Below are 57,671 nucleotides of genomic sequence, written 5' to 3' on the forward strand. Positions count from 1 at the left end.
CTTCGTGGAATCGGGTTTCGGTATGGCGCCCAATTGCCCTACTTGGCCTTCCAAAGAAAGGTATTCATCGTTGTTCAGGGCCATGATTTCATAGGCGGCGATATTAGGGTAGGCAAAAATGCGACTGGCCACTGGAGGAGAAAAAATATCGTGGATCATGATTTCCACAACTTTATCGACGGATCTATGCAACTGTTCAGGGGTAACTTCTATCGCCTCGGTCTTAGTTTCTGTCGCACAGGAACCTATGAGGATTGATACAGATGCTAGGATAAAAATCTTTTTCATGGCCTTTTAATTTATACCTTTTAAATGAAGCTCGGGCATAATTTCCGCGCCTACAAATTTACGTCTATTTTCTGCCTTTTTCAAGGGCTTCGCCGCTATAATCATGAACCGGTATTTTTCATCGGTTACGATATTGAATTATCGATGCCGATTCTTTTCTGTTTTTTTAGTACAATTTCCTTAATTTATATGTTAGAAAAATGGCATTAAATCTTAATATTCATAAATAATCCGATATATTTATTGGCCAATAACCAAACCTCAATAACTATGTTGGGAATCCTTTCTTTTGTAGGCTTTACCTTGATGGTAGCCATAATTTCTTATTTCGCTACCAGAAAAACCGATGAAAACTCTTCTGATGGGTATTTTTTAGGGGGAAGAAGCCTGACTGCCGGTGTTATTGCCGGATCACTATTATTGACCAATCTTTCGACTGAACAAATTGTAGGGCTTAACGGAAGTGCATACAAGGATGGACTTTCTGTAATGGCTTGGGAAACTCTGGCGGCAATAACCATGGTGGTCACCGCCATATTTTTGTTGCCCAGGTATCTAAAAGGAGGATTGACCACGGTACCCCAATTTTTGGCGGGTAGGTTTGATATTACTACAAAAACCATTACTTCGGGCTTGTTTCTGACAGGATATGTGGTGGTGCTACTGCCCGTAATCCTGTTTTCCGGAGCCAAAGCGATCAGTGGCATGTTCGATGTTCCGAATCTTTTGGGCGTTTCCGAGAGCTCCGCATTGGTCATTTGTGTCTGGGGAATTGGAATTATTGGTTCCATATATGCCGTTTTTGGCGGATTGAAGGCCGTGGCGGTTTCCGATTCCATTAATGCCATAGGTCTATTGATCGGAGGGGTATTGATACCTGTATTTGGTTTAATGGCCATCGGTGACGGAAGCGTTATAGGTGGTTTGGACACTTTAATAGCGGCAAATCCAGAGCGTTTTGACTCGACGGGCGAATACTGGCAAGAAGTGCCTTTTGCCACAATTTTTACCGGTATGATGCTCGTACAGCTTTTTTATTGGGGAACAAATCAACAGATTATACAGCGGGCCCTGGGGGCAAAGAACCTTGCCGAAGGTCAAAAAGGATTGTTGCTGGCCTCGTTCATTAAAATACTTGGGCCACTTATTTTGGTGCTTCCCGGTATGATCGCCTATCATTATTTCAGTGGTAGTATCGATTCTAATTCGGCCTATGGCGAACTCGTAAGGGAAGTATTGCCAAAGCCTTTGGTAGGCTTTTTTGCGGCCGTGCTTTTCGGGGCAATTTTGAGCTCGTTCAATAGTGTGTTGAACAGTTCGGTCACCCTTTTTGGTCTTGATATATACAAACAGCACATTAATAAGGACGCTTCCGAAAGAACCGTTGTCAAATATGGGAAAATATTTGGGGTTTGCCTGGCACTTGCGGCCATGTTCATTGCTCCCGTGATTGACAGCGCAGGAAGTATTTTTGATTATTTACAGGAAGTCAACGGAATTTATAATATTCCCATATTGACCATTATAGTGGTGGGATACTTGACCAAAAGAGTGCCAGCCATCGCCGCAAAAATTGCCATATTCTTAGGTTCGGGACTCTATATTTTGAGCCAGTTCTTTATCGGTCCCAATAGAGTGGAAAAAGCATTGCAGGCAGCCAGGGAGTCCGGAATTACCGATGAGACGGCTTTACGAATGGTAGAGGCAGAGGCCTATCCCCATTTTCTTCATGTAATGGCCATTCTCTTTTTGTTGAATGTCGCTATAATGCTTATTATCGGCAAGATTCGACCGAGGGAAACCCCTTATGTACAAGAATATACCAAACAGGTCTCCATAGAGCCTTATAAATATACCAAGCAGGTCGGTATCGTGGTCTGTCTGATCGTAGTGGCTATTTATATTTACTTTGCGAAGTGATTATTTGTCATTCCGAGGAACGAGGAATCTAACTTGGGACTCCTTCGTTCCTTGCAGTGACATTTTTTAGATATACTGGTTCACAATATTCTCGAACAATTCTTGTTTACCACTTTGCAGTTCAAGTTCTCCATTATCCTTGGCGATTTCGTAAAGATCTTTAAAATCGAGCTTCCCATTTTCGAAATCCTTTCCTTTTCCCGAATCGAACGAACTATAGCGTTTTTTGCGCAGTTCCGTATATTGAGAGGATGAAATAATCTTGTCGGCCGTAATCAGTGCCCTGGCGAACGTATCGGCCCCGCCGATATGGGCATGGAAGACATCTTCCATGTCAGTGGAATTCCTTCTGATTTTCGCGTCGAAATTCACACCGCCGCCTTGCAGCCCTCCACTTTGTAAGAAGACCAACATGGCCTCGGTCAATTCAGTGATATTGTTCGGAAATTGATCGGTATCCCATCCATTTTGATAGTCTCCACGGTTGGCATCGACACTGCCCAACATACCATGAACGGCCGCCATTTCGAGTTCATGTTGGAAAGTATGGCTGGCCAATGTGGCATGGTTGACCTCGATGTTCAGTTTAAAATCGTCTTGCAGGCCATGTTGGTGCAAAAACCCGACCACTGTGGCCGCATCGAAATCATATTGGTGTTTCATGGGTTCCATTGGCTTTGGTTCTATGAAGAAAGTGCCTTTAAAACCCTGACTGCGCGCATAGTCCCTCGCCATTCCCAAAAACCTTCCCATATGGTCCAATTCACGTTTCATATCGGTGTTCAACAATGACATATAACCTTCGCGTCCGCCCCAGAAAACATAATTTTCGCCGCCAAGTGCTATGGTGGCGTCCAAGGCCAGTTTTATTTGTCCGCCGGCACGGGCCAATACATTAAAATCAGGATTGGTAGAAGCTCCGTTCATATATCGGGGATTTGAAAAGCAATTGGCCGTGCCCCACAAAAGCTTAACGCCTGATTCTGCCTTTTTACCCTTGATATAATCGACGATAGCGGCCAATCTTTTTTCCGATTCAGTAAAAGTTGAAGCCTCCTGAACCAAATCGAAATCATGGAAACAGAAATAATCGAATCCCATTTTCGTGATGAACTCGAACGCGGCATCGGCTTTTTGCTTTGCGGCATCAAGTGCATCCGAAGGCTGGTCCCACGGAAAATTTTGGGTTCCTGGTCCGAATGGGTCGGCACCTTGTCCGCAGAAGGTATGCCAGTAGGCTATCGCGAACTTAAAATGTTCGCGCATGGTCTTTCCGGCCACAATTTGGTCGGGATTATAATATTTAAAAGCCAAAGGGTTATCGGACTCCCTGCCTTCAAACTTTATCTCGCCGATTCCCTTAAAATATTCTTTGTTTCCTAATAATGCCATGTTAGTCGTTTTTTGTTCTTAAAAGTTGTTCCAGTTCGTTTTTCCATTTTTCATAGGCCGATTTATAGGCCTGTATATCTTTCGAAGGCGCGAAGCCCATTACATAATCATTGTCGATTATCTGCTTTCCGAATGTGTCAAAATCACCTTTATGGAGTACACAGGCCCTTGCCGCGCCAATGGCCCCCGTAGTATTGTAAATTTCGATTTCCTGTCCGATAAGGGTTGCGATGGTATCCGAAAATATATCCGATCGGAAAAGATTATCGTTGCCTGCCCGTATGACCTGCGGTTTGATCCCATCGGTTTTCATGATTTCCATGCCATAGACAAACGAGAAAGCGATTCCTTCCAAAGCCGCCCGACATAGATGCGCCTTATCATGGTTGTTCAAATTGATATTGGCCATTCGTGTACCGATGGTTTTGTTGTTCAATACACGTTCGGCACCATTGCCAAAGGGATGAATCGTAACCCCATCTGAACCTACCGGAGCCGATGCTGCAAGCTCGTTCATTTCTTCGTATGAAGCGACCTTCAGATTGTTCATGAGCCATCTGTACATAATGCCCGCCCCATTGATACAGGCCATTTTGCCGATGCGGGTATTTTTGACGGTATAATTGACGTGGGCAAAATTATTGACCCGTGCACTTTCCTTGACCGAAAGGTTGTCGGTAATGGCGTACATGACCCCGGAAGTTCCTCCGGTCGCGGCCACTTCCCCGGGGTTGAAAACATTCAATGATAGCGCATTATTGGGCTGATCCCCGGCACGATATAAAATTGGCGTGCCCTCGGCAAGTCCCGATGCTGCAGCCCCTTCTTTCGAGACTTTTCCTTGAACGGAAAAAGTATCCTTGACTTCGGGGACCAGATCTTCGTCAATGCCATAATAGTCCAAAAGCCAATCGGCTATGGCGTTTTTTTTGAAATCCCAAAAAATACCCTCGGAAAGCCCTGAAATTGTGGAACAGATCGTATCGCTCAACTTATAGGCAACATAGTCGCCCGGGAGCATGAATTTGTATATGCGCTCGTATAGTTGAGGTTCATTTTCTTTGACCCATTTCAATTTGGAGGCGGTAAAATTTGCAGGGGAATTCAATAGTTGCTCCGCACACTTTGCGTTCCCCAGATCGTCAAATGCTTTCTGACCGACTTCCACTGCACGGCTATCGCACCAAATAATGGAATTGCGCAATGGTCTTCCATCTTTGTCAACAACGACCAGACCGTGCATTTGATATGAAATTCCGATACCTGTTATTTTTTTCGGGTCGATATCATTTTCTGAAATCAGTCTTTTGGTGGCAGTGCAGATATGTTTCCACCAGTCATCGGGATGTTGTTCGGCCCAACCGTTCTGAACGGCGATCATGCCCATCTCTACATTGGGCTCGTTAATTACGGAAACACTTTTGCCGGTTGCCGTTTCCACCAATGCCGCCTTTATTGACGAGCTGCCCAAATCATAACCGATGGAATACATAGAATGGAAGAATTAGAAAGGTCAAGATATTGTTTTTAGACCGATGATACAAACACAAAACTTTCCAATTTCAATTAAATTCGGTCATGAATTTATGTATGTTTAGATTAACTTTGGCCTTGAACCTTGGGTTTTTTGATGGGTTCATTTTTTAGTAAAAAACTTTAGGGCCCTGAAAGGCCTTATGAAATATTCGAGTAAAACGCACATATGCGTATCGTTGAATCAAAGCTTTAATTTCATTGAATTTTAATTAATGCCTAAAGTCTATTAATGCGGCATAATTAATTTAGAATATCCTCGCTAAAAAGTGAAAAAAAAAATCACACTAAAACATATTGCCCGCGAACTGGAAGTTTCTGTTTCGACCGTATCAAAGGCGTTGAGAAATAGTGACGAGATCGGCAGGGATACCAAGGAGAAAGTTCAAGCCTTTGCTAGACTTTACAACTATAAGCCGAACAACATTGCCATTAGCCTCAAGAATAAGCAGACCAAGAATATCGGGGTAATCATCCCGAATATTGTCCACCACTTTTTTACTACTGTTTTTAGGGGAATCGAGAAATATGCGAGCGATAGGGGATATAACGTAATCGTATGTGTTTCAGATGAATCGTTCGATAAAGAGGTGATCAACATGGAAATGCTGGCCAACGGAAGCGTTGACGGTTTTATAATGGCCCTATCGGGTGCAACACAGCGACAGAACGATTTCAATCACATTACAGAGGTGATGGGGCAAGGAATCCCGGTCGTTCTTTTTGATAGGGTCACAGATCAAGTAAATTGTGATAAGGTCGTCATCAATGATAGGCAGATTGCCTATGAGGCCGTCCTTAAATTCTTGGCGAATGGTAGGGAACGTATCGCCCTCGTTACGAACGAGAGCTATTTCAATGTGAGTGAAGAGCGTGCAAACGGTTACATAGACGCTTTGAAAGACAATGGCCGTACTATTAATGAAAACTTGATTTTGACATTGGCCTATGATCATATCGATGAGAACGTTATTACAGGTTTTTTTGAGAGAGAGCAAATAGATGCGGTGCTGTGCGTTAATGAAATATTCGCTGTATGTTGCATGGGAATTGCCCAAAAACTTGGTTACAAGGTGCCTGAGGATATAGCCTTTATCGGCTTTACCGACGGAATATTGTCCAGGCACTCGCGGCCTTCATTGACCACCGTGGCACAACACGGCGAACAAATGGGCGAGATGGCCGCCAAACTATTGATAGAAAAAATTGAGAAAGAGATCAATGATGAAGATATGGAACAAGAGACTTATCGAACCGAGATTATTAAGGCTACAATTATGGAGAGAGATTCAACCGATAACTGATTAATAAATAGATTGTAAGAATGAACAAAACCGGATTTATATTCGATTTAGACGGTGTAATCGTCGATACCGCCAAATATCATTATTTAGCCTGGAAAAAATTGGCGGACGAATTAGGTGTTGAATTTACTGAAGAAGACAACGAACGCTTCAAAGGGGTAAGCCGTAAAAGATGTCTTGAGATTTTATTGGAAATGGGGCATATCGATGCCACACAACAACAGATCGATGCTTGGTTGTTCGAAAAAAATGAAGATTATCTATCTTATATTGACCGAATGGATGAATCCGAGATATTGCCCGATGTGCCAAAAGTTCTCGATTACCTAAAAAGAAAAAAAATACCTATGGCTCTCGGATCTGCAAGTAAGAACGCCGAACCCATTCTACAAAAAGTAAGCTTATTATCGTATTTTGATACGATTGTCGACGGCAATTTGGTGACAAGGGCAAAACCGGATCCAGAAGTGTTCTTGATAGCAGGAAAAAATTTGGGGGTCGAGCTTGAAAACTGTGTTGTCTTCGAAGATGCCTTGGCCGGAATAGAAGCGGCCAACACTGCAGGAATGACCAGCATAGGAATTGGAGACCCCGCTGTCTTGCTCCAGGCAAAGTACAATTTTACCGATTTTACCCAAATCGATTTCGAATTTCTAGATTCATTGATCGATAGGTAAATACAGAATTTAATGATTTTCGACTCTTTTTGCTCACAATCAATAAAATGTGGACTTGAAAACTAAGAATGGAACCAAAGAGTACAATTAATATGGGATTCATTGCCAATCGCAGATCGGTTGGGGGCGCTACTGACAGAAATTAAATCATAGATTTCCCAATTTTATTGTATTGGGTTCCGCTAACTTTTTTTGGTAAAAATTCCATAAAAGAACTAAGTTTAAGAATTAAATCAAGAAACTGAAAATATCAGATCGATAATCCGGTTATAAAACATTAAACACAGTGATCTATGAATCAAGACTATATCAAACCTGACGAATGGTCTATCATTGAAGAGGGCTTTGACAAAGAAAATGTAAAATCTTCCGAAAGTATTTTTAGTATTGGCAACGGCGCCATGGGGCAACGGGCCAATTTTGAAGAACAATATTCAGGGGATACTTTTCAAGGCAGTTATATCGCAGGGGTCTACTATCCTGATAAGACCCGGGTAGGGTGGTGGAAAAATGGTTACCCCGAATATTTTGCGAAGGTATTGAACGCACCCAACTGGATCGGCATCAACGTTCTGGTCAACGGTGAACCGTTAGATTTGAATACTTGTAAGAAAGTCGACGGTTTTCGAAGGGAACTCAATATGAAAGAAGGCTGGTACCAACGAAAATTCAGGGCCGTTACCCCAAATGACATAAAATTGGACGTGAACGTAACCCGTTTTCTTAGTTTGGATATCGATGAGGTCGGGGCCATAAAATATGAAATCATTCCTCTTGATTCGGATTCCGAAATAACTTTCATTCCTTATTTAGATAGTGGCATTACTAATGAAGATACCAATTGGGACGATAAATTCTGGAATACTACCAACGTACGGTCAGAAGGTGCTCAGGCCTTTATCGAGTCACATACGTTAAAGACGAACTTCGGCGTATGTACTTTTATGGAATCCCGTTTGTTCTTGCAAGATAGAATGGTCGAAGAAGAGATCTCCGAAGAACAAAAAGAGCTATGGGTTGGGCATCGATATACGCTGAAAGTAGGGAAAGGACAGACCGCCACACTTCATAAATTCGGGGGCTATACAGTTTCCAGAAACCATAAGTCAACCGAATTGGTCGATGCGGCAAAAAAAGTATTGCAGAAGGCGACCGACATTGGTTTTGATGAATTGCTGGCTAAACAGAAAGCGTCTTGGGGCAAGATTTGGGATATGAGCGATATCACCATTGAAGGCGATACCAAGGCGCAACAGGGTATACGGTTCAATATCTTTCATTTGAACCAGACCTACTTGGGCAGGGATTCCAGATTGAACATCGGCCCCAAAGGCTTTACAGGTGAAAAATATGGAGGCAGCACCTATTGGGATACCGAGGCCTATTGCATTCCGTTCTACATGGCGACCAAAGACCAAAAAGTCGCCAGGAATTTGTTGAAATACAGGTACAACCACTTAGAAAAGGCCATTGAAAATGCTCAGAAGCTGGGCTTTTCGAACGGTGCCGCACTATATCCCATGGTGACCATGAACGGTGAGGAGTGCCATAACGAATGGGAAATCACCTTTGAGGAAATACACCGCAACGGCGCCATCGCCTTCGCTATCTATAATTATTATCGATATACCGGCGACTATACTTATATTCCTGAAATGGGGCTAGAGGTATTAATAGGTATTTCAAGGTTCTGGCACCAAAGGGCGACCTTTTCGCAACAAAAAGAGAAATACGTTATTCTGGGCGTTACCGGGCCGAACGAGTATGAGAACAATGTCAACAACAATTGGTATACCAATTATTTGGCCAAATGGTGCATTAATTTCACTGTTGAACAATTGAATAAGGTCAAAGATGGATATCCAGATGATTATAAAAGAATCGTAGGCCTGACCAAATTGAACGATCGTGAAATAGGACAATGGCAAAAAGTGGCGGACAATCTATATTTTCCATACTCAAAGGAGAAGGAGGTTTACCTGCAACAAGACGGATTTTTGGACAAAGAATTGATTACCGTTGCCGATCTGCCAAAATCACAAAGGCCTATCAACCAGAAATGGAGTTGGGATCGTATTTTACGATCGCCCTATATCAAGCAGGCCGATACACTGCAAGGTTTTTATTTGTTCGAATCCGATTTCACACTTGACGAACTGGAACGGCATTTCGATTTCTATGAGCCCTTTACCGTACATGAATCTTCATTGTCGCCCTGTGTTCACAGTATTCAGGCCGCCAAATTGAATCGAATGGAACAGGCCTACCAGTTCTACCTGCGCACCTCGCGATTAGATTTGGACGATTACAACAAAGAGGTCGAAGAAGGCCTTCATATCACTTCGATGGCCGGCACATGGATGAGTATTGTCGAAGGTTTTGCGGGTATGCGCGTCATCGATGATAAACTTTCGTTCGTTCCGAGAATACCAAAACAATGGAAAGGGTATTCGTTCAAGATCAATTTCAGAAAGAGAATACTAAAGGTAATCGTTAGTAGTGGGCAAACCCGGTTCGAATTGGACGGTAAGGAAGAAATCTCGATTCGTGTCAACGGTAAACGGGTCGTTGTTTCTCCGGATCATCCAGCGGTGGTCAAAGTAGAATAGCAGAGGTATGCCATTGATCATGATCTGTTGAAAGATCCCGAAATTAACAAAGTGCCATGAACAAATATTCGATTTTATCATTGCTGTTGATTTTTGGATGCGCACCGAATATAAAAGAAACTGAGAATATGGGGTCGTTTGACAAAAAGGGCAATAAGAAAGAGGTCGTATATCAAGTTTTTACCAGACTCTTTGGCAATACTAATACTACTAACAAACCTTGGGGTACCATCGAAGAAAATGGTGTGGGCAAGTTTTCGGATTTCAATGAAAAAGCGTTGAAGGAAATCAAAGACTTGGGCGTCACCCATATTTGGTATACCGGTGTTCCGCACCATGCTTTGGTAACCGACTATACCGAATACGGTATTTCAAACGACGACCCCGATGTAGTCAAAGGTCGTGCAGGATCACCATATGCGGTGAAAGACTATTATAATGTGAATCCGGATCTTGCAGACGATCCTGAAAAGAGGTTGGAAGAATTCAAGGCGCTGGTCCATAGAACACATGGGGCCGGACTCAAACTGCTGATCGATATCGTGCCCAACCATGTCGCACGCAATTATGAAGGAAAATCGACACCCGTAGGTTCCGAACCGTTTGGCGTTTCTGATGATGTTGCGGTCGAATTTGATCGGAACAATGATTTCTATTATGTGCCCGGAGTTCCGTTTCAGGTACCTGAATGGCATAATGGTTACCTCCCTTTGGGCGGAGAACCCAATGCTATGGCAGATGGAAAAGTTAACGAAGTACCTGCCAAATGGACCGGAAACGGATCGCGCTCTCCCCGGCCCGATATGAACGATTGGTATGAGACGGTCAAGATTAACTACGGTGTGCGCCCAGATGGATCCTATGATTTTGATATGCTTCCCGAAGATTTCGATACTAAGGATTATAAGGAACATCATGCCTTTTGGTCCGATAAAGATGTACCGAAGTCATGGAAAAAATTTAAGGATATTGCGCTCTACTGGTTGCAAATCGGCGTTGATGGTTTTCGGTTCGATATGGCAGAGATGGTACCCGTGGAGTTTTGGAGCTACATGAATTCCCATATCAAAATGAAGAATCCGGATGCTTTTCTGTTGGCCGAGGTCTACAACCCTGGTTTGTATCGGGACTATATTCGAAAGGGAAAAATGGACTACCTGTATGACAAGGTAGAGCTTTATGATAGTTTGAAACATATCATGCAGGGACATGGGTGGACGGACCATATTCCCAAAGTTCAGCAGGGTTTGCAAGATATCGAACATCACATGCTACACTTTTTGGAGAACCATGACGAACAGCGGATCGCCAGTCCCGATTTTGCGGGTGACGCTCAAAAAGGCAAACCGGCAATGGTTGTTTCGGCAACCATAAGTACTTCGCCCACCATGATATATTTTGGTCAAGAAGTAGGGGAGCCGGCTAAGGAGCGTGCAGGATTCGGTAGTCCGACACGAACCTCGATCTTTGACTATGTAGGGGTGCCAAACCATCAAAGATGGGTAAACGACAAAAAGTTCGATGGTGCGCTATTAAGCGAGGAAGAAACAGATTTACGTGATTTCTACAAGCGACTTTTGAATTTTACCATATCGAGCGATGCATTGATGGGCGACTATCAAGACATACATTATTACAATCGTGAACATACTGAAAACTATGACCACAGGGTATTGTCTTTCGTGAGATGGTCCGAGAAGGAAAAATTGATCGTAATTTCCAATTTTGATGCCGAAAGGCATTATGGGTTTGAACTTAAGATTCCCAAAGATGTAATACAAAAATGGAAATTGGAAGATGGGGATTACGAATGCACCGATATGCTATATGGAAGCATGGCGCGGTTAAGAGTTGAACAGGGTATGGGTAAGATCAATGTGGGGTTAAATCCGTTGGAATCTTTTATTTTTGCCCTTAACTAAACCTGAAACGGTCATGAGGATTATTTGCGTTGTCACACTTGTGATTCTTACTTTTTCGAGTTGTACTATGAAAGAACCATTGGTTATAGGGCATCGAGGTGCAATGGGCCACGAGACGGAAAACACCTTGGCATCCATCCAAAAAGCATTAGATCTCGGGGTCGATATGATCGAGATCGATGTTTTTAAGATTAAAAGCGGGGAAATCGTGGTGTTTCACGATGAACGGCTCGAACGCCTATCCAATGCAGGTGGGCGAATCGAGGAATACAACATATTTGAGCTTAATAAAGTGACGCTCGACGGCAATCATCGTATACCGATGTTACAAGACGTTCTTAAATTGATCGATAATAAGGTGCGCCTAAATATCGAGCTAAAAGGTTCCGATACCGCCGACAGGGTCAATTTCATCGTCAATTATTACGTAAAAGAGAAAGGGTGGCAATTGGACAATTTCTTGATTTCTAGTTTTAAATGGGATGAGCTCAAGGCCATTAGGGAACTTAACCCCACAATACCTATTGCGGTACTCACCGAAGATGACCCTATAAAAGCGCTATCAATTGCAAAAGACCTCAATGCCGAAGCGATCAACCCCAACTTTAATAAATTGAACCTTGAGGTCGTGGATAAAATAAAAAGTGAGGGTCTTAAAGTCTATACTTGGACGGTCAATGATTCGACTGATATAAGGGCCATGAAAGACCTTAAAGTCGATGGTATTATCACGAACTTTCCAGAACGTGTTCGTTAATGTACGATGTCATCATTGTTGGCGGGGGAGCTGCAGGCTTTTATGCGGCAATTCATATGGCCGAGGCCAATAAAGATCTTAGAATTGCCATTCTTGAACGTGGTAAGGAAGTGCTTTCCAAAGTCAGAATTTCAGGTGGTGGCCGATGCAACGTTACCCACGGTGAATTTGACCCGTCTGAATTGGTAAAAAACTATCCTCGTGGCGAAAAAGAACTTCTCGGACCTTTCCATACCCATGGCAGTGGTGATACGGTCGCTTTTTTTGAAGAAAAGGGTGTTCCTTTGAAAGTAGAGGAAGACGGTCGCATGTTTCCCAAATCGAATACTTCACGTACCATTATCGAGTTTTTTGTTAAGGAAGCCGAGAGACTGGGAATTAAGGTTTATCGGCATAGTACGGTAACGGATTTTCGCTGTATACCTGCTAAAACCACGGACAAAAAGGACTGTCATTGGCATGTTACAACGATCAAAGGAGAATATGAGGCAAATAAACTTTTAATTGCCACGGGAAGTAGTACCAAGATATGGAATTCTTTGAGGGATCAGGGGCATACTATCGTTGCTCCCGTACCGTCGTTGTTCACCTTCAACATCGATGATGATAGGATCAAAGGAATTCCCGGCCTGAGTACGAACGTCATAGTTGAAGTGCTGGCAAGGAAAACCTTTAGCCCCAAGATAACGATCAAATTACGTAGTTCGGTTTCTGATGAACCTTTACTTCGGTCAGAAGGTCCGGTTTTGATAACACATTGGGGCATGAGCGGCCCCGCTATTTTAAAGTTATCTTCATGGGGCGCAATCACATTGAACGAACTTGGGTACCGGTTCAGGATTCGGATCAATTGGCTCCCGCAATTTCATACGGGTGCCGTTCTTCCCTTCTTGAAAGAAGTGCGTGAGGTCGAAGCTAAAAAAACTGTTTTAAGAACAAAAGCCGTTGACATACCTCGACGCTTGTGGTCGAATTTGGTCAGGGCGGCCGTTATTCCCAAAGACCTGAAGTGGGCTGAAATAACCAAGGTACAGCTCCAAAATCTGGCCGATCAATTGACCCGGTGCGAATTTAGTGTTGATGGAAAGAGTACTTTTAAGGAAGAGTTTGTGACAGCCGGCGGGGTCGATCTAAAAGAAATCGATTTCAAGACCATGCAGAGCAAACTGTTGCCTAACTTGTATTTCGCCGGTGAGGTCATCAATGTTGATGCCATTACGGGGGGTTTCAATTTTCAAAACGCCTGGACTGGAGGATATATTGCGGCGCAGGCCATCGCAGGAGATTGATCAGATCTATAACTTTGTTAAATCTCTTAAAACCTATCTTTGCACAAATTGAAATTCATGACGGAAAAAGATTTTATTTTTCGGAACAATTCGACCTCCTTGGGGGCGGGAAAAGTAAAATGGAAGGCTCCGAGCAATATCGCCTTGGTCAAATATTGGGGTAAAAAAGCAGGTCAAATCCCGGCAAACCCTTCGATCAGTTTTACTTTGGATGCCTGTTCTACGACGACCACTTTGGGTTTTGTTCCAAGAAATACCCCGTCGGATGAATTTTCATTTGATTTATGGTTCGAGGGAAAACCCATGGAAGGCTTTAAACCAAAGATTGAGACTTTTTTTAAACGAATTGAACCATTTCTGCCGTTTTTGAAGGCATATCATTTTACTATTGAAACCTCGAATTCTTTTCCCCACAGCAGTGGAATTGCTTCTTCGGCCAGTGGTTTTGCCGCGTTGGCCCTGTGTTTAATGGATGTAGAAAAGTTATTGAATGCCGAGACCACCGAAGCGTATTTGAAAAAAAAAGCTTCTTTCATAGCGCGCTTGGGTTCTGGTAGCGCGGCACGGAGTATCGAGGGCGATCTTGTACATTGGGGAAGCCATGATGGCACAATTGGGAGCTCCGATTTGTTCGGAATAAAATATCCGTATGAAGTACATGGCAATTTCAAGAACTATCACGACACCATTCTTCTGGTTGACAAGGGGCAAAAACAAGTGAGCAGTACCGTTGGTCACGAATTGATGCACGATCATCCGTTTGCCGCCCGGCGGTTCGACCAAGCGCACGAAAATCTGTCAAAATTAAAATCCGTTTTTAAAAATGGAAATCTAACCGAATTCATCAACATTGTAGAAAGCGAGGCCTTGACATTGCATGCGATGATGATGACAAGCCAGCGGTATTTCATATTGATGAAACCTGATACCCTCGAGATCATCAATAAAATATGGGCTTTTCGAGAGGCTTCGGGCACCCATGTATGTTTTACTTTGGATGCAGGGGCCAATGTTCATGTGCTTTATCCTGAAGAAGAAAAAGAAGAGGTCTATCAATTTATTCAGAATGAGCTGGTTGCATATTGCGAAAACGGACAGTATATTTGTGATAGAATTGGATTTGGGGCAAAAAAAATGTAACTTTTTTGAAGTTTCATACGTATATAGAAACGTAAACTAGAATGCCTCAGATCAAACAACAATTATGAAAGGACCCTTATTTTATTCAAAAATACTCCTCTTCGGGGAATACGGAATCATCAAAGATTCAAAAGGGCTTTCCATTCCCTATAACTTTTTTAAAGGTGCCTTGAAAACGACCGATACGTCTTCCGAGGCTGCCAAGAAATCGAATAACGGCCTAAGGGAGTTTGCCGATTATCTTGAAATGGTACAGAAGAATAGTCCGGGTTTGGTCAGTTTCGATTTCAAATCCTTAAAAAGCGATATCGATGCGGGTATGTATTTCGATAGCTCGATTCCTCAAGGATATGGTGTTGGTAGCAGCGGTGCCTTGGTTGCCGCTATTTATGATAAATATGCGACCGATAAGATTACGGTACTCGAAAACCTTACCCGTGAGAAATTGTTGAAATTAAAGGCGATTTTTGGAAAAATGGAATCGTTCTTCCACGGTAAATCATCGGGCTTGGATCCTTTGAACAGTTATTTGAGCCTTCCTATTCTTATCAACTCAAAAGACAATATCGAGTCGACCAGTATACCTTCACAAAATATTGAAGGAAAAGGGGCCGTGTTTTTGTTGGACAGTGGTTCTACGGGAGAGACCGCCCCAATGGTACAACTTTTCATGGAGAAGATGAAGCAAGAAGGATTTCGGAACATGCTCAAAGATCAATTCATAAAACATACCGATGCGTGCGTCGAGGATTTTATAAACGGCAATGTAAAGTCGCTTTTTGGAAATCTCAAGCAATTATCACATGTTGTTCTCGATAATTTCAAACCAATGATTCCCACTAAGTTCCATGAGCTTTGGCAAAGGGGTATAGACACTAATGAATATTACCTAAAACTTTGTGGCTCTGGCGGCGGAGGTTATATACTTGGCTTCACACAAGATATAGACAAGGCCAAAAGGGCGTTGCAAGGCTACAATTTAGAAGTGGTGTACAACTTCTAGAACAATCGCAAAAACATGTTGAGCAGAAAAAACAAGCTCTTGCTTTTAAAGTTGTTGAGCCTGTTTTCCGTGGTTCGCGGCTATAACATACTGATGATCGTTTTGGCCCAGTATTTGGCGGCCATCTATATTTTATCCCCTGACCTTCCGTTGCGCAAGGTGATTTTTGATTTGAACCTGTTTTTGATCGTGGCTTCCTCGGCATTGGTCATCGCATCAGGATATATCATAAATAACTTTTATGACGCTGAAAAAGACCTGATCAATAAACCTAGAAAGAGTATGTTGGACCGATTGGTCAGCCAGCGTTTTAAATTGACCACTTATTTCGTACTCAACTTTTTGGCGGTCTTTGCAGCCAGTTATGTGTCTTTCAGAGCGGTATTTTTCTTTTCGGCCTATATTTTTGGCATTTGGTTTTATTCCCACAAATTAAAACGTGTACCGTTTGTGGGTAATTTTGTGTCTGCGATATTGTCCATTACTCCTTTTTTTGCCGTCTTCGTTTACTATAAAAATTTTGAAACCGTAATCTTTGTTCATGCAGTTTTCCTGTTCTTGCTGATCTTGGCTCGTGAAATGATAAAAGATCTTGAAAATATTACGGGCGATCTTGTCCACAACTACAAGACGGTACCGATTCTTTATGGATCTAAAGTCTCTAAGATATGCATTGGTATTTTGATTCTTATGACGCTACTGCCCGCCTATTTACTGATTACCAAGTTTGATGTCGGACATATGTACCTTTATTTTATGGGAAGCAGTATTTTGTTGATCCTATCGATAACGGTACTTTGGAAATCCTCTTCAAAAAAACATTATGTATTGCTTCACAACATTCTTAAGTTTATCATCATTCTCGGGGTTTTCAGTATCTTGTTGATCGATGTCGATTTGATCTTGAACCGATTTCGGCAATGGAATATCATTTAAATGATTCTCCCGCCAAGGTAATACTAACCTGAAGCCTTGTTTAAACGTTCGATTCAATGATTAAAACTACCTTTGTAAAAATATAGATTATGGCCAGATCAGGTTCAAACAATGGTAAGCGGGCTTCAGGGAGACAGGGCGGAACGTTTCGAAAGAAAAGTTATGCCCGTGGCAATGCACCCATCAAAAAACGTGTTGAAAACGATAAAACGGTAGACCCCGACCTTATTCGATTGAACAAGTTTGTATCAAATTCAGGGGTTTGTTCAAGGCGCGACGCCGATATCTACATTGCAGCGGGTAATGTTACGGTCAATGGAAAACCGATTACCGAAATGGGGTATAAGGTAAAGTTGACCGATGAGGTTAGGTTCGACGGAAGGTTGCTGAATCCGGCAAAAAAGGAATACGTCTTGCTCAACAAGCCCAAAGATTTCGCAACAACCGTTCGCGATGAAAAAGGACGGAGAAATGTTTCAGGACTTATTTCCAACGCCTCCAAATCCCCTTTGCTTCCGATCGATAAAATGGACAAACACGCCACGGGGCTTTTACTTTTTACCAACGACGGCGATTTGACCAAGCGATTGAAAAATCCAAAAAACGGACTACGAAAAATATACCATGTCGAATTGAACAAAGATTTACGAAGTGCCGACCTGAAGAGAATCCAGGAGGGAATCGTTTTGGACGAAAGGCCCATTCGCGTTCAAGAAATCAGTTTTATAGACGATGCGCCCAAACGTGAGCTCGGCATAGAAATTTACAGCTCAAAGAACAAAGTGGTCGAACTTCTTTTTGAACATTTGGGGTATGAAGTGGTAAAGATCGACCGTGTCGTTTATGCGGGGTTGACCAAGAAAGACTTGCCCCGAGGGCATTGGCGGTATTTGACCGATCAAGAGGTGATCAATTTGGGAATGATCAACTAATCTTATCCATCTTCTTTTTTATCTCATCCAAGCACAAATTCCCCAAGCTTCCTTCGTGCGAATGCGAAATATTTCGTTTTGGCGCAAAAGTACCTTCCTGTATTTCTTGCCCCATTTTCTTATAGGCGTCGCGAAAGGGCATTCCGTTCTGTACCAGTTCGTTCAGGGTGTCCACGCTGAAAAGATAATCGTATTTGGGGTCTTCGAGAATGTTCTTGTTGACCCGTATTTCCTTTAGACTGAACGTCAAGATTTCCAAACAGGCCTTCATATCTTGAATGGCGGGAACGATAATCTCCTTGACCAATTGTAGATCTCGGTGGTATCCACTGGGCAGGTTATTGATGACCAAGGTCAATTGGTTGGGCACAGCCTGAAGTTTATTACACTTTGCCCTGACCAGTTCGAAGACATCGGGATTTTTCTTGTGCGGCATAATGCTACTGCCCGTGGTCAGCGCATCGGGAAATAAAATAAAATCGAAATTCTGGCTCATGTACAAGCAGATGTCCATTGCCATTTTTGACAACGTGGCCGCAATGCTAGCCATACCGAAGGCGGTCGCCTTTTCGACTTTTCCGCGCCCCATTTGAGCGGCAACGACGTTATATTTCATGGTCGTAAAACCCATTTCTTTGGTGGTGTATTTCCGGTCGATTGGAAAGGAACTGCCATACCCTGCGGCACTTCCTAACGGATTCTGATCTACTATTTTGTATGCGGCATCGATAAAATATAGATCATCGATCAGACTTTCGGCATAGGCTGAAAACCATAGCCCGAAAGAGGAAGGCATGGCAATCTGTAAATGGGTATAGCCCGGCAACAAAACTTCTTTGTGTTTTTCGGCCAGATCCATCAGCAAGTCAAAAAGTGCTTTCGTCTGCGACTTTATTTCCGTCAGTTCATCTTTCAGGTACAAATGCATTGCCACGAGTACTTGGTCGTTTCGCGATCGTGCCGTATGTATTTTCTTTCCGGTATCCCCCAGTTTTTCGGTGAGCAGAAATTCGATTTTGGAATGCATGTCCTCAAAGGAATTCTCAATCGTAAAGGTTCCTTTTTTGATGGATGATTGAATTTCGTCCAATTCATCGACCAATGAAGCGGTCTCTCCCTCGGACAATAATCCGATTTTGCCCAACATTTTGGCATGGGCCGTTGAGGCCATAACATCGTATTTGGCTAAAAGCAAATCCAATTCTCGGTCATTGCCCACTGTAAAATGGTCGATTTTTTTGTCGGTGCTAAAACCTTTGTCCCAGAGTTTCATGTATTTAGTAATTAGTCGTTAGTACTGAGTATTTAGTACAAAGTTTATTTCGCTATTCGCTTCCTGTTGTTTTGCTGTTTGTTCTCTTTTCTCCGTATTCTCCCTTCTTTTTAGGGCTAGGGGGTGAGGAACTTCACCAAAATTTTAATGTACAGTTCGATTCCCTCTTCGATTTCACGAACATAAATATATTCATCGGCCGAATGTGACCGTGTACTGTCGCCTGGTCCTAATTTTAACGATTGACAGGTCAGAGCCGCTTGATCCGAAAGGGTGGGGGATCCATAGGTCTTTCTGCCCATGGCAATACCCGCTTGTACCAAGGGATGGTCTTTTGAGATGGCCGACGAATTCAGGTTCAACGAGCGTTCCTTCAATTCGCATGGGGCTTCTTTCTTCAATATATCGGCGATTTCTTTATTCGTGTACTTATCATTGACGCGAACATCGATGACCAGATCGACCTGCGCCGGAACGACATTGTGTTGACTTCCGGCATTGATCTGGGTAACGGTCAACTTCACCTCTCCCAAGGTTTGGGATACCCTTTCAAACTTATAATTTTTGAACCATTGCAACACCTCGATGGTTTTGTAAATGGAATTATCGGCGTTTGGATGCGCCGCATGAGATGGGGTTCCCTTTACCACCGCATCAAAAACGACCAACCCTTTTTCGGCTATGGCAAAATCGAGCAAAGTAGGTTCGCCTACTATGGCCACATCGACTCTAGGAAGTTCAGGCAATAAACTTCTAAGACTGTTGGGACCGGCACTTTCCTCTTCCATTGAGGCGACCATCATTATATTGTGGCTCAGGTTTTCCGCTTTATAGAAATGCACGAATGTGGCAAGCAATGAGACCAAGGCCCCGCCCGCATCATTGCTGCCCAGACCATATAATTTTCCATCCTCGATATGCGGGTGAAAAGGGTCTTTGGTGTACGCCGAATTCGGTTTTACCGTATCGTGGTGCGAATTCAACAGCAGGGTCGGTTTGTTTTCGTCAAAATTTTCGTTGACCGCAATTATATTATTGATTTTCCGCTGAAACGGAATACCGAATGACTTCAACCAATTGCCAATCGCGTCGGCAGTTTTATCTTCTTCAGATGAAAAAGATTGAATGGAAATCAATTCTTTCAAGAGCTCGATTGCTTTTTCCGTTAGCACTTTTTGTTCCATCTTCATAAGGTCAGTGTTGTATACAAAGTTGTATTTGGGTCGAGCATCTTTTGGTCTCCGATGCAGACTTTATGTACATTGTTTCGAAGGGCATGGAAACAATTTTCCATTTTCGGAAGCATGCCGTCGGCAATGATATTGTCTTGCAATAATTTTTCATAGGAGGCCGAATCGATGTGTTTTATCACCGAATCATCATCATTGACATTCATCAAAACCCCTTTCTTTTCGAAACAGTAGTACAATGTCGTCTCGAAATCGATACCCATACCGATGGCAAGCTCAGAGGCAATGGTGTCGGCATTGGTGTTCAGTAACTGTCCGTGACCGTTGTGGGTCATTGCACAAAAAACAGGGGTAAGTCCGGTATTCAGCAATTGCGAGATCGTCTTCGAATTTATTCCTTCGACATCGCCGACAAAACCATAATCGATATCGCGTACCGGTCTTTTATGCGCCTGTATGGTATCGCCATCGGCACCGGTCAATCCAATGGCATTGCATTCCAACGCCTGTAGTTCTGCAACAATATTTTTGTTGGTCAGCCCGGCATAGACCATCGTGATTATTTTCAAGCTTTGGGCATCGGTAATTCTGCGGCCCCCGATCATGTTTGATTCGATGCCCAGTTCGGTCGCCAATTGGGTCGCCAATTTTCCACCTCCGTGGACCAGGATTTTCAAACCCTCCATTCGGGAAAAACGCGATAGGAACAGTGATAGCTTATCAGGATCTTCGATGACGTTTCCGCCAATTTTAATGATGGATAGTTTTTGTTTCATCCTACGTATTTAATTTTCCGCCATCAATGGTCATTGCCGTTCCCGTAATCCATGATGCCTTGTCGGACACAAGGAAAAGGGCCAAATTTGCGACATCTTCGGGTTTTCCCAATCGCTTCATCAAAGTTGTTTCTCCCGCGTTTTCGACGGCCTTTTCAGGGTTTTCAAAAGCCTTTGCGGAGTCCCATATTAAGGGAGTGTCCACAGGACCCGGACACATGGCATTTACCCTGATTTCAGGGCCGTATTCAACGGCCATTTGCCTCATCAATGCGACCGAGCCAGCCTTTGAGGCACAATAGGCCGGATGGTTGGGAAAACTTTTATATGCGGCAATCGATGCGTTGATCAAAATATTTCCTTGCTGTTTTTTTAAATATGGAATGGCATATTTTGAAAGATAAAAAATAGAGCTCAGATTTATCTCCAAGGTTTTTTGCCAATCGCGAGGCGACAGATCGACAACATTGCCCAATCCTAAAATTCCCGCATTTAACGATACAATATCCAGTTTTCCAAAAACTTCGATGGCGGTTTTCACAAGCCGTTCGTTATAGCTGGGTTCACTAACGTCCCCGGCAACGAAAAGCGAATTGTCAAGTTCATTGGCCAAGGCAGTTCCGCGATCGATATTTCTTCCGGATAAAATAAGCTTCGCCCCTTCGTGATGGAATGTTTTGGCAATGGCCTTGCCCATTCCACTGGTGGCTCCGGTAACGATGCATACTTTGTCTTTCAATGTATAGGCCATCGTATTAATTTTCCAAGAGTTTCTTTAAAACTACCTGTGCCGCATAGGTTCGATTATTCGCTTGTTCGATGACCAATGATCGTTCACTATCGAGAACGGCGTCTTCGACGACCACGTTTCTTCGTACCGGTAGACAGTGCATGAACTTGGCATGGCCCAATTTCTCATTGGTCATCATCCAATCGGTTTCTTGACCAAGGATTTTTCCATAGTGCGAATAACTGCACCAATTTTTGACATAAACGAAATCGGCATTTTCCAAGGCTTTTTTCTGGTCATGTTCGATTCGGACACTTTTGGTGATTTCGGGATTCAATTCGTAACCTTCTGGATGGGTAATCACAAAATCGGCTTCCTGCAACTGCATCATTTCAATAAAGGAATTCGCGACGGCATGGGGCAGGGCCTTGGGGTGCGGAGCCCATGATAGTACTACCTTAGGTCTTTTCTTTGCATTTTGCTCTGCCAAGGTAATTGCATCGGCCAAGGCCTGCAACGGATGGCCCACCGAACTTTCCATATTTACAATGGGAACGCTGGCATATTGTTTGAATCCGTTCAAAACCTGTTCGGCTTCGTCTATTTTTCTGTCCTTTAATCCTGCAAAGGCTCGAATGGCAATAATATCACAGTATTGCGAAACCACTTGTGCGGCTTCCTTGATGTGCTCAGAGGTTCCTTGGTCCATAATGGTGCCATCCCCATATTCCAAAGCCCAGCCTTCGCTGCCAAAATTCATGACCATGACTTCCATACCCAGGTTCATCGCTGCTTTTTGGGTGCTCAATCGGGTGCGCAGACTATTATTGAAAAACAATAGGCCGATGGTTTTTCCTTTTCCAAGTGAATCAAACTTCCTAGGATTTTTTTTCAAATCACGTGCCGCCGCGACCCAATCGGGCAATGAATCTATGTCGCTGATAGAGAGATAATTTCTCATTATTTTATTTTGGTATGGTTGCCGATGCCGTTTAAGGCATCGGTTATAAAATTGTCTTTTAAGCCATTGACGATCCAGGTTTCTATGTTCGCTTCGCTCGCAATGGTCGCCGCCTCGATCTTCGATTGCATTCCGCCAGTGCCATGCGATGATTTTGTCATACTAATTTCCCGTGATAAATCGGCAACGCCTTGTACTTCTGCAATGGTCTTGGGCCTACCGTTTTCCAAAGATGCCTTTGTGTAGATACCATCGGTGTTGGTGGCGATCAACAGTAGGTCTGCTTCTAAAAGTGTTGCGGTCAAAGCCGCGAGTTTATCATTGTCACCGAACTGGATTTCATCGGCGGCTACGGTATCGTTCTCGTTGATGATAGGTATAAAATTATTGGCTACCAAAATATTTATTGTATTCTTGATGTTTCCCTTTGATTTGGGATTCTCAAAATCGGAATATGACAGTAGGCACTGCGAGGTGAACAGACCCAATTCCCTAAAACTTTCCTGGAACATACGCATTAAATGTGGTTGCCCAATGGCCGCCAGGGCCTGTTTGACCGATATGTCTTGGCCATTATGTTCCAATTTCACGAATTGTTTCGCCGCCGCAATTGCTCCCGAACTGACGATAATAAATTCATAACCTTCCTTTAAAAGGGCTATTTGTCGGCCTATATCCTCGATTTTTCCTCGGGATATTTGGTCGGTTTCCTTGGTCAGGGTGTTAGATCCTATTTTGAGTAAGATTCTTTTTTTGGACATTGTTTTGGTCATTGGCTGAACGCAGTATGCTTTATTATTTCTAATTTCTTGTTGTCGGTCTCTTGTCTCATGATTCTACATTTTTTATTTACTTCATTCTGAAATCCGAACGCTGCATTTCTAACCCTTTAATTTTCCTCATTTTTTTAACTTACCATCAACCATCAACCATCAACTCCTTACCTGGCCATTTCCTTTTACGAACCACTTGTTCGTGACCAAATGCTGTAAACCTATTGGCCCACGTTGATGTAATTTGTCGGTACTGATCGCGAGTTCCCCTCCCAGACCGAATTGCCCCCCATCGGTAAACCGGGTCGAGGCGTTGTGGTAGACGGCCGCCGCATCGACCGACTCCATAAAGGTCTGCGCGGTATCGTTATTCGCTGTTATTATGGACGCCGAATGCCCACCGCCATATCGATTGATTTTGGTCACTGCATCTTCCAACGAAGATGCTTGGCCGATAACGATTTTGTAATCTAGAAATTCCTCGAACCAAATTGTTTCGTCCGTAATTTCTTGGGTACCGTCCATGCTTGAAATGGTATTGTCCGCAAAAATCTCCACCTTGCTCTTTTTCAGTTCCTGAATCAGATGTTGCAAGAATTGATGTTTTCTTGGCAGGTCGGTGGCGATCAACACTTTGTCCAACGCATTGCATGCCGATATTTTGGTCGTCTTCGCATTAATGATGATGTCCGATGCCATTTGCAGATCGGCTTCCCGGTCCACATAGACAAAATTGTTCCCCCGTCCGCTTACGATTACAGGACAGGTAGCGTGTTGCTTGACAAAGGCAATCAATTTTTCCCCTCCGCGCGGAACAATGAGATCAACTTTTTGAGTCGGTTTCTCTAGGAAAACCTGGGTTTCGCCCCTATCAAATTGCAAGTAGGTTACCCAATCGGTATCGACATTATGTTCGACAAGTGCGCTATGCCATAATTCGATCAATGCCAGATTACTGTTCAAGGATTCCTTACCGCCCTTAAGCAAGATTTTATTGCCGGATTTGAAAGCGATACCCGCCGCTTCGATAGTTACGTCGGGGCGGGACTCATAAATAATCAATACCGTACCGAAAGGTGCGGTCTTGTTGCTGACCTGCATGCCATTTTCATGCGTAAATTGAAAACGCTCGACCCCTAAAGGGTCGTCTTGACTTGCCAATTGCCGCAATGAAACGATCATTCCATCGATTTTGGTATCATCGACCTTCAGGCGATCGCGCATGGCCAGATCATCGCCCGAATAACGTTGCATATCGGTTCTGTTGGCCGCTAAAATCGTCTGCCGATTCTTAGCGAGCAATGATGCCATCGTTGTGAGAACGGCATTGCGTTGGCCGATTTCAAGTATGATGCTCATTGCAATTCCGTTTTTAGGGCGTTGAAAAATATATCGATATGGGCTTTCGTGATATTCAATGCCGGAAGTACCCGAAGCACGTGTTTATCATTTGCCCCGCCCGTAAACAAATTTTGATTGTGGATCAACTTCTTTCTGAGGTCGGCAACTTCGAAACCTGTGCTGAGCGCAGTCGAAGTATCGAATTCAAGACCGAGCATCAACCCCCTGCCCTTTACGCGCCTAACTTGGGGGATTTCTGCCGCTAACCCTCGAAAATAAGGTTCAATTTTTGCGGCATTTTCGATTAATTGTTCGTTTTCCAAGACTTCTAAGACCGCCAAGGTCGCGGCACATGCGAGATGGTTTCCGCCAAAAGTGGTGCCCAACAGTCCGTGTGAAGCTTTAATACTTTCGTGGATCAAAATTCCGCCCACCGGAAAGCCGTTGCCCATGCCCTTGGCAATACTGATGATATCCGGTCGGATGCCATGATGTTGAAAACCGAAGAATTTTCCAGTTCTGCCAAAGCCCGATTGTACCTCATCGGCAATCAGTACCACATTGTTCGTTTTGCAAAGTGTGGTGATATTTCGATAGAATTCTGTGGAAGGTTCGTCCAAACCGCCGACACCTTGTATGGCTTCTAAAATAACGGCGCAAACGTCCCCTTTTTCGATTTCCTTTTGAAAAACGTCCAAATCGTTGAAAGGCAAGAACGTTACTTTTTGCTGCCGATTGATGGGGGCATTGATTTTCGGATTATCGGTCGCGGCCACGGCCGCCGACGTTCTGCCGTGAAAACTGTTTTTAAAGGAAATGACCCTTGGTTTTTCGGTATGGAAGGAAGCCATCTTCAGCGCATTTTCGTTTGCCTCGGCACCCGAATTGCACATAAACAGATTATAGTCGTCACAGCCCGAGAGTCGACCGAGTTTTAAGGCCAATTCTTCTTGCAACGGATTTTTTACAGAATTGCTATAAAACCCTAGCTTGTTCAATTGATCTTTCAACCGCTTTACATAATGCGGATGCGTATGTCCGATGGAAATGACCGCATGGCCCCCGTAAAAATCGAGGTAGGTCTGGCCTTTGTCGTCGATGACCTCGATACCATTAGCCGAGACGGGGGTTACATCGTATAGCGGATAAACGTCGAATAACTTCATTTTTTGTGCTTTAAGCCAAGTGTTTGATTTTTTATAATTGCCCCTCCCGGATCCTACTGATTTTCTCGAACGAAGCCACAATTCCCTGTATCAATGAAGAGCTGAGCCCCTGATGTTCCATCTCGTTCAAACCCTGGATCGTACAACCTTTCGGGGTCGTAACCTTATCGATTTCCTCTTCAGGATGGTTTCCGGTTTCGATCAACAAACTAGCCGCACCGTTACAAGTATGCATGGCCAGTTCTTGTGCTTCAGTGGCATCGAAACCCAACTGTATGGCACCTTGGGTGGTCGCTCGTATGAGGCGCATCCAGAAAGCGATTCCGCTTGCACAGATTACTGTAGCGGCCTGCATTTGTTCTTCTGGCACTTCCATGGAATGCCCCATCCGGTTGAAAATGGCCTTGGCCAAGTTGATCTTGCCCTTTCCTTTTTCATTGCTGCATACACAGGTCATCGACTTGCCGACCGAAATCGCCGTATTGGGCATGCTTCTTATAATGTGATGTTTGGCTCCGATAATGCTTTCGATCTTGGCGATACTAAAACCGGTTATCGTCGAGATGATAACATGTTTGGTCTTCAAAAGGTCTTTGATGTCGACCAGAATCGCTTCGAGTTGGCTGGGTTGTACCGCGAATATCAAGATCGTCGACTTTTTTACCGCTTCGCGGTTGTCTGACGTAATGATAACATTGCCATATTGTTCAAAATTGTACAGTTCAGCGGTATTTCTTTTGGTCAGATAGATGTAATTCGACCCTTTTGAATTCAAAATACCCTTAGCAATTGATAATCCTAAATTTCCGGCACCTATGATGGCTATTTTCATTTTTTCGTTGTTTCTTGACCGTTGTTGGTAATTTATCGATATGCTCTTTAAAATACTCCAGCCTTTAATTTTAAACCTGCGGTTTCGTCAAAACCGAACATCAAATTCATATTCTGAACGGCCTGCCCCGATGCACCTTTCAATAAATTATCTGTGGCAGATGTAATCAGCAGTATATTGTCGTGTTTGTGCAAATGAACATGGCATTGGTTCGTATTCACCACCTGTTTTAAATGAATCGGTTCTTCGGCCACGTTAGTGAACGGTGCATCGGCATAAAAGCTCTCGTACAGTTCAATGGCCTTCGCTTCGCTTCCGGTAAATTTCGTGTACGCCGTTGCCAGAATGCCCCTTGTGAAATTTCCACGATTCGGCATGAAGAACAATTCTCCCGAATCGTCTTGCAATGATTTCAAACTTTCATTGATTTCCCCCAAATGTTGGTGCGTAAAGGGTTTGTACCAGCTCACATTATTGTTCCGCCAGCTGAAATGGGAGGTCGCCGAAGGGCTTACACCTGCACCTGTACTACCGGTCACGGCATTGATGTGAACATCCTGCCCCAGTAATCCGGCTTTTGCCAAGGGCAATAGGGCCAATTGAATCGTAGTCGCGAAACATCCGGGGTTTGCGATATAATCAGCTTTTTCGATTTCCGTTTTTTTCAATTCCGGGAGTCCGTAGACGAATTCTTTTCCTTCGAAGATCGAATCTTTCTTTAATCGGAAGTCATTGCTCAGGTCGATGATTTTTGTGCTATCGGAAAAAAGGTTTTCCTTTAAAAATTTAGAGGAATTACCGTGGCCCAGACATAGAAAGACTACATCGATATTCGGATTCACCCGTGCGGTAAATTGCATATCGGTCAACCCTAATAGATCGGGATGGGCCGAGGAAAGTTTTTTTTCTGCCCGGGTGGTGCTGAATACAAAATCGATTTCGGCCTGCGGATGGTTTAAAAGAATTCGAATCAATTCGCCTCCCGTGTATCCTGAACCTCCTATGATGCCTACCTTAATCATGGTTTTGGTTTACATGGTTATAGATTTTGCCCGAGTTGGAAAGGATCTTTATAAAACCTTTTGCATCATCGGCCGTCCATCCTTTGTTCATTTCGCCATAACTACCGAACGAAGCGTTCATCAGGTCATGCTCCGATGCGATTCCGTTCAATCGGAATTGAAACGGAAACAGGCCGACGAATACATCACCTGAGACGTTTTTTTGGGTATCTTTCAAAAAGGCCTCGATATTTCGCATTACCTCATCGAGATAGTTTCCTTCGTGCAGTAACATTCCGTAAAAATTGCCCAACTGCTCTTTTTGATATTGTTGCCATTTGGTCAAGGTATGTTTTTCCAAAAGATGGTGGGCTTTTATAATGATAAGCGAAGCGGCGGCCTCAAAACCGACCCGGCCCTTGATACCGATAATGGTGTCGCCGACATGAATATCTCGGCCAATGGCATATTTTGATGCCATATTGTTGAGCTTTTCAATATTGGCGACCGGTAAATCCTTTACTCCATTTATGGCGACCAACTCCCCTTTTTCAAAGGTTAGTTTCACTTCCGAGGGTTCCTTTTCCTGCAATTGACTGGGATAGGCCGAATCGGGCAACGGTTTTTCGGAGGTCAGGGTTTCTTCCCCGCCGACCGAAGTACCCCAAAGCCCTTTGTTGATTGAATATTTCGCTTTTTCCCAAGAATATTCGACCCCGTTCTGTTTGAGATATTCGATTTCGGCCTCCCGGGCCAATTTGTTATCGCGAATCGGTGTGATGATCTCGATTTCAGGAGCGATGATCTGGAAGATCATATCAAATCGTACCTGGTCATTACCCGCACCGGTACTGCCATGGGCGATATATTCGGCGCCCAACTTTTTGGCATGGTTTACGATTTCAATGGCCTGTACGATCCGCTCGGCACTAACCGAAAGCGGATAGGTGTTGTTTTTCAATACATTGCCGAAAATCAGGTATTTAACGACCTTGTCGTAAAAGGTTTGTACGGCATCGATAGAGGTGTATGACCTTGCCCCCAATCGCAATGCCTTTTCTTCGATGTCGGTGATTTCCTCTTTTGAGAAACCACCGGTATTGACGCTTACGGCGTGTACCTCAAAACCTTTTTCTTTTGATAGGTATTTGGCGCAGTACGAGGTATCCAACCCACCGCTATATGCTAAAACTAGTTTTTTCATGTGTTTATTTTTGTTGTTTTTCAACCGTCGCGCTTCGACAAGCTCGGCGCGGGAATGCAACCCCTGTCTGCCGGCGGGCAGGTTTGGTTTAAAATAATCATTCCGGTGTGTTTAGTGATGACCTTAAACATGTCGGTCTCATTTGGCCTTTTTCTTTAGGAATATACTTTCCTTGATACTCTTTAGTCGCTGGAATGTCTTGCCATTGAGTTTTTTAACATTTGCCGTTTTTTCTTTCGAATTTGGATCATAAAGCATGCCCGTACAGAGACACATTTTCTGTTCTGTACGTGTCAAGACATCAAAATTCTTGCAGGTTTGGCAGCCTTTCCAGAATTCAGGGTCATCGGTCAATTCTGAAAACGTTACGGGTCTGTAGCCTAGTTCATAGTTGATTTTCATCACGGCCAGCCCAGTCGTAATCCCAAAAATTTTCGCATTTGGAAATTTACTGGTAGAAAGTTCGAAGATTTTCTGCTTGATTTTTTTTGCCAGGCCTTGATTTCTATAATCTGGATGGACGATCAAACCCGAATTGGCCACATATTTTTCATGCCCCCAGACTTCGATGTAGCAAAAACCCGCAAATTTATCACCGTCAAGAGCGATTACGGCATTGCCGTTCTGCAATTTTTTGTGGATGTACTCAGGTGTACGTTTGGCAATTCCCGTACCACGTACCATTGCCGATTCAGCAATGGTGTCGCAAATTTGTTGGGCGTATTTAAAATGTGATTCGTCAGCAATTACAATGTTCATTGCTACGTTGTTTTAGTTAAAAATTCTCAATATGGTCTGTCGAAATTGCGGAAATGGACTCACCTATTTCCATAGAAGTAGCGCACCCTTACGGGCGACGACAACGTGGGAAGAACGGACGTGCGATAAAAACGAATATGTAATCTTGTCCTTGCATTGAGAGTCAAATGTACAAATTAAATTTTATCGACATAATTCAGGACTTAATTTTATCGAAAAAACGGTTTTTGCTTGTTCAATTTGAGTATTTCATAGGATAGGAAAGCAAACACGGCAATATATTCAATGGCCAATAGCCAAAGGTTTTCCTTAAAATCAGTTTGGGAGTATGCATAATAACTGAGAATGATTGCCGCCGACCATATAATGGGAAATCGAAATTCGGTAAAAATGCAAAGCGTCAAAAGAAAAATAACATACCAGGGGTGTACCGTGGAGCTCATTAAATAGTACAGGGTCAAAACCCAAAGCATGGCCGCCAACAATGTTTTCAGGTTTTTATCGACCTTAAAGACGGTGAACACCAACACAAGGATTATGGTGATATATGGGGTGACATTACCATAACTTTTGACGAACTCCCATGGTTTTTGGTCATAGCCAATGGCAATCTTCTTCATGATATTGTAAAGGCTGGCATTGAATTCAAAATTTGAGAACCATAGTCCCACCGTCTGCGAATAATTATCGATAAAATTGGAGGCGTAAAATGGAGATAATAGCAGAAGGGAAACCGCGCCGACCACCAAATAGAACAGCATGCTTTTTTTAAATCCGAGGTATTTCAGGAAAAGTGGAAGAAATAACAAGGGCACCAATTTTATCGAAATGGCCATGGCATAGGGAATTCCGGCCCAAACCCATTTTTTAATCGATAGCAAGTATAGGGCCCATATAAAAAAGAAAAGCATGACACCCTCGAAATGAAGGTTTCCGGTCAACTCGATAATCACCAAGGGATTTAAAAAATACCAAAAAATCAAGTGGGGAGACTGGTTGAGGTTACGCAATAATTTTCTTCCGAAATAGAAAATGCCGATATCGGCGATTATGATCAAGACCCGCATAACCAATACGGAGCCCATGACCGATTTTCCGCCCAAAAGGGTGGCCATCGCAAATATGATCTGGTTCAAAGGCGGGTAATTGCTGAAATGGCGGGCACTGAGTTCGCCCATGCCACCATAAAGCTCCTTTGCATTGGCGATGACCAAATCTTTTTGCTCGATCAAAGTGTCGGGTACCGCCAAGTATGGATTGACAAAATTCCGCACCAGTTCACCGTCCCAGATAAAGCGGTAGAAATCTTGCGAAAGATTCGGTTCTGCCATTAGGAATGCCAACCGAAACAGTACCCCTATGACAAGCAGCAATTTAAAATTCCACTTTTCGAATTGTATCAATTTGAAGCAGAGAAAAAACAAGGCAGCGCATAGGGTCAATAACTTGATAAAGTCGGTACGTTCGAGATGATAGGCGAAAGTATAGTATAAGCCCAGACAAATAAACGCGAGCACCAATGAAACCTTATGAAGTTTTAGATATGTGACAAATCGGTTGGGCATCCGGTGGGTTTCTTAGCAACCGAAAAAATAAGAAATTAAAGTGGAATATTCTCATTTCATTTCTTGCTTGTCCAAAGAAACGAAACAAAGAAAGGATACTTCTTCGTAGGAATTTTTGCTCCGTTGCACATCGCAAAACCGATTTCGAAACTCGGCCGTTCAGTGGAAGGCGGAACGAGTACCATCCGAGCTTTCTCAATCTATTCTTCGAAGAAGACACTCCAGGCAACAAACATTTTTCATTCTTTGAAATTCACATCTCCGAACACCTAAAAGAAATTATTGAGGAAGCTACAGATTTTCAATTTTCATGTTACACGCAAACTGAAAACAATCCATTTACTTAGCCATGACAAGGTGGTTTTTTTTGTTCTTTTTTTAAAAGACCGTTTGATCACCTTGCAAATCAAAAAGCTTAATTGTTGCACATGGGATAGAACCCAAAATGATATATGTCAAATGATCAAAATAAGAGAAATTGAAATAAACTTTTCTTATTGGGAATGGTGGCAAGTAATTCTCGGACTTATTGCCATTATTATATTATTAAAAGTGAGTCCAAAGGAAATTCATAAGGAGGTAAAAAAATCATGAAGATTTGGGCAAAGAGTTAAAAACCCTTGTCTTATGCCCTCGCCGTCAACGACTTGGTAAACACAAAACCAAAACCGAGGAACAACATCATGTGGAATGGAAAGAGTCCGAAATCATCTAGCGGTATCGCACTGTACATACCAAAGAGGAAATAGACCATTAGGCCGAACTCGAGAATCATGTTGGGCGATAGCTTTTTGGCGAGATATTTATTGCCTTTCCAGCTTTCGGTAATGCTGTTGATATTAAACTTCGGCGTTCTCACGAACTCACTTCGCTTGCCCATATGGCCTTCTAAAACAGCAATCGAATTATGTAGCGAAAACCCTAAGGCTACGGCGAAAAAGGTAAAAAAGAGCTTTATGTAGTCCACAAAATTGTCAAAACTACTGCCCTGAATACTTTTGTAGGTGAACCAATAGCAAACAAAAAGTATGATGGTACTGACAATAAAAAAGTTGAGTGCATTGAAAAGTCCATCGAACTGTGGGTAGGTATTTTTAATATACATGGCCGGAATGCTCAGAACGGCTACCAAGAAAACACATAAAAACATAGAACTGTTCAACAGGTGCATGACACCGTGGAACTTGGTCTTGAACGAAATGTTCTTGGCGCTGATCACGCTCCAAACCGATTTTCTGAAGTTTTCAGCACCACCTTTGTTCCATCTGAATTGTTGTGACCGTGCGGCACTGATTACGACCGGAAGTTCTGCAGGGGTCTCGACATCTTCCAAATACTTGAACTTCCAATTTTTCAGTTGGGCACGGTAACTTAAATCGAGGTCCTCGGTCAAGGTATCGCCCTCCCAGTTTCCGGCATCGAGAATACATTGCTTTCTCCAAATACCGGCCGTACCGTTAAAATTGATAAAGTGGCCCTTTGAATTTCTTCCGACCTGTTCAAGGGTAAAATGGGCGTCAAGCGCAAAAGCCTGGATTTTGGTCAGCACAGAATAATCTCTATTGATGTGGCCCCAACGGGTCTGTACGACACCAATTTCCTCATCCTTGAAGTAAATAACGGTCTTTTTCAGCCAATCACTGTCCGGTAAGAAATCGGCATCGAAGATGGCGATAAACTCACCTTTGGCAATTTTAAGGCCTTCTTTCAAGGCACCGGCCTTAAAGCCTTGTCTGTTTTTCCGGCGAATGTGGACAATGTCAAGGCCTGTATTCTTTAATTCTTCGATTCTTTCGGCCGTCTTGATTACGGAATCATCTGTAGAATCGTCCAAGACCTGAATTTCAAGTTTACTTTTTGGGTATTCGATTTTTGAAATATTGTCCAAGAGCCGTTCCATTACATATTCCTCGTTGTAGACGGGTAGTTGGATCGTTACAAACGGAATCTCTCTTGGATCCAAAAGATTGTATTTTGGCGCATTTTGGTTTCTTCGCTTATTACCTAGATAATTGACCAAAAGGTTCAGCTGGGCAAGACTATACAGAAAGATCAGTAAGAGCGAAATGCTATAGATCGCGAGGATGATGTATATAATTGTTAGTCCCATTTTATTTAAAGCTATATTTAAATATCCACCCTAAAATTTTAATGCCTGCAAATATACTACCTTTTACGGTACCTGATACTTTTGAAATGCCAATTCTTTTCTTGTAACGTACTGGCACTTCGGTATATGTCAATTTTTTCTTTAATGCCTTTAATTGCATCTCAACGGTCCACCCATAGGTTTTGTCATCCATGCCCAATTGAAGCAATTTGTCGTACTTTATGGCTCTAAACGGACCGAGATCGGTAAATGTTGCCCCAAAGAACAATTTCATAAGCCTGGTCGCCAACCAATTACCGAAAACCTGTTGGGGCGTCATGCTCCCTTCTTCCCTAAGGTGCTTGACACGGGCCCCGATTACCAGGTCTTTGTCGTCTTCTACGATCGGTTTCACGATTTCGATAAGCTCTTCTGGATAATCGCTATAGTCTCCGTCAATAAATACGATAATATCGGGTAGTTTGGACTGTTGCGCGACATAATTCATTCCGCAAAGGCAGGCATAACCATATCCTTTTCTATTTTCGGTAAGCACCGTTGCTCCTGCATTTTGGGCGTTTTGAACGGTTTGGTCGGAAGAGTTGTTGTTGACAACTATTATTTCTGAAACGATATCTGGAATTTCATGAATTACATGGGCAATTGAATCGGCTTCGTTGAAGGCGGGTATGATGACCTTGATGTCAGGGAAAAGTTCGAATGCTGCAGTCATTATTTCAAGTCTGAAAGTGCATTTTCTTTTCTAAAACTATTAAGATCATACCAGTCTTTAAGTTTTCTTCCATTTCGATATTTCGAGGCAGAGGTAATGCCGGTTTGGTCATATTGTATGCAATAGCCATTTTTTTGACCGTTGGAAAGCTGGCACTTATAATCCAATCTTCCGAATTGGTCATAAAACAACCACCAATCGATCTTTTGGCCTTTTTTGTAATGTCCCTCTTTGCTGCGAACACCTTTTTCAGAAAAAAAATACCAATATTTTTCCCTCAGATCCTTACGGTAATGGCCCTGCTCGGCCAATTTTCCATTTTTATGATAGAATTTCCAGTACCCTGTTTTAGAACCATTTTTCAACCAACCTTCGGCCTTCGGTATACCGGTCTGGTAATACTCTTTAAAATAATGACTTTTTTCTTCGCGAGTGTTTCCGAAGAAAAGGAACAGTGTTACCGTAATAAGTACTTTAACGGACATCGACTTTCTTGTTAATGGTCAATTGGTCGAATAAATCGATCGCAACTAACTGACTGATTCTTTGTTCGATATTAAAACCTATTTTTTATTGACCAGTTGCATCAGGTCAACATCATTGCCCAATAGAACTTCGTTCGAATTGATACGTCCCTCAAGAGGCCCATTTTCCAATTTCAGTACCCCTCGCGGACATACGGCAGAACAGATGCCACACCCCACGCAACTTGCCCGAACAATATTTTCGCCTTTCTGGGCGTAGGCGCGCACGTCGATGCCTTGCTCACAATAGGTAGAGCAATTGCCGCACGAGATACATTGTCCGCCATTGGTGGTAATGCGAAAACGTGACCTGAACCGCTGTACGACACCTAGATAGGCTGCAAGCGGACAGCCAAAACGGCACCAGACACGGTTTCCGAAAATGGGATAGAACCCGGTACCGATAACACCGGCGAAAATCGACCCGATGGCCAGGCTATAGGTGTTCTGAACACTTTGCGTTTTTATCCCCAGAACGGTTCCCGATTCGGCAAAGAAGCTGTACAGGGTCATCGCGGTCATGACAAGTGCAAAGACGAGCACGCCATGAACCAACCAGCGTTCTATCTTCCAGGCAAATAATGACTTGTCTGAATGTTGGCGGTACGGGTCACCTAAAGTTTCAGCAAGGCCACCGCACCCGCAGACCCATGAACAGTACCATCTTTTTCCGAAGAAATACACCATGATCGGTACAATGACCAAAGTCAATATAATTCCCCAAAACAAGATAAAAAGGCCAATTCCGCCACTGTTCAAGAGCGATTTTAAATTCCATTGAAAAAAGAAATCATAGTCGAGCGGAAAGGCATTTTTAAAATCATAATAGGGCATTTGAAGCCGTACCATGATCTCTGGAACCAAAAAAGCGAATACGATTTGAAAGAAAAGCACCGAAGTCGTGCGCACCATTTGGTATTTGTTATGTCTGTATTTGATGTACATGCGTACGGCCATAACGACCATGACGACACAGTACATAAATCCATAAACGAACCAATGCCCCGCAGGGTTCCCGCTTAGGGCCTCGCTGATTGGATCGACCAGATACGTCCAGTTCACGGCAAACTCGGGACGGAAATAGAGGATCAGGTAAAACGTTACCAAAAAGATAAAGACGGACCATGCAATCCAACCTCGGTTCGTTGCATTTTCATGATAAATACCATTGTTTTTTATTCCTTTTTTGCCCAATAGGATGACATTGGGCAGAATGAAAAGAAGTGCTCCGATGATTCCGAGCCCGAAGGTCAGAAACCACATCAACCCTTTGTTTTGTGGAATAAAGCCGCTACCGGATTCTTTTCCGATAAGCACGGCCATATCATGTGGATTGGTATATATAACCTTCTTGTATTCTTTATTTTTTCTATGCGAAATGTTCGCCGATTCGACTGCTTCCGAAATCGTTGCAGATAGGTCTGGCATACCCGTAAACTCCTGACCTATTACCCTATCTTTTATAGATTGAATAAAGAGCTCGCTTTTAACCCCTTTATCGGATACGATCTTATCAAAGGTTGGGGTGTTCAATTGGAAGGTACCCATTAAAGGCAGGGCCGTAAAAACGCCCAATCCGATCAGAAAGATTACAAGGCCTATATTTTTAAGTGCTTTCATCGATAAATGATTTTTCGATTATTACTCTATGGTCGATTATTTTGCTTTTTCAAAAATTCGTCTCCAACTTTTTTTCTTGGGGATGATGTTCGTACCAAATTCTGAATTGAACTTTGATACGATTTCTTTTTCGTATTGTGCATAGAATTCCGGGTCGAAATTGGCATCTTTCAAAAATTCCATAACATGATCGATATTTCGTTCTTCGGTCAACCAGCGGTCAAAGATTTCGTGTCGCATGCGAATTCCGAATGAATTGATGCCCAAAAATCTTCTGGTGTTTTTGTCAAATGCCACTGTTATACAGCAATAATCTTTTGGGTGGCGCCAATGAAAATGTCTCTCGTTTTCTTTCATGTTTTTTTCGCTGAAAACCCAGCCATAGGTCTGGTATTCGATATCTAGAAATTTGGCCGAGTTGAACCAATGACCAGGATTATAAGGTCTTCCATTTCCACAAATGGTCTGCGCCACCGTTTCGCCCATCATTCTCCCGGTATACCAGACCGCTTCAACGGGGCGACGGTTTCCGATAGCTTCATGCTGTTCGGCGCAGTCGCCTATGGCATAAACATCAGGAATATTGGTTTTTAAGAAACGATCGACCTTTACGCCCCGGCCGAGTTCGATACCCGAATCCTTAAGAAAAGCGATATTGGGAGATACCCCAGCGGTCAAACCAACCACATTGCATTCAATGGTGTCGCCTTTATCGGTAATGACAGCTTTTGCCCTTCCGTTTTCATCTGCGCTGATTTCGGCCAAATTGGTCGACAATCGCAAATCGATATGATGCTCCAAGATATGCTCGTTGATCATCTCTGACTCTCCCTTGGGCAATACACCGTTCCAAAAACTACTTTCACGAACCAAAAAAGTGACGGGTATATCACGACTTCTCAGCATCTCGGCAAGTTCGATTCCGATGAGGCCGCCCCCGACGATTACCGCCCGTTTGCAAACTTCTTTATTTGGCGCGTTGATTTCCAGTTGGTCGAGATCCTGTTTTGAATAGAGTCCTTGTACGCCGTCCAGATCTTGTCCCGGCCAACCGAATTTGTTCGGTTTTGAACCCGTGGCGATAATCAGTTTATCGTATGGTATTTGCCTCCCATCCTTTAAAACAAGATTTTTATCCTTGTGGTCGACCTGGGTTACATAACCCTTGACCAAATCGATGCGGTTCTTTTTCCAGAACCAGTTTTCATAGGGTTGTGTATGTTCGAACTTCATGTGGCCCATGTACACATACATGAGCGCAGTGCGTGAAAAGAAGAAATCGGTCTCTGAGGATATGATGGTAGTTTTTTTGTCAGAAAGTTTTCTGATGTGCCTGGCCGCGGTGATTCCGGCAATGCCATTTCCTATGATAACGATATGCTCCATTTAAATGTTTTGAAGTTTAAACCTCTGTCGCGATTAAAGGTAAGAACTTAATTCTTTAACAATAGATTGGGTTCGTTATAGATCTGTGATACTTTTTAATGTCATTTGCGTTCTAAAATGGCCCGGATTTTGAAACTGTAAGATTGTCTTGCACAGTTCGACCAAGAAGGCGTTGATTTCATTAATATGCGCTAAGATGAGAAAATCTATTTTTTTGGTATTGTTTTGTTTTTTAGCCCTATCATACGGCCATGCTCAGGGCACATCGGATTTTTTTCTTAGTGCCGATACCTTTTTAAAGACCCATGTCAAAGACGGACGGGTAGATTACAAAGCCATTAAGGATAATAGTTCGCAATTGAACGAGTTGTTGGATATGGCCGAAAAAATAGCCCCTAGCAGTAAAAACAAAGAGGAATATCAAGCATTTTGGATCAATGGATATAATCTTTTGGTGATTAAGGGCATTGTTGAGAATTATCCCCTAAAATCCCCATTGGATGTCAGCGGTTTTTTCGATAAGACAAAACATACGATAGCGGGCGAAACCATTACATTGAACGATATCGAGAACAAACGCCTACGGGCGGTTTTTCCTGAAGAACCGCGATTTCATTTTGTTCTGGTCTGTGGGGGATTGGGCTGCCCGCCGATCATTGCATCGGCCTATAAACCCGAGACGTTGGACGCTCAATTGGAAACCCAGACCAAATCTGCCCTGAATGACCCGAATTTCATCCAAGTAAATAAAAATAAGGTAAAGATCTCACAGATTTTTGAGTGGTACAAGGGTGATTTTACCCAAGACGGGCAAAGCCTCGTTGATTTCATTAACAAATACAGATCTGAAAAACTACCTGAAAAGGTCAAAGTGTCTTACTATCCCTATGACTGGTCGTTGAACGGCTCAAAATAAAATTAAGTTTCAATTTTAAATAGTATCATGAATATAAAAAAAGGAAACCTATTTCTTCTAATGGCACTTTTGGCCGCTTTGAATATCTTCTCGCAAGATGACCCCAATACGACGCAAAGACAAAGTAACATTCAACAATACACACCTTCAAAACTGATCGGTAAGGGCCAATGGGATCTTAAATGGTTCAACAACCTTTATACCGAGACAAGAAGTACTTTTGAAATAGGTAGAATTCCCAGAGCTACTTTTTTTACCTCGACCCTTGAAACTTACACGGGAGTTGGCGAAAATAAAAGATGGAATATCGGTGCCATTGTCGAAGTACGGAGCAATGTCGTGAAAGACCGGTCGGCCTTCGATGTTTTCAAGTTCGATGGCGATGAGGGTACGGCGCGTTCGGGAATCACCTCGATCGCCCCGTCGGTTAAATTCGTTCCTATTGCGTCGATCAGTAATTTTTCGATTCAAAGCTCCTTTTTTATTCCTCTTGTGGATAATGAGACCGAAAACGGAGTATTTCTAGACCAGAAGGGATATATCTGGCAGAACCGTTTTTTTTACGACTACACTTTTTCTGATAACAAATGGCAATTGTTCAGCGAGCTGAATTCAGAATTGAGTTTCGGTAAGGCCGGTGAGAGTTTCGCCAACAATAGTTTGAATTTGACCCCCGGTCTTTTTTTAAGTTATTTTCCGAGCTCGAAATTTACGGTTCTGGCCTTGGCGCAGCATTCACAACGAATCGACTTGGGCAATAACTTTTCACAAAATTATACGGCAATGGGAGGGGGTGCCAAATATCAGTTGTCAAGCGCACTTAACCTGGAGCTGCTTTACACCAATTTTCTGAGAGGTAATAATTCAGGCCTTGGACAAACTTTTAATCTGGGCCTCCGTGCTATTTTTTAACGATACGGCAAAATGGCCTATTTTAGAAGTCCAAATGCTTTCAATGAAAAAGATTGCCCTTCTAATATTGTGTATCCTCCAATTTTCTTGTTCCGGACAAGGTGTTGGGAAAATCAACGGAGTCAGTTTTGTGGCCTCCCGGGAAGAAGTGGCCCAAGGGCATATCGATGAGGTGGTCAAAGTTAACGCGAACCATGCGGCCATCATGCCTTTTGGCTTCATTAGGGATGTCGATTCGCCAAATATTGTTTTCGATACCGATAGGCAGTGGTTCGGTGAGACCAAAAGGGGTGCCCTGCAGTATATCGAAATGTTGCATAAAAACGGAATCAAGGTTATGCTTAAACCCCATATATGGATTTCACATGGAGAATTTACCGGAACCATGGCCATGAAATCGGAGGAGTCTTGGCAGGCACTGGAAGCTTCCTACGAAAAATTTATTCTCAATTATGCCCAGACCGCGCAAGAGGCAGATGCCGATATATTCTGTATCGGCACCGAATTGGAACAATTTGTAAAAAACAGGCCGGGGTACTGGAAACGGCTAATCCGAAAAATTCGGGAAATTTATAAAGGAAAGCTCACCTATGCGGCCAATTGGGACGAGTACGCCAGAACCCCTTTTTGGGAAGATTTAGATTACATAGGTATTGATGCTTATTTTCCCTTGTCTGAAGAAATAACGCCTTCTATCGGGCAATTAAAGTTGGGCTGGAAACCTTGGAAGGAAAAAATCGCTGCACTTTCAGATGAAAAGAACAGGCCTGTACTTTTTACCGAATATGGGTATCGCAGTATGGACTATACCGCCAAAAAACCTTGGTTGGTGGATCTTCATGATGAAAAGGTAAATTTGGTCGCCCAGGCCAACGCCCTTACGGCAATTTTTGAGGAATTCTGGAAAGAGGATTGGTTCGCCGGGGGTTATGTCTGGAAATGGTTCATCAGGCACAAAGAAGTAGGCGGCGACCAAAATAATCGTTTTACCCCGCAAAATAAACCTGCCCAAGAAGTCCTTAGCAGATATTATAGATCCGAATAGTCGGCTTCGGCTTTCTTTTTCGTGGTTCTTTTGTAGAGATCAAAGGCTATCTTTGAGGCCATAACCATGTAATCCGGGTTGGGTACATTAAAAGTGCATGATGTTCAGAACTTTTCTGTCTTACTTACTATTTCTCATTACTTGCTTTTGTACGGCACAACAGTCGATAGTGGATGATTTGGGCTTTGCCGGGGCAGAAAGAACAAGGTCTGATTTTCTTCAAAGGCTTGTCGAGACAAAGACAGGTATGGTTTTAGATTCGGTCCTTCTTCAGAAAGATATGGAGCGCTTGAAAAGATTGCCCGCAGTCGCCCACGCCTATTTTGAGGTTTTTCCCGCTGGTGATGGAAAAAATAGGGTGGTCTATCATATTGAAGAAAATTTTACCCTTATTCCTTTTGCGAACGTATATACTTCCTCGAACGGCGAGTTCGCATTTCGGGTAGGTCTACAGGAGTTCAATTTTTTGGGAAGGAACATTACATTGGGCGCATTTTACCAATATGACGTTTTCAATTCCTTTGGGGCGCAGATCCGCGCTCCGTACCTGTTCAGCAATAAATTGGGTCTCGAACTGAATTTTAAGGACCTGACCACCCGTGAACCCGTTTTTTTTGATGATGCGACTGCGGATTATCGGTACAATAACAAAGGTTTTGAACTTATGGGGCTTTACGAAATGAATTTCAAAAATCGGTTCGAGCTTGGCGTCAGCTTATTTAACGAAGACTATGCATACCTTGATGGTGCTATAAGTCCGAATGTTCCACAGGAACTCAATGTCGATAAACACCTTTTCAAACTTATCTATCAATATGATAATGTGAAATACCACTATCAATACTTAGATGGGTTTCGAAGTAGCTTGAACCTACAATACGTAGGGAGTCAGAATGAAAACCTACCGGAATTCGTGATCGGTTTCAATGATTTTATTTGGTTCGAGCGTATTGGCCAACGCGGTAACTGGGCAAACCGTTTACGATTGGGCCTTGCCAGCAATATGAAAACCCCTTTCGCACCCTTTACCGTTGATAACAATATAAACATCAGAGGGGTAGGCAATACCATTGACCGAGGTACCGGCGCCATTGTGCTCAACAGTGAATACAGGCATACTTTGATCGACGACAACTGGTTCGTGCTACAGGGCAATGTCTTTGTCGATGCCGGTTCTTGGCGAAATCCTGGGGGTGATTTCGGCGACTTTGGCGACGATGACAACATTCGCGTATATCCTGGTCTCGGTTTGCGGTTTATCCACAAGAAGATATTCAATGCCATTTTTAGGGTAGACTATGGGTATGGCATAACAAAAAATGCTTCCCACGGCATCGTTTTTGGAATTGGGCAGTATTTTTGATAATCTTTGTGTAGAACAATTTTCATTTTCAGTGCTATATAAAGATTTTTGCTTCGTTCTTGTGCTTTCCATTTTTGGGATAAACCTGTCTTTTTCCCAAGATTCATTGATAACGGTTACGGCCGAAAAGGGTGATGGTATTCTTTCCTTGTTGCGTAAACAAGGAATGAATCCTTATGAGCGATATGACGACTTTATCGCCATGAACCTAGATAACCTGCGTGATAGTGTGCATCTCTATGAAGGTAGGATATACCGTATTCCCTTTATTGAGGATGACAGTGTCGTTGTTGTCGATTCGCTTGAAAGACAGGCCAAGGAAATCAAGAAAATAGAGGGAGAGTACCACTCGATTTTTGGAGAGGGCAATGAAACGGTTCTCCCAAAGAGCGAAAAGCTCAAAGGAGCGGTCTATTATCTTGTGTCGGGCCATGGCGGTCCTGATCCAGGTGCAATGGCCAACTATGCGGGCAAGGCCATTGCCGAAGACGAATATGCCTATGATATTACGTTGAGATTGGCCAAGGAATTATTGGCCCATGGTGCGACCGTGTACATAATTATTCGCGATGAAAACGATGGCATTCGCGACGATCGCATTTTAGAAATCGACCATGATGAGGTGGCCTACGGAGGCAAGACAATACCATTAAATCAATTGGCGCGGTTGAAACAACGGGTAAACATTGTGAACCAACTTCACAGAAAACATCTTGGGCAATTTCAACGATTAATCGTAACCCATGTCGATAGCCGCAGCAAAGGACAGAATATCGATGTATTCTTCTATCATCATGAAAAGAGCAAGAACGGAAAGAAATTGGCCGAAAGTATTCACAAGACCTTTCAGAAAAAATATAAAAAGTACCAACCGAACCGAACCTATACGGGTACTTTCGAAGATCGGACTTCACTCTATTTGGTCAAAAAGACCCACCCTGCAATGACCTTTATAGAAATCGGAAATATCAGGAACAAGAAAGACCAAAGAAGAATTTTGGATCCCGATAATCGCCAGGCACTTGCCAAATGGATTTCAGAAGGTGTTCTTTTGGATTTTGAAGGAGGCGAGATCGGACCGATCCGCTAAAACCTTGTTTTCGTTGACGCGATATTATAAGGCAATTTTCCTCTGATAATAATCGTATAGTTTTTCAGGCCCTTCGCCCAGATAATTTTTCAAATGAATAATGCCAAAATGATATTGCAGGCGCAGCATACCTTTTTTACGGTATTTTCGAGCCGAGGTCTTCACATATTGGGGCAATATCATGAAATCGGTTTTTGAATAAAGTCGCGCTACAAATTCGACATCTTCGTAAATAATGTAGGCCTCGTTGAAGCCGTTGGTCTTTTCGAAAAGATCTTTGGAAATAAAAAGGGATTGGTCCCCACCGCGGCAAATCGGATGGTTGATCCTGGTAAACCATGCAAAAAACTTCAAGAAACGGCTTTGGCTATCAAAGCGCATTCTGAAACAACCGGCCTCGCTTCCATTTTTTTGGGCCTGTAAAATACGATATGTGAAGTCCGGCGGTGGAAAAGTGTCGACATGTAGAAAATAAAGTAGCTCTCCAGTAGCAAATTTGGCCCCGGTATTCATTTGTTTGGCACGCCCTTTTTTCGATTCGATTACAGTGGCCCCAAAGTTTTTTGCAACAGTTATCGTATCATCGTTACTGCCACCATCAACTACCAAAATCTCCCTGACCTCACTTTTTGAAGTATGTTGGCCTAAGTACTCCAACAGACGACCAAGATACATTTCCTCGTTGATAACAGGAATTATAATACTTATCATAGAGTAATTGCAATTGCTAACAGCACCCGCCACCATCATAGTGCCAAGTACTTTCACTTATATGTATTTCATCACTCGCCTTTGCCAGGGCGGCCGCCGTTTTGTCGCAGACCGCCAAAGGTTGGTTTTGCAACAGCACATGGCCATTGTTGTCATCGAAGTATTCGGCATCACCATAATAGATGGCCGTTTTGCCCGTAAAGATGCAAGGGCCATCGGCAGGCATGGGATCTTTGATCGCGGCGATCTCGATAGATTCAATAAATATCAGTTCTTCCGTCGGGTAATGGTTGGGTGATAGCACCCTGTACGACTTTCTGGCCCTGATCTCGATCGTGCCGAACCCGGCATCGGTCAAAACTTTTACATAGTCTTTTATCGGAATGCTACCGCTCAGGCAAAGTGCCCTTAGCCTGTCATCATTTCGCAACGTTTCGTTCATGGGCTGTTCACAGGTCGGATCGCTCATCACCAGACGGCCATGGGGTTTGAGCACGCGGTACATTTCGGCCACCGCTTTTTTTAGGTCGTCCATTTTGAAAATATTGAACAAGCAATTTTGTGCGGCCACATCGATACTTTCATCTTCGATCGGAAGATTCAATGCATCGCCCTTGACCAAGTTGACGAACTCGCTTTTGAACCAATCATTCTCATCTTCGGCGACCTTAAAATTTTGTCGTGATGCCTCGAGCATTTCATCGACGGTGTCGACCCCTGTAACACCTCCTTTTTGCCTAGAAAAGTAAGCAAATTGTAAAAGTTCCATGCCACCGCCAACACCAACGTACAGCACCTTGGGGTCGTTGACCAGATCTTGGGCGGAGACCGTGCTTCCGCAGCCATAGTTCATTTCTTGCATGATTTTCGGAATCGAAAGCCCCGGAAATTGCCATATCGGATTGGTCGTACAGCAGAGCCCTACATCAGGGGTCAACGCCGCTTCTTTATAAAGATTATTGGTCGCTTCTAAATAGCTCATATTTCTTTGATTAATTCTATGAATAGTTTTATCATGTTAGGTTCGGTACTTCCGGCTATTTCGATAATTTCCTGAATATTGACCGGTTGCAGGTTGTCGGGGTCACATTCATCGGTCAAGACCGAAACGGCTACGATGGGTAGTCGTAAATGATTGGCAACAATTACTTCGGGTACCGTACTCATTCCTACGGCGTCGGCACCCAATATTTTTAACATGCGATATTCTGCCTTGGTCTCCAACTGTGGACCGACTACCGAAGCATAAACGCCGCTTTTCAAAATGATACCTTCCCTTGTAGCTATTTCCTTTAGATGTTTACGCATTTTTGGATCGTAGGGTTCGATCATATCAACAAATCGATCTCCGAATTCCGCAACATTTTTAAAGGCCAAAGGGGAACCGCCCTGCAAGTTGATGTGATCCTCGATCAACATCATCTCTCCCTTTTTATAATCCAAGTTGATGGCCCCGGCTGCATTCGAAATGAACAAGCTCTCAATGCCCAAGAGGTGCATGACCCGTATAGGATAGGTGACATCCATAAAATCGTAACCTTCATAAAGATGAAAGCGACCTTGCATAACCACTACTTTTTTATTGGCGATGGTTCCGTAAATAAGTTTACCGGTATGGAATTCGACCGTCGCCAAGGGGAAAAAAGGAATGTGGTTATAATGGGCCTCTACCGGATTTTCGATTTCATCTACCAACTTGCCCAATCCCGTGCCCAGTACGATTCCGATTTCAGGTTTGCCGAAGCCTTTTTGCCTAAGGTAGGCGACCGATTCTTCCAAGTGTTGTTTTGTTATTCTCATAGATGTTTTAAAAATGGTTGAAAAGCCGCAACATGCGAAATATCTTCATACCTGTCGATATCGTTGCGTACCTCTTTTATATATATGCTTTCTCCTTCCAAATCATTGATGGTATCTTTATAGACCGTGTCGGCACCCCATTTTTTATTTTGAAAAATTATGGGGTTGAATTTTTTCATTCCCAACATATAATACCCTCCGTCGACCGCTGGGCCGATCACATAATCGGAATGGTCCAGGCCCTGAAAGGCATCTTCGATATCGTTTTGTACAAGATCGAACATATCGCTTCCGATGATGCAGATTTTTTCGAAACCCGAGGCGAAACCTTCCTCAAAGGCGTGGGCCATTCGCTCGCCCAGATCTTTGCCTTGCTGTTGCTTTTTATCGTATATCAAATTGTCCCAAATATCATCTTCACGCACCTTGACCGAATAATGCACCTGTTTTGCGATATTGAGATTCGATGTTATTTTAACGGTATGGGCCAATAGAAATTTATAGACTTGAAGTGCCGCTTCATCGCCAATGGTCGCTGCCAATCGTGTCTTGCACTTGCCCAATTCAGGATTTCTGGTGAAAATTATGAGCAGGCTTTTGGAGTTGACAAAACTGAGGTGGACCGTTTTTTGATCTTTTTCATTCTTCTTGGAAAGGATAAAACCCATATTCGGAATTTTGTTTTCAGACCAGGTCTAGGGTTCTAAAACTTCTTCTTTGCCGTAGACCTTCTCGCCCTTGGTCAACAGTTTGCCCCAATGCTTACTAAAGGCATGCACTTTTTGGGTTTCATTGTCCGTGCCATCATATATCGGAAAACCCTTGTTTTTCCATTCGAAAATGCCGCCATAAAGGTTTTTGACATTGGTGAACCCCGCCTTCATTAACTTTTCGCCAATATTCTCAGATCTTACCCCAATGGAGCAATAGACCACTATTTCACTTTCTTTATTATTCGGTAATGGCTTTGAAAGTGAATCGATATTGAAAGTCTTATGACCTACCCAAATGGCATTTTTAAGATGGCTGACCTCGAATTCTTCCCTTTCCCTTGCATCCAACAAAAGTATATTTTCACTTCTCGCAAGTTCCTCGACGTGTATATAAGGAACACTTTCTTTATTGAACCTTTTCAAGACCCTGTCTAGCTTCTTCTGTGAAAAAGTGTTCGGGCAGAAAACCAAGAGAAGTAAAAAAAATGAAAGAAAACGCATGTTCGTCACATATTAAAGCGATAAAGATACTATTTTAGGGGGGCTTGAATGAAAAGTTCGATAACGTTTAATGAATAGGATATGAACATTAAGGATGCCTTAAAGTTCTGCTTTCTTGCTTTATTGATATTATCATGTAGAAATAAGAAAGCCCAAAAAGAACCGACCGCTAATACGATTAAAGTGGAATATTACTCAGAACCCCACCGTCCGCAATTTCATTTTACACCTGAGGAAAAATGGATGAACGACCCCAATGGTCTTGTATATAATGACGGAATTTTTCATCTTTTTTATCAATATTACCCAGAGGACATCGTTTGGGGCCCCATGCATTGGGGGCATGCTACAAGCGAAGATTTGATTCATTGGAACCATAAACCCATTGCCCTGTTTCCTGATGAGCATGGGTATATTTTTTCGGGAAGTGCCGTTCTCGATGAACAGAACACCTCGGGATTGGGCACGGAAGACAATCCGCCTTTGGTCGCCATTTTTACCTACCACAACTCGGATGCAGAAAAAGATGGCCGAAATGATTATCAGACGCAGGGGATCGCTTATAGTCTCGATAACGGGGATACATGGACGAAATATGAGGGCAATCCTGTAATCGGTAATGATGGAATAAAAGATTTCAGAGACCCCAAGGTTTTCTGGCATGATAAAACAAAACAATGGAAAATGCTTTTGGTGGCCGGAGACCATCTCCAAATTTGGAGCTCTTCGAATTTAAAAGAATGGAAAAAAACAAGTGAATTCGGCAAAGAACAAGGGGCGCATGGTGGCGTTTGGGAGTGTCCTGATATGTTCGAGCTCCAGATCGAAGGAACCGATGAGACGAAATGGGTACTGTTGATAAGCATCAATCCCGGGGCGCCAAATGGTGGCAGTGGTACGCAATACTTTATTGGAAACTTTGACGGCAATACTTTTACCTCAGATCAGAAATCGAACCGTTGGATCGATTGGGGCACTGACAATTATGCCGGAGTGACTTATAACAATGCGCCCAAGGACGAACGAATTTTTATCGGTTGGATGAGCAATTGGAACTATGCAAATCAAACTCCCACGGAAAAATGGCGTAGTGCCATGACCCTGCCCAGAAATTTGGCCTTGCAAAAAATCGGGGATAACCTTGAATTGATCAGTTACCCAATCGAAAACTTTGAGAAGGTCGTCACGAAAGGTTCGAAAAAAGAGGTCGTCATTGAACCTGCCCATAAAGAAGTTGTTCCATTTAAAGGTTTACAGCAGTCCGATATGCGGTTTACAACTTCTTCCAGAGATTTTCAACTGGTCTTCAAGAACCAAAATGAAGAAAAACTCATTATGGGTTTAGATTCAAAAGTAGGTGAATTCCTTATAGATCGAAGTCGATCGGGAAAAATCGATTTTCAGGAAGATTTCACAAACATTATGACAATGCCGGCCGATAATCTGCCAGATGGCGAAGTCGAGTTTCGGATCGTAACCGACAGGTCCTCCGTAGAAATATTTATCAACAAAGGCCAATATAGTATGACTGCCCAAGTATTTCCGAATACGGATTACGATGAAATGGTCATAACCAATACTTCCGATGCATTGATGAAGTTGAACAACTTCGGTATTGCCGAGGTGAAGGGTGTTTGGTAACGGTTTATTGCGAATGATAGGCGTTTTCGGTCATTTCTCTGGCCAAGGATTCAAGATCGATTCCCAAAACCTCTTTGTTCACCCTCAATATTTCGGTACTCAGGTCAACAGGTAATTTTGAAAAACCGTCTTTTGCGCCGAGAATCATTCCCGCCACGGCGGCTACTGTATCATTATCACGACCGTAATTGACGATAAATTGCATGGTTTTTTCAAAATCGCCTTGGCCGAACTCCAGAGCGGTGACCAATATTTGCCAAATCTCTCCAGAATGGAAAGGAATTGCCTTTTCCTCTTTTTCCAAGAAAGAATACACCCTGTTCTGTTGTACCCACTCTTCCGTCGAATATGGAAAACCTTGTGGCATTCTGAGTTCTTTCAAACCATTGGTATCTAGTGAATCATGAATTTCGATTTTACGTGCGACCAAAACGGTTCGTCGTGATGCATCCAGAATGTTTTGACTGATACGACCGACCAATCTACTGTTCTTATATTCCAATGGGTCGATAAAAATGGCCGTATTCAAGATCGAATCGATACTTTGGGAATACATGGCGGTATTGGTCATGGCGGCCACGAGGCCCGAAATATCCTTGGCATAGCCAAGGTCAAAAAGTGAATGGTCGTAGGCAATCCGATAGGCGTATTCGGGGTTTTTTGACAGCAGACCGAACATGGGAGTGTAGAGCTGCCCTGCACATGACATTTCACCGCCATAGAAGCGGTGCATGGCCTTTTGGTATTCTGTCGCATCTTTTTGATAGGCCAAGGCGACCCGTGCCCATTCTTTGATCCAATCGATTTTTTCCATCCGAACGTCCAAAATATCCGGGTTTTTGTTCGATTGGGCATCACCTAGCTCTTTGGTTAGGGAAACGTAATAGTCTGTAATGAAGTCCGCAAAGTTCTGCGGGGTCAAATTATCATCGAACCGCGAAAAATATTTGACCATAAAATATTTCCAGCGGGTGTCGTCAGTGGTCGACCCGGCCACTAGGTTATTGTCCCAGGTGCCTTCCGGCGATTGTACGCGCACGGCAGGGGTTAACCCGGTAATGTACCCGTAGTTTAGTTGTATTTCGTTTCTATGCCACATTTCGGTAGAGGCCCCCATGGCATCACCGATTGCCGATCCAGCCAGGGCGCCCAGCACCTTATCGTAATATGTATCTTGATCTAAGTACTTAGTATCATGCCCATAGACCTTCTTTTCGGGCGAAGGGAGATTTATCTCTGAAGCGGTTTTCTTGCATGAAACAAGAAATAAAATAATGAACAACGCGTGAAGGAAAAAATATTTTCTCTTGTTCATGATAAGATCATTTTTCGTGCCTTCTTTAAAAGTTTTGCCTTTTCTTCAAGGGTTCTTTCAAGCGGAAGTTGGGCAAGCCCGATCAACCTTCTCATAATTTCGATGCCCGCGACTTGGGCCACTAATTTTTGATCAACGCCACCGTCATATTGCAAAAGAATTTGTTTCAAGAATTTTTTCTTTCCCGTAGTCATTATCATATGGGCCGCCATGACCCCTAGATCAAATTCGGCAAATCCTACGAACCCAAATTCGGGATCTATAACATAAAGGTTTTCGGTTTCGGTCATCCAGCTTCCGGGATAGTAATCGCCGTGGATCAGCGTATTGCCCTTTGAAAGGTAGCGCTTTCCTATGTTTTTGATGACCTTCTTCAAAGCCGCATCCTTTTTATAGGCCATCGACAATTCTTGTAGCCCCGGTTGAATGTCGCTCAAAGAAAAACCATTGCCTTTCTTAAAGGGTAGCGAGAATATATGTTCGTGGTTCAACTTGCGCATTGCAAAGTTTTCAGGAAAATCTTTCGGTGGTTTTGTTCGATGGATTATCCTGAGGATGAAAATCAATTTTTGAAGCATCTTTTTGTTGACATCCCCATCATGATAAAGTGAAATCATGTCTTCGCACTTGCCAAGATCTTCTAACAACAAGAGGTGATTTGTGGCGTCATACCCTAAGATTTTAGGCATGTGCGCATGAAGCGCATTGTTTTGGATTATATCATAAAACTTGTATTCAACGGCGATTCTGTCCAACGGTGCCTCTATTTGTTTGTATTTCTCAACATAGGGGCGCGATTGTTTTAGAATAAATGACCGTTGATCCGTAATGATGCGAAGGACCACGTTCATATTGCCCTCACCGGGTTTCTCCAAAGATTTTATTTGCTCCTCCGAATGTAGCCAACCTTTCGAAATTAGATAATCTTGAAGATCTTTGAGTTTGGTATTTAAATCGAATAGAATCAAGTCGCTTGGTATTATTGCAGTACAATATAGTCCCAAAACAAAAAAATCCTTACGATATCGTAAGGATTTTTTGTGGTACCTCCAGGAATCGAACCAGGGACACACGGATTTTCAGTCCGTTGCTCTACCAACTGAGCTAAGGTACCCTTACCTACTTTGGCGACCTTGATACATCGCTTAAAAGGGCTGCAAATATAATTTCAAATTTAGGATTATCAAACAAAATCGCTAAAAAAGCCTTCGTTTTTTCAGATGCTGTTCTGAATTTACAGACCTTTGCCCCATGAACCTTATTATAGACGTTGGAAATAGCCGTGCAAAGTTCGCGGTATTTGAGAAAAATGCCCTATTGTTCGATTCTACCGTTGCCATCGAAAAAGTCGCCTTACATATCAAGGACCTTTTTAATAGATTTCCTAGAATTAATAATGCCATAGTCTCTTCGGTAGGTAGTTTGGGTGAAAAAGATTTTGCTGTTTTATCGGTTTTTTGTCAGGTTCATGTCTTGAGCCATAGCTCAAAGTTTCCTTTCAAGAATTCGTACGCCACGCCCCAGACCTTGGGAGTCGACAGAATTGCCCTGGCAACGGCGGCTTTTTACGAGAATCCGAATGCCAATACCTTGGTGCTCGATGCCGGTACCTGTTTAACTTATGATATGATAAACGATTATGGCGAATATCTGGGAGGGGCCATTTCGCCCGGGTTGAATATGAGATACAGGGCATTATCGGAACAAACGTCAAAACTACCTTTGTTGGAGCCTGAAGAACTGTTGGACTTCATTGGTAATTCTACGGAGACCAGCATTCACAGTGGGGTTTTGAACGGTATTTCTCTCGAAATAGACGGAGTTATCGATCAATATCGTTCCCGTTTTTCAGATTTAACAGTTATTTTAACAGGTGGTGACAGCCAAATTTTGTCTAAACGGTTAAAAAATACCATCTTTGCCCATTCCAAATTTCTCCTTCTAGGGCTCAATTATTTGCTTGAATACAATAAGAAATAGATGGTAAAAAAGATTGGTTTTATGCTGTTGTGCCTTGTCACTTCGGGCTTGTGCGCACAAGAAGGTTCCGTTTCGCCTTATTCGTATTTTGGTGTTGGGGATAATCGAGCGAAAGGTACCGTTGAGAACCAGATGATGGGCGGCATTGGTTTATTTGCCGATAGTATTCATATAAACCATAAAAATCCGGCGGCCTTGGGCAAATTGGGTGTTCAGTTTGGTGAAGACTTTGGAATTACCACCTATGCCGCGGGGGTGTCTCACAAGATGCTGCGCCTTAAGAGTTATACCGAACAGCAAAGTGCAACATTGACCAACTTGGAATATTTGTCGCTTGCTTTTTCCCTTAAGAAAGGATGGGGACTGGGCTTTGGCGTCATGCCCTATTCTGCAGTTGGCTATAATCTGGCCTCGGTGAGCAATGATTCTTTGGTAACGAACCGATATGAAGGTACGGGCGGGCTCAATAGGGTTTATCTTTCCACGGGCTATCAATTTGCCAAAAATTGGAGTGTCGGGGTTACGGCCAATTTTAATTTCGGCACACTTGAGTATACAAGAATTCAAGGCGTCGATGGGGTTCAATTCGGCACTTTGGACGAAAGGACCTCTCGTATAAACGGCGTCGATTTCAACTATGCCCTGAACTATACACCGATTTTCAAGGACAAATACCAATTGGTTGCCTCATTTAGAATTAATACCCAAGCGAATCTGGCCGCGGAGAATAACAAAAAGGTCGGCTCTTTTTCCTTGGTCAACGGTCAAGATATCGAAGTGTTGAATGTGGATCTCGATGCGCAAGGACTTCGTAGAACAGAACTGAAGATTCCGACTACGGCCACCTTTGGCCTTGGTTATGGTGAGCACCGCAAGTGGTTCGTGGGTGCCGAATATAGCTTTCAGGGCATGAGTTCGTTTTCAAATGATTTTTTGGGTGTTGAAAATTTGGAATATAAAGATGCAAGTTCTTTGGCTTTGGGCGGGTTCTATATACCAAATCAAGCGGCTTTTGACGGCTATTTCAATAGGGTTGCCTACCGTGCCGGCATAAGGTTGGACAAAACAGGTATGGTCGTCAACAATACCGATATAAACAACTTTGGCATAACTTTTGGACTTGGGTTACCGTTAGGAAGAACTTTTTCAAATATGAACCTTGGTTTTGAATTGGGTAGAAGAGGTACGACCTCGGCCGATTTGCTGGAAGAGAGTTATTTTAAGATCAATATAGGAATGTCTTTCAACGACCAATGGTTCAGAAAGCGGAAGATAAATTGATAATTGATAAAAATTTAGTACATTGACCACGCAAAAATTATAGTATGAAAACGAAACTTTACTTTACGGTTACGATGCTCATGGGATGCATGTTAATGGGCAATGCCCAGGCACAGAACCCCGAATGCATGACGAACCTTTCTATTTTTTCAGAGCATGCAAAGGTGAAAAATTATGATGCGGCCTATACCCCATGGAAAATGGTCTATGAGAATTGCCCTGATGCCAATTGGGCCATTTACGCCTATGGCGAACGCATTTTAAAGTATAAGATCGAAAAATCCTCTGGTGCCGATAAAGATGGATTTATTAACGAATTGTTCGGTGTTTGGGACAATAGTGTAAAATACTTTCCGAAGAAAGCCAATAAGGCCAGTGTTATCACCGACAAGGTACTTCTAAAGTATGATAACAAAATGATTTCCGACGATGAGATCTACAATATGTTGGGTCAGGCTTTTAATGAAGATAAGGCCAATTTTAATAACCCAAAAGCCTTATATATGTATTTCTCGAGTTTGGTAGATTTGCATAAGGGGGGCAAAAAAGATTTGCAAGAGGTTTTTGATATATATGATGGTGTTACCGAAAAAGTAGAGGAGCAGATCAAAAAATATAACGATGCGCTTCCCAAACTTTTGGAAAAGGATTCTTTGGGCACGATAACCTCTAAAGAAAAGAAAGTGTTGAAAGCCGCTTCTACAAATTCTGAATCATTTGGTAAAATAGCCGGAAGTATCGATTCGAAGTTGGGAGACTTGGCCAACTGTGAAAACCTGATTCCACTATATCAGAAGAATTTTGAAGAGAAGAAAAGCGATGTGGTATGGGTTAAGCGTGCGGTCGGAAGAATGTTCAGTAAAGAATGTACAGACGATCCCTTGTTCAGTCAAATGGTCGAAGTACAGGCAAAATTGGATCCCTCGGCCGATGTATATGTTTACCTCGGTACACTTAAGATGAAGAATGGTGATTCGCAGGGGGCTTTGGCAGATTTTGACAAGGCTTTGAGCCTTGAGACCGATAGCTATAAAAAATCGAACATTGCCTATAAGGTTGCCGTAATCAACAGAAGAAAAGGCAGCAAATCTACGGCTAGAAAATATGCCCAATCTGCAATCGATTATAATTCGGGTAATGGCAAGGCCTATTTGTTGATCGCCAGTCTTTATGCGAGCAGTGCCAATGATTGTGGTGGCACACCTTTCGAGAAAAGGGCTATGTATTGGAAAGCCGCCGATATGGCAAGTAGGGCAGGTCGTGTGGACCCATCATTAAGTGGTAGTGCAAACCAATCGGCTGCCAGTTATAATGCGAAGGCGCCAACGAAAGAGATGATTTTCTCTTCGGGCATGGCGGGCAAGACCGTATCGTTCAACTGCTGGGCAGGGGGCAGCGTAAAAGTGCCGAACTTATAAGATGATAGGCCCTTTTCGAAATAACTTTAAGAGCATTGCCATGATTTTTTTCATGGCAATGCTTTTTTTCTGCTGTACCGACAATTATAAAAGAGTGGGAGAGGAGGCGCAAAAGAAAGTATATCCAAGGGGAATTGCCGAAAATTCGGTATTGACCTATAGCGAATTGATCGAACCTTTGGAGGGTGAAGATACCAAACCTGCCAAGAATATTGCCGTTTTGAGAAGTCCGATCGCTTATAACTATGAAAATCTAGTGTTCCCCTATCGGTTGTTTCCCGAAGGTCTCGAGGTCGATTTCTTTGATGAAAGGGGAGAAAAGAACAAGGTAAGGGCAGACTATGGTATTGTTTATTCGGCCACAAATTTGATAGATTTGCAGGGCAATGTCGTTCTTGAAACCCCTGATGGAAAAAAATTGGAAACTCCGCAACTTTATTACGATCAAGATAACCAATGGGTGTTTACGCAGGAGGTCTTCAAGTTCACCAATCCCGAAGACGGTACCATAATGGACGGTAAGGGAATGGATTTCAATAAAAATCTTAGTTTTCTAAGCGCGCACAAGACATATGGTCTAATGAGCATTAAAGAAAAATGATCATGGGAAAGTATTTAAAGTTTACGATCTATTTGAATCTTATTATTGCCGTATTATCGGCCATGATGGCTTTCAACCTTTGGAATTCAGATAGAAGTCGGGCCTACATATTCGTTTTTTTGGCCGTAATAACCACCTTCATGTTTTTCTTTAGAAGGTTTTATTTCAAGAAGTTCGAACAACGAAAGCGAGATAACCAAAACTGACCGTGGATATCTCACTACTTATCATAATTCTTGCATTGGTGTTTTCCGCTTTTTTTTCAGGAATGGAGATTGCCTTTGTCTCCGCCAATAAAATCCATATCGAAATTGTAAAAAAACAAGAAGGGTTCTTGGCAAAAGTCTTGACCAGGCTCACGAAAAAGCCTTCAAAGTTCATTGCCACCATGCTTATTGGCAATAATATCGCATTGGTTATTTATGGTTTTTTTATGGGCGAGATTTTAATGGAATGGTTTGCTGGTCTGTACCCAACGTCGAATTCTTTTTTGAACCTATTGCTGACAGACTTCAAGTTATTGGCACAAACGGTTATATCGACCCTCATAATATTGTTTACAGCTGAATTTCTTCCCAAGGTACTTTTTCAGATTTATGCCAACAGTCTCCTTAAAATATTGGCTTTTCCTGCTTATTTGTTCTATTTGCTGTTTTCCTTAGTTTCCGATTTTATTATCATGGTTTCCGATTTCATCCTTAAAAATGTCTTCGGAACTTCTGGCGATGAGGTACAACTTGCATTTAGCAAAGTGGAATTGGGCGATTATATAACGGAACAGATGGAAACTGTCGAAGAAGAAGACGAGGTCGACTCCGAAATACAGATTTTTCAAAACGCCTTGGAGTTTGCCGCTGTCAAGGCCCGGGAAGTTATGGTTCCAAGAACCGAGATTACGGCCGTCGAACTTCACGAAACGCCGAAAAATCTGGCCAAACTGTTTACCGAAACGGGCTACTCAAAAATACTCGTCTACAAAGACACGATCGACAATGTCATCGGTTATGTACATTCTTATGAACTTTTTAAAAAACCGAAAACGATCAAAAGTATATTACTTCCGGTCGAATTTGTGCCCGAAACGATGCTGATCCACGATATCCTTAATGTGCTGACCAAAAAAAGAAAGAGTATCGCTTTGGTGCTTGATGAATATGGCGGCACATCCGGACTTATGACCGTAGAGGATATCGTCGAGGAGCTTTTTGGCGAAATCGAAGACGAGCATGATTCGACCGATCTTTTGGAGGAACGAATCAATGCGACGAGCTATAAATTTTCGGCAAGGCTCGAAGTTGATTATATCAATGAGCAATACAAGTTAGACCTTCCCGAAAATGACGAGTACGAAACTTTGGGAGGGCTTGTCGTCAATGAAACGGGCGAAATTCCTGAAATGGGGTCTGAAATAAAGATTGGCGATTTTCTTTTTACAATTTTAGAGGTGTCGAACACCAAGATCGATTTGGTCTCTTTACAAGTGCTTGAAAAAGATTGAGTACATCTGACTTTTCGAAAATTTATGGTTGGTGAGCAAGTTATGATATAAAGATGTTCAAGTGCTTTGATCGTAGCGAATTACTACGTGATTGCAAGCGTAATAAATTTGAACAGGTGAAAAGAAAATGGTAATTTCGCCAACTGATTTTAAACAATCCGAATAATGGCAATTTTAGAGAATATAAGAAAGCGAACCACGGTCTTGATATTGATAATCGGTCTCGCTTTGTTCGCATTCGTTATTTCTGGCGTATTCACGAGTGATTTGACCGGAGGCGGAAAAGTAGGTTCTACGGTGGCCGAAATAAATGGCACCGAGATTTCCATCGATGCGTTTCGCCAAAAGGTCGATATGGCCTCTAGAAGACAAGGCCCGTCTTTATCGACCATGCAGGTCGTTAACCAAGTTTGGGACCAAGAGGTGCGCAATGCGATTTTGGCCGAACAGTTCGAAGACCTAGGAATCGATATTGAACGCGACCAGATAATGGACTATATAAAGAACATTCCGTCGTATGCACAAAGCCCGCAATTTCAGAATGAGAGCGGTGTATTCGATGAGAATAAGTTTAGGGAATTCATAGCCGAAATGAAGATCAACAATCCGGCGCAATACGCGCTTTGGTTGCAAGATGAGGAGTCTATCATACAGAATGCAAAGCAAGAGGCCTACTTCAATTTGGTAAAGGCCGGGGTCGGGGCAACCTTGAAAGAAGGCGAGTTGGATTATAAATTGGCCAATACCAAAATGGACATCAGGTATGTTAAAGTTCCGTTTTCATCGATTCCAGACAGTACCATCAATGTGACCAAGAGCGAGATCTCAAGTTATGTCAATGCCCACAAAGATGAATTTAAGCAAGAAGCGGCACGTGACATTCAATTTGTCTATTTTGAGGAAAAGCCATCTTTGGCCGACGAAAAGGCCATAGAGGAAGAAGTCACCAAATTACTTGACGATACTGTTGAATATAATGCGCAGACCGATAGAACGGATACTATTGCCGGCTTTAGAAATACCACTGACATGGCCGCTTTTTTAGATCGCCACTCAGATACCAAATTCGATACCATATACAGGGCGAAGAAAGATTTGCCGGCCAGTTTTGCCGATACCTTGATGACGTTACGAGTAGGCGAAATCTATGGTCCGTATCGTGATGGCAATTTTTATAAGATTTCCAAAATGGTCAACAGAAAACCGAACGGAACGGTAAAGGCTAGTCATATTTTGATTACTTACGAAGGGGCCACAAGGG

At 42.9% G+C, this 57,671-nt stretch carries 52 protein-coding genes and 1 tRNA gene (2 of these 53 cut by a window edge); 24 read left to right on the plus strand and 29 right to left on the minus strand.

Translation table 11 applies throughout. The features are described 5' to 3' along the window. On the minus strand, nucleotides 1-288 hold the beginning of the coding sequence (locus ACEZ3G_RS08240) for a vanadium-dependent haloperoxidase (protein WP_432424963.1). Its footprint begins 1,068 nt before the window's first position; 288 of the gene's 1,356 nt are visible here — the first part of the coding sequence; it begins with the start codon at nucleotides 286-288; its stop codon lies beyond the left edge, outside the window. Between the two features lie 270 nt (nucleotides 289-558). Here ACEZ3G_RS08240 and ACEZ3G_RS08245 point away from each other — a divergent pair, with 270 nt between their 5' ends. Continuing rightward, nucleotides 559-2,208, plus strand: coding sequence for a solute:sodium symporter family transporter (locus ACEZ3G_RS08245; protein WP_432424964.1), 1,650 nt, complete (start codon nucleotides 559-561; stop codon nucleotides 2,206-2,208). Between the two features lie 66 nt (nucleotides 2,209-2,274). Here ACEZ3G_RS08245 and xylA read toward each other — a convergent pair whose 3' ends face one another. Both xylA and ACEZ3G_RS08255 read right to left on the minus strand, forming a co-directional pair. Further along, nucleotides 2,275-3,600 (minus strand): xylose isomerase, encoded by a 1,326-nt coding sequence (gene xylA / locus ACEZ3G_RS08250; RefSeq protein WP_432424965.1) that lies wholly within the window; start codon nucleotides 3,598-3,600, stop codon nucleotides 2,275-2,277. A 1-nt stretch (nucleotide 3,601) separates the two neighbouring features. After that, complete coding sequence (locus ACEZ3G_RS08255) at nucleotides 3,602-5,092, minus strand: xylulokinase (RefSeq protein ID WP_432424966.1); 1,491 nt, start codon at nucleotides 5,090-5,092, stop codon at nucleotides 3,602-3,604. Between the two features lie 310 nt (nucleotides 5,093-5,402). Here ACEZ3G_RS08255 and ACEZ3G_RS08260 point away from each other — a divergent pair, with 310 nt between their 5' ends. From ACEZ3G_RS08260 to ACEZ3G_RS08305, 10 genes are all read left to right on the plus strand, one after another. After that, the gene (locus tag ACEZ3G_RS08260; protein WP_432424967.1) at nucleotides 5,403-6,437 is read left to right on the plus strand and encodes a LacI family DNA-binding transcriptional regulator; all 1,035 of its coding nucleotides are present in this window, start codon (nucleotides 5,403-5,405) and stop codon (nucleotides 6,435-6,437) included. Nucleotides 6,438-6,457: 20 nt separating this feature from the next. Next, nucleotides 6,458-7,114, plus strand: a complete 657-nt coding sequence (gene pgmB / locus ACEZ3G_RS08265) for a beta-phosphoglucomutase (RefSeq protein ID WP_432424968.1) — start codon at nucleotides 6,458-6,460, stop codon at nucleotides 7,112-7,114. Between the two features lie 293 nt (nucleotides 7,115-7,407). Next, nucleotides 7,408-9,723 carry a glycoside hydrolase family 65 protein gene (locus ACEZ3G_RS08270; protein ID WP_432424969.1) on the plus strand — a complete coding sequence of 772 codons (2,316 nt, stop codon included), beginning with the start codon at nucleotides 7,408-7,410 and terminating at the stop codon, nucleotides 9,721-9,723. Nucleotides 9,724-9,779: 56 nt separating this feature from the next. Continuing rightward, nucleotides 9,780-11,645: an alpha-amylase family protein gene (locus ACEZ3G_RS08275; RefSeq protein WP_432424970.1), complete on the plus strand. Its 1,866-nt coding sequence runs from the start codon at nucleotides 9,780-9,782 to the stop codon at nucleotides 11,643-11,645. Nucleotides 11,646-11,712: 67 nt separating this feature from the next. Next, a complete protein-coding gene (locus tag ACEZ3G_RS08280; RefSeq protein ID WP_432424971.1) occupies nucleotides 11,713-12,402 on the plus strand; it encodes a glycerophosphodiester phosphodiesterase in 690 nt (229 codons plus the stop codon). Continuing rightward, entirely contained in the window at nucleotides 12,402-13,691 is a 1,290-nt protein-coding gene (locus ACEZ3G_RS08285; RefSeq protein ID WP_432424972.1) for a BaiN/RdsA family NAD(P)/FAD-dependent oxidoreductase, read from the plus strand. Before ACEZ3G_RS08280 ends, ACEZ3G_RS08285 begins: the two co-directional genes overlap by 1 nt. Nucleotides 13,692-13,748: 57 nt before the next feature. Next, nucleotides 13,749-14,831: a diphosphomevalonate/mevalonate 3,5-bisphosphate decarboxylase family protein gene (locus tag ACEZ3G_RS08290; protein ID WP_432424973.1), complete on the plus strand. Its 1,083-nt coding sequence runs from the start codon at nucleotides 13,749-13,751 to the stop codon at nucleotides 14,829-14,831. Between the two features lie 64 nt (nucleotides 14,832-14,895). Continuing rightward, complete coding sequence (locus tag ACEZ3G_RS08295; protein WP_432424974.1) at nucleotides 14,896-15,834, plus strand: mevalonate kinase family protein; 939 nt, start codon at nucleotides 14,896-14,898, stop codon at nucleotides 15,832-15,834. Nucleotides 15,835-15,849: 15 nt separating this feature from the next. Next, nucleotides 15,850-16,770 carry a geranylgeranylglycerol-phosphate geranylgeranyltransferase gene (locus tag ACEZ3G_RS08300; protein WP_432424975.1) on the plus strand — a complete coding sequence of 307 codons (921 nt, stop codon included), beginning with the start codon at nucleotides 15,850-15,852 and terminating at the stop codon, nucleotides 16,768-16,770. 89 nt (nucleotides 16,771-16,859) lie between these two features. Next, complete coding sequence (locus tag ACEZ3G_RS08305) at nucleotides 16,860-17,702, plus strand: pseudouridine synthase (RefSeq protein ID WP_432424976.1); 843 nt, start codon at nucleotides 16,860-16,862, stop codon at nucleotides 17,700-17,702. Here ACEZ3G_RS08305 and argH read toward each other — a convergent pair. The 18 genes from argH to ACEZ3G_RS08395 form a co-directional block, all read right to left on the minus strand. Then, nucleotides 17,695-18,975, minus strand: a complete 1,281-nt coding sequence (argH, locus tag ACEZ3G_RS08310) for an argininosuccinate lyase (protein WP_432424977.1) — start codon at nucleotides 18,973-18,975, stop codon at nucleotides 17,695-17,697. The two genes, ACEZ3G_RS08305 and argH, sit on opposite strands and share 8 nt — an antisense overlap. A gap of 116 nt (nucleotides 18,976-19,091) precedes the next feature. Continuing rightward, nucleotides 19,092-20,159, minus strand: a complete 1,068-nt coding sequence (locus ACEZ3G_RS08315; RefSeq protein ID WP_432425166.1) for a M20 family metallo-hydrolase — start codon at nucleotides 20,157-20,159, stop codon at nucleotides 19,092-19,094. A 2-nt stretch (nucleotides 20,160-20,161) separates the two neighbouring features. Continuing rightward, nucleotides 20,162-20,941 carry an acetylglutamate kinase gene (argB, locus tag ACEZ3G_RS08320; RefSeq protein WP_432424978.1) on the minus strand — a complete coding sequence of 260 codons (780 nt, stop codon included), beginning with the start codon at nucleotides 20,939-20,941 and terminating at the stop codon, nucleotides 20,162-20,164. A gap of 1 nt (nucleotide 20,942) precedes the next feature. Then, a complete protein-coding gene (locus tag ACEZ3G_RS08325) occupies nucleotides 20,943-21,692 on the minus strand; it encodes an SDR family NAD(P)-dependent oxidoreductase (protein WP_432424979.1) in 750 nt (249 codons plus the stop codon). Between the two features lie 4 nt (nucleotides 21,693-21,696). Next, complete coding sequence (locus ACEZ3G_RS08330) at nucleotides 21,697-22,632, minus strand: acetylornithine carbamoyltransferase (protein ID WP_432424980.1); 936 nt, start codon at nucleotides 22,630-22,632, stop codon at nucleotides 21,697-21,699. Then, the gene (proB, locus tag ACEZ3G_RS08335) at nucleotides 22,632-23,393 is read right to left on the minus strand and encodes a glutamate 5-kinase (RefSeq protein WP_432424981.1); all 762 of its coding nucleotides are present in this window, start codon (nucleotides 23,391-23,393) and stop codon (nucleotides 22,632-22,634) included. Before proB ends, ACEZ3G_RS08330 begins: the two co-directional genes overlap by 1 nt. 171 nt (nucleotides 23,394-23,564) lie before the next feature. Continuing rightward, nucleotides 23,565-24,764: a glutamate-5-semialdehyde dehydrogenase gene (locus ACEZ3G_RS08340; protein ID WP_432424982.1), complete on the minus strand. Its 1,200-nt coding sequence runs from the start codon at nucleotides 24,762-24,764 to the stop codon at nucleotides 23,565-23,567. After that, complete coding sequence (locus ACEZ3G_RS08345; RefSeq protein WP_432424983.1) at nucleotides 24,761-25,912, minus strand: aspartate aminotransferase family protein; 1,152 nt, start codon at nucleotides 25,910-25,912, stop codon at nucleotides 24,761-24,763. Before ACEZ3G_RS08345 ends, ACEZ3G_RS08340 begins: the two co-directional genes overlap by 4 nt. 31 nt (nucleotides 25,913-25,943) lie before the next feature. Continuing rightward, nucleotides 25,944-26,744 carry a pyrroline-5-carboxylate reductase gene (gene proC / locus ACEZ3G_RS08350; protein WP_432424984.1) on the minus strand — a complete coding sequence of 267 codons (801 nt, stop codon included), beginning with the start codon at nucleotides 26,742-26,744 and terminating at the stop codon, nucleotides 25,944-25,946. Between the two features lie 47 nt (nucleotides 26,745-26,791). After that, nucleotides 26,792-27,766 (minus strand): N-acetyl-gamma-glutamyl-phosphate reductase, encoded by a 975-nt coding sequence (gene argC, locus ACEZ3G_RS08355; protein WP_432424985.1) that lies wholly within the window; start codon nucleotides 27,764-27,766, stop codon nucleotides 26,792-26,794. Then, entirely contained in the window at nucleotides 27,759-28,949 is a 1,191-nt protein-coding gene (argG, locus tag ACEZ3G_RS08360; RefSeq protein WP_432424986.1) for an argininosuccinate synthase, read from the minus strand. The genes argC and argG overlap by 8 nt, the downstream gene beginning before the upstream one ends. 138 nt (nucleotides 28,950-29,087) lie before the next feature. Continuing rightward, complete coding sequence (locus ACEZ3G_RS08365) at nucleotides 29,088-29,708, minus strand: GNAT family N-acetyltransferase (RefSeq protein ID WP_432424987.1); 621 nt, start codon at nucleotides 29,706-29,708, stop codon at nucleotides 29,088-29,090. 209 nt (nucleotides 29,709-29,917) lie between these two features. After that, the gene (locus ACEZ3G_RS08370) at nucleotides 29,918-31,273 is read right to left on the minus strand and encodes a glycosyltransferase 87 family protein (protein WP_432424988.1); all 1,356 of its coding nucleotides are present in this window, start codon (nucleotides 31,271-31,273) and stop codon (nucleotides 29,918-29,920) included. A gap of 625 nt (nucleotides 31,274-31,898) precedes the next feature. Then, nucleotides 31,899-33,383: a cellulose synthase family protein gene (locus tag ACEZ3G_RS08375; RefSeq protein WP_432424989.1), complete on the minus strand. Its 1,485-nt coding sequence runs from the start codon at nucleotides 33,381-33,383 to the stop codon at nucleotides 31,899-31,901. A gap of 1 nt (nucleotide 33,384) precedes the next feature. Then, nucleotides 33,385-34,095, minus strand: a complete 711-nt coding sequence (locus ACEZ3G_RS08380) for a glycosyltransferase family 2 protein (RefSeq protein ID WP_432424990.1) — start codon at nucleotides 34,093-34,095, stop codon at nucleotides 33,385-33,387. After that, entirely contained in the window at nucleotides 34,095-34,580 is a 486-nt protein-coding gene (locus ACEZ3G_RS08385; RefSeq protein WP_432424991.1) for a toxin-antitoxin system YwqK family antitoxin, read from the minus strand. Before ACEZ3G_RS08385 ends, ACEZ3G_RS08380 begins: the two co-directional genes overlap by 1 nt. Before the next feature lie 78 nt (nucleotides 34,581-34,658). Then, nucleotides 34,659-36,239: a 4Fe-4S binding protein gene (locus ACEZ3G_RS08390; RefSeq protein ID WP_432424992.1), complete on the minus strand. Its 1,581-nt coding sequence runs from the start codon at nucleotides 36,237-36,239 to the stop codon at nucleotides 34,659-34,661. Between the two features lie 36 nt (nucleotides 36,240-36,275). Continuing rightward, a complete protein-coding gene (locus ACEZ3G_RS08395; RefSeq protein WP_432424993.1) occupies nucleotides 36,276-37,625 on the minus strand; it encodes an NAD(P)/FAD-dependent oxidoreductase in 1,350 nt (449 codons plus the stop codon). A gap of 196 nt (nucleotides 37,626-37,821) precedes the next feature. Here ACEZ3G_RS08395 and ACEZ3G_RS08400 point away from each other — a divergent pair, with 196 nt between their 5' ends. The 5 genes from ACEZ3G_RS08400 (at nucleotide 37,822) to ACEZ3G_RS08420 (ending at nucleotide 42,951) form a co-directional block, all read left to right on the plus strand. Then, nucleotides 37,822-38,541 carry a DUF547 domain-containing protein gene (locus ACEZ3G_RS08400; protein WP_432424994.1) on the plus strand — a complete coding sequence of 240 codons (720 nt, stop codon included), beginning with the start codon at nucleotides 37,822-37,824 and terminating at the stop codon, nucleotides 38,539-38,541. 27 nt (nucleotides 38,542-38,568) lie between these two features. After that, entirely contained in the window at nucleotides 38,569-39,453 is an 885-nt protein-coding gene (locus ACEZ3G_RS08405; protein WP_432424995.1) for a hypothetical protein, read from the plus strand. Nucleotides 39,454-39,496: 43 nt separating this feature from the next. After that, entirely contained in the window at nucleotides 39,497-40,498 is a 1,002-nt protein-coding gene (locus ACEZ3G_RS08410; protein WP_432424996.1) for a glycoside hydrolase family 113, read from the plus strand. A 100-nt stretch (nucleotides 40,499-40,598) separates the two neighbouring features. After that, a complete protein-coding gene (locus ACEZ3G_RS08415; protein ID WP_432424997.1) occupies nucleotides 40,599-41,861 on the plus strand; it encodes an outer membrane protein assembly factor in 1,263 nt (420 codons plus the stop codon). After that, nucleotides 41,818-42,951, plus strand: coding sequence for an N-acetylmuramoyl-L-alanine amidase family protein (locus tag ACEZ3G_RS08420; RefSeq protein WP_432424998.1), 1,134 nt, complete (start codon nucleotides 41,818-41,820; stop codon nucleotides 42,949-42,951). Before ACEZ3G_RS08415 ends, ACEZ3G_RS08420 begins: the two co-directional genes overlap by 44 nt. A gap of 24 nt (nucleotides 42,952-42,975) precedes the next feature. On the opposite strand, the gene ACEZ3G_RS08425 is transcribed toward ACEZ3G_RS08420, so the two are convergent. The 5 genes from ACEZ3G_RS08425 to ACEZ3G_RS08445 are packed head-to-tail and all read right to left on the minus strand — an operon-like array spanning nucleotide 42,976 to nucleotide 46,676. Continuing rightward, nucleotides 42,976-43,662, minus strand: a complete 687-nt coding sequence (locus tag ACEZ3G_RS08425; RefSeq protein ID WP_432424999.1) for a TIGR04283 family arsenosugar biosynthesis glycosyltransferase — start codon at nucleotides 43,660-43,662, stop codon at nucleotides 42,976-42,978. 16 nt (nucleotides 43,663-43,678) lie between these two features. Further along, entirely contained in the window at nucleotides 43,679-44,644 is a 966-nt protein-coding gene (gene arsM, locus ACEZ3G_RS08430) for an arsenosugar biosynthesis arsenite methyltransferase ArsM (RefSeq protein WP_432425000.1), read from the minus strand. Next, nucleotides 44,641-45,456, minus strand: coding sequence for a purine-nucleoside phosphorylase (locus ACEZ3G_RS08435; protein WP_432425167.1), 816 nt, complete (start codon nucleotides 45,454-45,456; stop codon nucleotides 44,641-44,643). Before ACEZ3G_RS08435 ends, arsM begins: the two co-directional genes overlap by 4 nt. Nucleotides 45,457-45,458: 2 nt before the next feature. Continuing rightward, nucleotides 45,459-46,130 (minus strand): TIGR04282 family arsenosugar biosynthesis glycosyltransferase, encoded by a 672-nt coding sequence (locus tag ACEZ3G_RS08440; RefSeq protein WP_432425001.1) that lies wholly within the window; start codon nucleotides 46,128-46,130, stop codon nucleotides 45,459-45,461. A gap of 27 nt (nucleotides 46,131-46,157) precedes the next feature. Continuing rightward, entirely contained in the window at nucleotides 46,158-46,676 is a 519-nt protein-coding gene (locus ACEZ3G_RS08445; protein WP_432425002.1) for a rhodanese-like domain-containing protein, read from the minus strand. An 81-nt stretch (nucleotides 46,677-46,757) separates the two neighbouring features. On the opposite strand from ACEZ3G_RS08445, the gene ACEZ3G_RS08450 reads away from it, so the two are divergent. Further along, the gene (locus tag ACEZ3G_RS08450) at nucleotides 46,758-48,317 is read left to right on the plus strand and encodes a glycoside hydrolase family 32 protein (protein WP_432425003.1); all 1,560 of its coding nucleotides are present in this window, start codon (nucleotides 46,758-46,760) and stop codon (nucleotides 48,315-48,317) included. A gap of 4 nt (nucleotides 48,318-48,321) precedes the next feature. Here the strand turns inward: ACEZ3G_RS08450 and ACEZ3G_RS08455 are convergent, their stop codons facing one another. The 3 genes from ACEZ3G_RS08455 to ACEZ3G_RS08465 all read right to left on the minus strand — a co-directional run bounded on the left by ACEZ3G_RS08455 (nucleotide 48,322) and on the right by ACEZ3G_RS08465 (nucleotide 50,746). Further along, a complete protein-coding gene (locus tag ACEZ3G_RS08455) occupies nucleotides 48,322-49,632 on the minus strand; it encodes an ADP-ribosylglycohydrolase family protein (protein ID WP_432425004.1) in 1,311 nt (436 codons plus the stop codon). Then, on the minus strand, nucleotides 49,629-50,600 hold the full coding sequence (locus ACEZ3G_RS08460) for a phosphotransferase (RefSeq protein ID WP_432425005.1): 972 nt from the start codon (nucleotides 50,598-50,600) through the stop codon (nucleotides 49,629-49,631). The genes ACEZ3G_RS08455 and ACEZ3G_RS08460 overlap by 4 nt, the downstream gene beginning before the upstream one ends. 73 nt (nucleotides 50,601-50,673) lie before the next feature. After that, nucleotides 50,674-50,746 (minus strand) — tRNA-Phe (locus ACEZ3G_RS08465). A gap of 137 nt (nucleotides 50,747-50,883) precedes the next feature. Between ACEZ3G_RS08465 and ACEZ3G_RS08470 the strand changes: the two genes are divergently transcribed. The 7 genes from ACEZ3G_RS08470 to ACEZ3G_RS08500 form a co-directional block, all read left to right on the plus strand. Continuing rightward, a complete protein-coding gene (locus ACEZ3G_RS08470) occupies nucleotides 50,884-51,612 on the plus strand; it encodes a type III pantothenate kinase (RefSeq protein WP_432425006.1) in 729 nt (242 codons plus the stop codon). Then, entirely contained in the window at nucleotides 51,613-52,893 is a 1,281-nt protein-coding gene (locus ACEZ3G_RS08475; RefSeq protein WP_432425007.1) for a hypothetical protein, read from the plus strand. Between the two features lie 44 nt (nucleotides 52,894-52,937). Then, nucleotides 52,938-54,311 (plus strand): hypothetical protein, encoded by a 1,374-nt coding sequence (locus ACEZ3G_RS08480; protein WP_432425008.1) that lies wholly within the window; start codon nucleotides 52,938-52,940, stop codon nucleotides 54,309-54,311. A gap of 52 nt (nucleotides 54,312-54,363) precedes the next feature. After that, nucleotides 54,364-54,912, plus strand: a complete 549-nt coding sequence (lptC, locus tag ACEZ3G_RS08485; RefSeq protein ID WP_432425009.1) for an LPS export ABC transporter periplasmic protein LptC — start codon at nucleotides 54,364-54,366, stop codon at nucleotides 54,910-54,912. Between the two features lie 2 nt (nucleotides 54,913-54,914). Beyond that, a complete protein-coding gene (locus tag ACEZ3G_RS08490) occupies nucleotides 54,915-55,118 on the plus strand; it encodes a hypothetical protein (RefSeq protein ID WP_432425010.1) in 204 nt (67 codons plus the stop codon). A gap of 2 nt (nucleotides 55,119-55,120) precedes the next feature. Then, the gene (locus ACEZ3G_RS08495; protein WP_449288534.1) at nucleotides 55,121-56,410 is read left to right on the plus strand and encodes a hemolysin family protein; all 1,290 of its coding nucleotides are present in this window, start codon (nucleotides 55,121-55,123) and stop codon (nucleotides 56,408-56,410) included. 165 nt (nucleotides 56,411-56,575) lie between these two features. Next, nucleotides 56,576-57,671, plus strand: partial view of a peptidylprolyl isomerase gene (locus ACEZ3G_RS08500; RefSeq protein ID WP_432425011.1) — the 5' portion only. 1,025 nt of this gene lie beyond the right edge of the window; the window shows 1,096 of its 2,121 coding nt (coding positions 1-1,096); the start codon lies at nucleotides 56,576-56,578; its stop codon lies off the right edge, out of view.

The organism is Meishania litoralis (assembly GCF_042611095.1).
GTDB lineage: Bacteria > Bacteroidota > Bacteroidia > Flavobacteriales > Flavobacteriaceae > Meishania > Meishania litoralis.

What these genes read in the sequence shown, in the direction of transcription:
- ACEZ3G_RS08245 (WP_432424964.1), top strand. Translation starts at nt 559, where the DNA reads ATGTTGGGAATCCTTTCTTTTGTAGGCTTTACCTTGATGGTAGCCATA.
- xylA (WP_432424965.1), bottom strand. Translation starts at nt 3,600, where the DNA reads ATGGCATTATTAGGAAACAAAGAATATTTTAAGGGAATCGGCGAGATA.
- ACEZ3G_RS08255 (WP_432424966.1), bottom strand. Translation starts at nt 5,092, where the DNA reads ATGTATTCCATCGGTTATGATTTGGGCAGCTCGTCAATAAAGGCGGCA.
- pgmB (WP_432424968.1), top strand. Translation starts at nt 6,458, where the DNA reads ATGAACAAAACCGGATTTATATTCGATTTAGACGGTGTAATCGTCGAT.
- ACEZ3G_RS08270 (WP_432424969.1), top strand. Translation starts at nt 7,408, where the DNA reads ATGAATCAAGACTATATCAAACCTGACGAATGGTCTATCATTGAAGAG.
- ACEZ3G_RS08275 (WP_432424970.1), top strand. Translation starts at nt 9,780, where the DNA reads ATGAACAAATATTCGATTTTATCATTGCTGTTGATTTTTGGATGCGCA.
- ACEZ3G_RS08280 (WP_432424971.1), top strand. Translation starts at nt 11,713, where the DNA reads ATGAAAGAACCATTGGTTATAGGGCATCGAGGTGCAATGGGCCACGAG.
- ACEZ3G_RS08285 (WP_432424972.1), top strand. Translation starts at nt 12,402, where the DNA reads ATGTACGATGTCATCATTGTTGGCGGGGGAGCTGCAGGCTTTTATGCG.
- ACEZ3G_RS08290 (WP_432424973.1), top strand. Translation starts at nt 13,749, where the DNA reads ATGACGGAAAAAGATTTTATTTTTCGGAACAATTCGACCTCCTTGGGG.
- ACEZ3G_RS08295 (WP_432424974.1), top strand. Translation starts at nt 14,896, where the DNA reads ATGAAAGGACCCTTATTTTATTCAAAAATACTCCTCTTCGGGGAATAC.
- ACEZ3G_RS08300 (WP_432424975.1), top strand. Translation starts at nt 15,850, where the DNA reads ATGTTGAGCAGAAAAAACAAGCTCTTGCTTTTAAAGTTGTTGAGCCTG.
- ACEZ3G_RS08305 (WP_432424976.1), top strand. Translation starts at nt 16,860, where the DNA reads ATGGCCAGATCAGGTTCAAACAATGGTAAGCGGGCTTCAGGGAGACAG.
- argH (WP_432424977.1), bottom strand. Translation starts at nt 18,975, where the DNA reads ATGAAACTCTGGGACAAAGGTTTTAGCACCGACAAAAAAATCGACCAT.
- ACEZ3G_RS08315 (WP_432425166.1), bottom strand. Translation starts at nt 20,159, where the DNA reads ATGGAACAAAAAGTGCTAACGGAAAAAGCAATCGAGCTCTTGAAAGAA.
- argB (WP_432424978.1), bottom strand. Translation starts at nt 20,941, where the DNA reads ATGAAACAAAAACTATCCATCATTAAAATTGGCGGAAACGTCATCGAA.
- ACEZ3G_RS08325 (WP_432424979.1), bottom strand. Translation starts at nt 21,692, where the DNA reads ATGGCCTATACATTGAAAGACAAAGTATGCATCGTTACCGGAGCCACC.
- ACEZ3G_RS08330 (WP_432424980.1), bottom strand. Translation starts at nt 22,632, where the DNA reads ATGAGAAATTATCTCTCTATCAGCGACATAGATTCATTGCCCGATTGG.
- proB (WP_432424981.1), bottom strand. Translation starts at nt 23,393, where the DNA reads ATGTCCAAAAAAAGAATCTTACTCAAAATAGGATCTAACACCCTGACC.
- ACEZ3G_RS08340 (WP_432424982.1), bottom strand. Translation starts at nt 24,764, where the DNA reads ATGAGCATCATACTTGAAATCGGCCAACGCAATGCCGTTCTCACAACG.
- ACEZ3G_RS08345 (WP_432424983.1), bottom strand. Translation starts at nt 25,912, where the DNA reads ATGAAGTTATTCGACGTTTATCCGCTATACGATGTAACCCCCGTCTCG.
- proC (WP_432424984.1), bottom strand. Translation starts at nt 26,744, where the DNA reads ATGAAAATAGCCATCATAGGTGCCGGAAATTTAGGATTATCAATTGCT.
- argC (WP_432424985.1), bottom strand. Translation starts at nt 27,766, where the DNA reads ATGATTAAGGTAGGCATCATAGGAGGTTCAGGATACACGGGAGGCGAA.
- argG (WP_432424986.1), bottom strand. Translation starts at nt 28,949, where the DNA reads ATGAAAAAACTAGTTTTAGCATATAGCGGTGGGTTGGATACCTCGTAC.
- ACEZ3G_RS08365 (WP_432424987.1), bottom strand. Translation starts at nt 29,708, where the DNA reads ATGAACATTGTAATTGCTGACGAATCACATTTTAAATACGCCCAACAA.
- ACEZ3G_RS08370 (WP_432424988.1), bottom strand. Translation starts at nt 31,273, where the DNA reads ATGCCCAACCGATTTGTCACATATCTAAAACTTCATAAGGTTTCATTG.
- ACEZ3G_RS08375 (WP_432424989.1), bottom strand. Translation starts at nt 33,383, where the DNA reads ATGGGACTAACAATTATATACATCATCCTCGCGATCTATAGCATTTCG.
- ACEZ3G_RS08380 (WP_432424990.1), bottom strand. Translation starts at nt 34,095, where the DNA reads ATGACTGCAGCATTCGAACTTTTCCCTGACATCAAGGTCATCATACCC.
- ACEZ3G_RS08385 (WP_432424991.1), bottom strand. Translation starts at nt 34,580, where the DNA reads ATGTCCGTTAAAGTACTTATTACGGTAACACTGTTCCTTTTCTTCGGA.
- ACEZ3G_RS08390 (WP_432424992.1), bottom strand. Translation starts at nt 36,239, where the DNA reads ATGAAAGCACTTAAAAATATAGGCCTTGTAATCTTTCTGATCGGATTG.
- ACEZ3G_RS08395 (WP_432424993.1), bottom strand. Translation starts at nt 37,625, where the DNA reads ATGGAGCATATCGTTATCATAGGAAATGGCATTGCCGGAATCACCGCG.
- ACEZ3G_RS08400 (WP_432424994.1), top strand. Translation starts at nt 37,822, where the DNA reads ATGAGAAAATCTATTTTTTTGGTATTGTTTTGTTTTTTAGCCCTATCA.
- ACEZ3G_RS08405 (WP_432424995.1), top strand. Translation starts at nt 38,569, where the DNA reads ATGAATATAAAAAAAGGAAACCTATTTCTTCTAATGGCACTTTTGGCC.
- ACEZ3G_RS08410 (WP_432424996.1), top strand. Translation starts at nt 39,497, where the DNA reads ATGAAAAAGATTGCCCTTCTAATATTGTGTATCCTCCAATTTTCTTGT.
- ACEZ3G_RS08415 (WP_432424997.1), top strand. Translation starts at nt 40,599, where the DNA reads ATGTTCAGAACTTTTCTGTCTTACTTACTATTTCTCATTACTTGCTTT.
- ACEZ3G_RS08420 (WP_432424998.1), top strand. Translation starts at nt 41,818, where the DNA reads ATGCTTCCCACGGCATCGTTTTTGGAATTGGGCAGTATTTTTGATAAT.
- ACEZ3G_RS08425 (WP_432424999.1), bottom strand. Translation starts at nt 43,662, where the DNA reads ATGATAAGTATTATAATTCCTGTTATCAACGAGGAAATGTATCTTGGT.
- arsM (WP_432425000.1), bottom strand. Translation starts at nt 44,644, where the DNA reads ATGAGCTATTTAGAAGCGACCAATAATCTTTATAAAGAAGCGGCGTTG.
- ACEZ3G_RS08440 (WP_432425001.1), bottom strand. Translation starts at nt 46,130, where the DNA reads ATGGGTTTTATCCTTTCCAAGAAGAATGAAAAAGATCAAAAAACGGTC.
- ACEZ3G_RS08445 (WP_432425002.1), bottom strand. Translation starts at nt 46,676, where the DNA reads ATGCGTTTTCTTTCATTTTTTTTACTTCTCTTGGTTTTCTGCCCGAAC.
- ACEZ3G_RS08450 (WP_432425003.1), top strand. Translation starts at nt 46,758, where the DNA reads ATGAACATTAAGGATGCCTTAAAGTTCTGCTTTCTTGCTTTATTGATA.
- ACEZ3G_RS08455 (WP_432425004.1), bottom strand. Translation starts at nt 49,632, where the DNA reads ATGAACAAGAGAAAATATTTTTTCCTTCACGCGTTGTTCATTATTTTA.
- ACEZ3G_RS08470 (WP_432425006.1), top strand. Translation starts at nt 50,884, where the DNA reads ATGAACCTTATTATAGACGTTGGAAATAGCCGTGCAAAGTTCGCGGTA.
- ACEZ3G_RS08475 (WP_432425007.1), top strand. Translation starts at nt 51,613, where the DNA reads ATGGTAAAAAAGATTGGTTTTATGCTGTTGTGCCTTGTCACTTCGGGC.
- ACEZ3G_RS08480 (WP_432425008.1), top strand. Translation starts at nt 52,938, where the DNA reads ATGAAAACGAAACTTTACTTTACGGTTACGATGCTCATGGGATGCATG.
- lptC (WP_432425009.1), top strand. Translation starts at nt 54,364, where the DNA reads ATGGCAATGCTTTTTTTCTGCTGTACCGACAATTATAAAAGAGTGGGA.
- ACEZ3G_RS08490 (WP_432425010.1), top strand. Translation starts at nt 54,915, where the DNA reads ATGGGAAAGTATTTAAAGTTTACGATCTATTTGAATCTTATTATTGCC.